The organism is Tenacibaculum agarivorans (assembly GCF_001936575.1).
In the GTDB taxonomy this organism is placed as follows: Bacteria; Bacteroidota; Bacteroidia; order Flavobacteriales; family Flavobacteriaceae; genus Polaribacter; species Polaribacter agarivorans.
In genome coordinates this window covers 115344-173014 of sequence record NZ_MSMP01000012.1, presented here as the reverse complement: position 1 = coordinate 173014, position 57671 = coordinate 115344, and the positions used below count along the sequence as shown (strand labels likewise).

The following is a 57671-nucleotide window of genomic DNA, read 5'->3' as shown; positions in this document are numbered from 1 at the left end:
AAACAGTCCTAACTTTAGTAAAGGTCCTTTTTCTAAGTCGATACTAGATTGAATTTTATTTGAGAAAGCTATTAATTCTTCTTTAGCTGGTATTCCTTTAAAATTAAATTCCTCAATTGAAATCTTCTCTTCTATTCCTTTATTTTGCAGCTTCCATCCATCATTTTGCTTCATAAGTACCATTCGTAAAGCATCATGATGTTCCTGAATTTTTTGAAAAATCTTAATTACATTACTCTTTTCTAATGTCTCGGGAAATTGAAGCATTATAGATTGGTTAAAATGATGCTTCTTTTTTATTGGACTATCCATGAACCATTTTTGAATTGGTACTAGATTTGCTTCTCCTACTACAATAGATTGATCTACTTCTTGTACTTTCTTTTTTAATTTTAAAGATTGTTTATGCACGGTGTGCTCTCTTAAAATATCTCGTACTGAGAAAGCATATCCTAAATTTTGAAGTCGAGCACAAATTTGAATGGATTTGATGGAGTCTCCTCCTAAGGCAAAAAAGTTATCTGACACTCCTACTTTTTCTATACCCAAAACACTCGACCATACTTTACATAATGCTTGTTCTTCTTCTGTCTCAGGAGCTTTATAATTATCGGCTTTACTATCATCTACTTCAGGTAAAGAGCGCATATCTACCTTTCCATTAATTGTTAATGGTATTTTATCTAATGTTATAAAGTTTACTGGAATCATATACTCAGGTAACTGCTCTAGAAGAAACTCTTTTAATGTTTCCTCTTTAATTTCCCCTTCTGAAACATAATAACCTAATAAGTATTTATGGTCCTCTTTCTCTTTAATAACTACAATTGCATTAGTAATTTTCTCATGAGCTACCATCGCATTTTCAATCTCTCCAAGCTCAATTCTATACCCCCTAAGTTTCACCTGATTATCTATACGACCTTTGAACAATAAAGTACCGTCTTCTAAACATACTGCTTTATCACCCGTTTTATACATGCGTTCTCCTTCTTTAAGTATATGTTTTGGAAAACGTTCCTCAGTTAATGCATCATTTTTTACATATCCTTTTGCTAAACCGGCACCCGAGATATACAATTCTCCCCAAACTCCTCTTGGGACTAGTTGTTGATACTCATCTAGTAAATAAATCTGAGTATTTTGAATAGGTACTCCAATTGGAACTGAAGTTTCTTCTGATTCTTCATTATATTCATGAATCATACATCCGACAGTAGCTTCAGTTGGTCCGTATTCATTATAAATTCTAACTTTTCCGTCCAGTTTCTTGTATATTGATGAAGCTAAAGAACGATCTAGAGCTTCTCCTCCAACAATTAATATCAAAGTATCATTGGTAGTAGCTACTTGATTACTATCTTTTACTATCTTTAAATGTGATGGCGTTAACTTAATTACATTTGCTTTTCCCTCTGAAAAAACTTTTTCTACTAATAATTCATGGCTATCGTCTCCATAGATTAAGATACGATTACCAGTTACCAATGGAGTAAAAATCGAAGTAATTGTAAGATCGAATGATAAAGAAGTATATAATGCAAATACAGAATTACCTTCTTTATTTAAATAATGTTTAGATGCCCAATCTATGTAATTCAATAAAGAGCTATGACCTACTGATACTCCTTTCGGATTTCCTGTTGATCCTGATGTGTATATAATATAAGCTGTATCTTCTATGCTATTTACTGAATCAATATTAGCTGTAGAAGTGGCTAAATTATCTAGTTCTTTATCTAATAAAAATAATGACCCCGTGTAAGATTCTAAAATAGCACTCACTTCTGTATGAGTTAATACTATATCAGCTTCTGTTTCCGATAACATATATAAAATACGTTCTTTTGGTAGTTTGGGATCAATAGGAAGATATGTACCTCCTGCTTTTAAAATTCCTAAAATACCAATCAATACTGCATCAGAACGATCACTACAAACTCCAACTACTTTACCTGGAATAATTCTACACTCTTCTCTTAAATAATGAGCTAATTGATTCGCTTTAGCATTTAATTCATTGTAAGTAGTTTGCCTATCATTATACTCCAATGCTATTCCATCTGGATTTTGTAATACTTGGGCTTCTATTAATTCATGAATTGTTTTTGCTTCTACTTTAGAAGAAACTGTAGCATTAAAATCTTCTAGTAAAAATTGAGTTTCTTTTTTTGTAAGTATATTGATCTCTGAAAGCTTAATTTCTGGATTCTTTAGAACAGCTACTACAATTGCTTTAAAATAAGAAATGAAACGCTCTATAGTAGTTATCTTAAATAAATCTGTAGAATATTCAAAACTTAGAAAAATCTTTGTTCCATTATCATACGCCTGAAGTGTGTAGTCGAATTTAGAAACTGGATGACCAAACTCGTAAGGCTCAACAGATAATCCAGGTAACACCACTTCTGTTTCTTCAATATTTAAAAAAGCGAACATTACATCGAAAAGTGGATTTCGACTTGTACTTCTCTCAATTTTTAATTCATTAATTAACTCTTCATACGGATAGGATTGATTTTCAAAACAAGCTAATGTTTTATGCTTTACTTGTTTTAAAAATTCTTTAAAACTAATATTTCCTTTAGGATAATTACGAATAGGAATAGTATTAACAAACATTCCTATAATATTTTCTAAATCTGGATGATCTCTACCTGCTGTTGAAGTTCCTATAACAACATCTTCTTGATTACTTAATTTACTCTGTAAAATACTAAACATAGAAAGCAGTACCATAAACAAAGAAGATTCCTCCTTTTCTGCTAGTTTTTTAATCGCTTCAGTTTGCTCTTCAGTAATATTAAAATTCAACACATTACCAATATGACTTTTTACTGCTGGTCTTGAAAAATCTGTTGGTAATTCTAAGAGAGTTGGTTCTTCAGTAAATTCTGTCTCCCAAAATTCCTTTTGTGCAGCTATAGCATTTTGTTGCTCTTCACTTTGTTGCCATTCTGCAAAATCTTTGAATTGTAGTTTCAGCTTTGGTAAAGTTTCATTATTGTAAAAACTTAAAAAATCTTTCACCATTAACTCAGAAGATTCTGCATCACTAATAATGTGATGTATATCTGTTAATAATACATGATCGTCATTAGCAAACTCAACCAATGCTGCTCTAAACAAAGGAGCTGTACTTAAGTCAAAAGGACGGACAAAGCTTTCTCTTATACGATCTAAATCTTCTTCTTTCCCTTTGAGATATTGAATTGTAAAATTAGATGTGTCGTTTATAAATTGATAAGGTTTCCCATCTACTAATTTAAAAGACGCTCTAAAATTTTCATGACGACTAATTAATTTTTGAAATGCATTGTCAAAACGTTGTTTATCAATTTCACCTTTCAATCTAATTCCAACTGGCATATTGTATGCTAGTGATTCCTTATCCAACTCATAAACAAAATAAAAACGTTTTTGAGGTGATGATAATTCATAATATGCTTTCTTATCAGCTTCTGGTATGGTAATGTAGTTTGATATATTTTCGCCTTCTATAAAATTTGCTAGACTTTCAATATCTGTGTTTTTAAAAAGATCTTGTAGGGCAACTTTTACATTAAGTTCTTTAAATATTCTATTTGCTAACACAACTGCTTTTAAAGAATCTCCACCTAATTCAAAAAAGTTGTCATTAATCCCAATATTTTTAATCCCAAATATTTTTTGCCAAGCTTCTAATAATTTCTCTTCTGTTTTATTTTTTGGGGCTTGATATTCCGGAAGAGTTCCTGCACGTTGAATTGTAGTAAGGTCTTCTTCTTTATTTTCTTGTTTTTCACTTCCAAACTCTTGAAGGTCTATCCATTTTTTAAGTTTTGTTGATAAATCTCGTGTAGATATTACAACATGATCATGATCTTCATTTTCCATTATATACTGAAAAGCTTCAGCTCCTTCATTAGGTAAAATATATGATTGTGACTTATCAATAGTATCTAGATCTTCTTCATCTTCCCACCCATCCCAATTCACAGAAATCCAACGAGTACTTGAGTTTTGATTTTTATAAGCTAAATAATAGTCTACAAATAAGTTAGATGCTGCATATGCAAGAAAACCAATACCTCCTAAAATGGCAGATAATGAAGAGGTTACTGTAAAGAAATCTAACGATCGATTTTCAAAACATTCGCTAAGAACAATTGTACCTTTTATTTTAGTATAAAATTGTTCTACAATAAGTTCTTTAGTTACTTGATCTACATGACAAACATGTGAAGCTCCATTCGTTTCTGCGGCTGCATGAATAACTCCATCTATTTTTTCAAATACAGCTTCTGCTTCAGTAATCGCTTTATAAACTGCTTCTTTATTTCCTACATCAGCGCTTACTGTTAATACAGTACCTCCTAATGCTTCAATTTCTTGTATGCGTTTTATTTTTCTTGAAACAGCACTATTCTCATTTAAATATGAATCCCAATCACTTCTATCTGGTACAACCGATCTAGATAAAATAACGATATTGGCATTATATTTTTTTGCTATATGCTTAGCTAGAATACTTCCTACATTACCTAAACCTCCTGTGATAAGGTATGTCCCTTTATTTTTGAGACTACTATTTTTTGTATCAATTCCTAATTCTACTGCTTCATAAGATTGTAACCAACGAATATTGTTTCTATAAGCTACTGTTCTTTTTGTATAATCAGTGATTGCTTCTTTTATAACAAGTTTAAAATTTGCTCTAATTTCTTCTACACTACCAAAATCAATTTGTTTTGGTAAAATTTCATGAAACTCTTGTGGTAAAATAATATTAGCAGCCTGAATTGTAGCTTGTGGATAAGTTAACTTTTCATAACCACTGATCATAAATTGTTGTGCAGTAATTATGGATAGATAAACTTTAGTATCAATATTTATATTTCTTATTGCCTGAGCAACATGTAATAAGTGTAATATACCATTATCTTGCTCTTTTATGAACTCTTCATATAATGAAAGCTGTTCATTATGAGAACTAATACTCCAAAAATGCAATATATGATTTGGAAACTTTTGTGTAGCTTTTAGATCTTGGATTAAGTTTGTATAAAAATCAAGTGTATTACTTTCTTGTTCTATACAAGTCCATTCTTCTGGTACTACTTTTTCTACTAGTTCTCCCTTTTTAAAGATTACTGTAACCGATTTTGGCTCGTTTACTACAATCTCATTTATAACATTACCATCTTTGAATAATTCAACATTCCCAAAAATAAGTAGATGTTCTATTTTTTCTGCTTCAGTTTCCTTTGAAAAACTAATACGTTTTTGTTTCCACGAAGGTTGATAAAACCAATCCTGAACCGGTTTCTTTTCTTCTCTATCTTTATTTTGAATCGCTTCTAACCCTAATAGTAACGGATCATCATCAATCCAATATCGTTCTCTTTTAAAGCTATATGTTGGTAATGCTTCTTTTATACGTCCCGAAGTATTTGTTATCTGGCTCCAATCAATATCAACACCATATTGCCAAATGGTACCAATTGCAGTATAACAATACACTACATCATTTATTTCTTCTTTAGGATGTCGTAGTGTTGTAATAGTATTTTTACATCCACTTTGTTTTGCAAATGTAGTTAACGATCTACCTGGTCCAACTTCTATAAATAAGCTTTCTTTATCTATCTTTTCTAGACAATCTGAAAATCGTACCGTCTTTCGTATTTGTTGCACCCAATATGCTGATGTTGCTACTTCTTCTGGACGAATGTAACCTCCTGTTGAATTCGCTAAAAATGCTTTTTTAGGAGTGTGTAAGGTAATTGTATTGAAATGTAATTCAAATTCCTCTAAAACAGCATCCATAAGATGTGAATGAAAGGCATGAGATGTTACTAATATTCTTGATATAATTCCTTGTGTTTCTAGCTCTTTTTGAAATTGTTTTATCTCATGCTCATCTCCGGAAACTACACAAGAATTCTTGCTATTAATTACAGCTACAGAAAGTTTCTTGGGTAGTAGTGGAAGTAATTTATCTTCTGAAACTGGAATACTCAACATCTTTCCTTTTGGTGCTTTCTGCATAAGTGCACCTCTAACCGCAACGGTTTTTATAGCATCCTCTAAACTAAATACACCAGCTAAGCACGCAGCTACATACTCTCCAATACTGTGCCCCACTAAAACATCTGGTTGTACCCCTACTTGAATTAAATATTTAGCTAAAGAATATTCTACAATAAACAATAATAGTTGTGTAATTTCAGTATCATTTATATTCTGATCTCCAACTACAGAAGTTAACAAAAGCGTTTTTAAATCAAATTTATGTGCTACATATTTATTTGCCAATGCAAAACAAGTATCCATTTCATTTCTAAAAAACTCAATAGATTCATACATTTCTTTAGCCATTAAATTGTATTGGTTTCCTTGTCCTGGGAACATAAAAACAATTTGATCTACATTTTTTGTTGAATAATTGGAAACATTATCTAATACACTTGTAACCTTTTTTTCTAAATCTTTTCCATAATTATCGCTTACAATGAACGTTCGTACTGGAAAATGTTTTCTTCCTTGTTGTAATGTATAAGCTACATTACTTATACTTTCTATGGATTTTTCTGCAATGTGAGTGCTAAACTTTTCAATATTTTGCGTTAAACTCCACTCATTTTGAGCTGAGAAAGGAAGAATTTCATATTGATTATTATCTTTTTCTTTTCTTTCTTCTTCATATTCTTCTAATATGACATGTACATTAGTTCCTCCTATTCCAAAAGAGCTTACTGCACCCAACAAAAGAGTTTCATTCTCTTTTTGTAATCTAACAGCGTCACTATTCACAAAAAACGGACTATTTTCAAAATCTATTTTAGAATTTGGTGTATCAAAATTAAGTGAAGCAGGAAACACACGGTTCTTTAATGATAATGCTACTTTTATAAATCCTGCTACTCCCGCTCCTTCTCCTAAATGCCCTATATTGGTTTTTATAGAACCCAATGCGCAGTTTTTATCATTAACATCACCAAAAGCTGCTTTTAATGCATCAAATTCAATAGGATCTCCCAAATTGGTACCAGTACCATGAGTTTCAACAAATCTGACATTTTCTGGATGGATTCGAGCTATTTTTTGTGCTTTTTTAATTACTTCAACTTGTCCATCTACACTTGGAGCTGTAAAACCAACTTTTCTATAACCATCATTATTAATTGCAGATCCTTTAATTGTAGCATAAATATGGTCTCCATCCGCTATTGCGTCCTTTAAACGTTTCAAAAGTACTACTCCTCCTCCTTCACTAAGCATTGTTCCATCTGACTTATCATCAAATGCTCGACAATGTCCATCGCTTGAGCGTATCATTCCTTCTTCGTGTAGATACCCTCCTTTTGTATAATAAGATAATCCTATACCTCCAGCTAATGCCATTTTACATTCTCCAGTTAACAACCCTTTCACTGCCATGTGTATTGCAACCAATCCTGTAGAACACTCTGTTTGTATAGCAACTGCGGGTCCTCTTAAATTAAGGTTATAAGCTATTTTAGTACATGATGTATCTTTATTATTGAGGTGTTCAGCATCAAACTCTCCTAATTCAGCATTCTTACCCGATAAATAGGTGAGATTTTCCCAATATGTACTATTAGAGGCTCCCGCATAAATACCTATTAAATCCTTATATTCAAAAGGATTATATCCTCCATCTTCTAAACATTCCCAAACCATTTCATGTAATAATCGTAATTGTGGCGTCATGATAACTGCCTCTTTCGGACTATAACCAAAAAATTCAGGTTGGAATTTATCTTTATTAGTTACAAAAGCATTTGCAGGAACGTAGTTAGGAAGCTCAACTTCATTGACATCACAACCTTGTGCTATCAGTTCTTCCTTGGTGTAAAAATCAATACATTCTTTATTATTTATCAGATTTTTCCATAGCTCATTATGATTTTCTGATTTTGGGAATCTACCGGAAATACCAATTATGGCAATTTCCATACCTGTATATTTTTTATTCATGGCGGGTCTTTTTTTAATCTTCAGAGAAAAAATTAATTGCATCATCTATCAGTTCTACTGATTCTTCCATACTTTCTTCAGAAAGCGTATGTACCTCAGTATCTTTTTGAAGATGTGCTGCTAACGAACGAATTGTAGGATATTGGAATAGTGCAACTATTGAAACTGGTTCTTCTAACAATTCATTTAGGTTTGTGTTTACCTTAATAAGGTTTAAAGAATGTCCTCCAACATCAAAGAAGTTGTCATTCAACCCTATTTCATTTAGCCCTAATACTTCCTTCCAAATGTTAAGAATTAAATGCTCCATATCGGAAATATCTTCTTGATCGATCTCAGATACATTTGTTTTTTTAATCTCTGGAATTGGTAATTGGTCTCTTAATATTTTTCCATTTTGAGAAGTTGGAAACTCTTCTAACTCTACATAATAGGTTGGAAGCATATATTTTGGCAAAGATATTAGAAGCTGCTCTCGAATAGTACCAACATCTATTGTTTTATTAGTTATGTAATAAGCGCACAAAACACGCTCATCATTTACAGTTTTATCTTCAACAATTGACATCTCTATCCCTGCTACTTTATCTAAATGATTTTCCACCTCACCAAGTTCAATTCGATTTCCTCGAATTTTTACCATATTTCCAATTCTTCCTTTTACAATTAGATTTCCTTCTTTGGTCCAATAACCTAGATCTCCCGTCCTATATAGAGTGTTATATTTTTCTGAAGCTTCATAATAGTCTAAAAAAGGACTTTTTATAAATGATTTTTCTGTTAGAGATGTGTTATTCCAATATCCTTTTCCAACTGCTACACCACCTACAAGAATTTCTCCCGTGATTCCTATTGGACATAATTGTTGATATTCATCAACAACATGTACATGTATATTTTGTAATGGTTTACCAATTGGAATTGGATTTTCATCTATTTTTTCAACAAAATGTAATGTAACATCATCTGAGGTTTCTGCTGGACCGTAAGCATTTATTATTGGGATGCTTGGTTTTTTTTCATACCATTTCGCTACTAATCTTTCAGGAAGCACTTCTCCTGTTGACATAAAGTATCTTAAATGCTGAAGATAGGTTTCTTCAGTATTCATATTATCTAGAATAGTATTAACATGAGAAGGAACTAACTCTATAATTGTTGTTTTATACTCTTCTAATTGTTGTAAAAAACGTTTTGGTTGAAGTTGAGTATCTTTATTAATAACTGCTGTTTTTCCTCCAATCACAAGGCATAATAAAAATTGCATTATACTAACATCGAAATTACAAGAAGCCGTTTGTGCTATTACATCATTGTTTGTAATCTGCATAAAATTGATAACTGCCCAGAGGTGATTTGATAATCCTTCATGATGCAACATAACTCCTTTAGGAACTCCTGTAGTTCCTGAGGTATAAATTACATAAGCCAGATCTTCCCCATTAATTTCAACTCTTAGATTTGTATCAGGCATCTTAGCAATTTCTTCTGTCAGTTCCATTTTTGAAGATACCACTATAACTTCAGATACTATATTTTCTTCTTGAATAAGGCTTTTCAATTCATTTTCAAGATGTGTTTGTGTTAGCACTACCTTAGCCTTACTATTTTCGATAATAAATTTTATTCTTTCTTCAGGGGTTTCTGTATCAATAGCTACAAATGCTCCTCCAGATTTTAAAGTTCCAATCATTGCAGACAATAAGAAACTACCTCTATCAAAATAAAGAATTACTATTTCTTCTTTTTCAGTTAGATATTCTTTTAATAAAGCTCCTATTTTATTAGCTGCTATATTAAGATCATTGTATGATAAAGCTATATTATCATCTACTACTGCAATATTTGTAGGTGATTTTACAATTTCATTTTCAAAAGCATCTATAAATGTTTTTGATGGTAATTCTTTTATTTCATTTTTATTGAATTGAAATAATAATGCTTCTTTTTCTTCTGATGCATATAATTCTTCATTTCGAATTGGAGTTTGTACTTCATAAGCCATCTTATTTAAAATATTCTTATAGTACAATGCAAAACGTTGAATTCTTTCCTCATCAAATAGTGGTGTAGCATAGGTAATGTTAAATCGAAAACGATTCATTGTAGTTGATATATCAAAATCTAAAAGAGCATTTGTTCTTTCAAAATTTAGTTCATTTAAATGCTTACTTTGCAAACCTTTATGATTGTCTAGATCATTATAAACATGGAAATCTAAAAAATCAAATGTAGCATCAAAAAAAGGATTCTGTTCAGGTGCATCTTCTTTGCATATTTTTACAATCTCAAAGAAAGATAACTTCTCATATGCTGCTAACACTGTTTGCTTATCATTTACTAGTTGTAGTAATTCTAGCCAAGTTATATTGGTTGGGATTTGCGTACGAAAAGGAGTTGCATTTAAAAAGCATCCTAGTATTTTATCTGAATCATCACATAATGGTCGATTATTACTCATCACTCCAATTAGAATATCACTATCATAAGTAAACATTCTTAGCATGTACAAATACGCTGCTAAACAGTATGTCTTTAATGGAATTTCATGTAATTTGGACTGCGTTCTAATCTGATCTAATAAAGTTTGATCTAATATTTCTGTAAAAAAGCCTACATCTTGAACATCTGAATCTTCAACTTTATTTTTAAGAATATAGCGTTTGTAATCAGCCAACTCTTTTTTCCAAAAATTTATTACATCTTCAGAACCTTTATAAGCCAACTGTTCTACTATATATTCTTTATATGTATTTCTTAAAGGTATAGGCTTAAACGTTATATCTTCCTTAAGAGTTTTATATATATTGTGTAATTCTGTTATAAAACTTGAAGTACTCCACCCATCAAAAATAGCGTGATGAAATAACCACAAAATACATAATTCATTCTTAGGTAATTTCAAAATTTTAATCCTCCATAGTGCTGTATATGATTTTAGATCAAAAGATCGTTTTCTATCTTCTTCCAAAATCTTACTAATTTCATCATACTGTGCTTGTTCACTATTTAAATGTTCTAAATTTTGAAACTCTAAGTCTGGTTCAATTTCTTTTAAAATAATTTGAATAGGGTCTTTGAAATCAGTTAAATTAAATACTGTTCTTAGTACAGAATGCTTTTTTAGCATTAGCAAAATTGCCTTTTGAAACAACTCATAACTAAAGTTTTCATCTGTAAGTCCAAAAAGATTTTGGTCATGATAAGTGGTAAAAGAATCATCCTTGAAAGAATGAAAGAGCATTCCTTGTTGAATATCTGACATAGGGAATATATCCTCTATATTATTTTTATCAAGTTGTAGCATTAGTAGTTATCATTATTGATTGAATATATTTATTATAGCAAACAGCTAGTAATAGATTTATACTGTCTAGATACCAAAGTGAATTTCAAAAAACAAAGAAGTAGCTTGAGCTGAAACATTTGAGAGCAAAATCATTTTTTAAGTAAAAAGGTCATAACGTATCTTAATAAATATCGGACCCAAATTCTTTTTAAAAGATTAGGATTGAAATTTTTTGATATCTCAATTACCCATTGTATTTGTAATAATCACTGGTGTATTTTTCAGAAGATAATTTGCAAAAAACTCCTTTTTTATAGTTTTTTACATCTATTATTTTCATTTTTTTGATTGTTAATTCTTATAGAGATGGTTAATTAAAGTTGGCTTAAAATTTCATTCTTAAGCTTTTCTATATCTTCTTTGATACTTTCTTCATTTGTATGAATAGTATTATCTAAAGTAGTTGCTTCTTTTTCAATGATTCTAATAGCCATATTTTTAATTGTCTTCAATTCGTATAGGTCTTTGACTTGCATTTTTATATTGAAGGCTTTATTAATCTCATTCATAAGCCCTAATGACTTAATTGAGTCTCCTCCTGATGTATAGAAATTATCATTAATACCAATGGCTTCATTTTCCAGATGTTTTTTCCAAATTTCATACAATTGTTTCTCTGTGTCATTCTCTGGTAATTCTTGGTTATAAACCTCTTCTTTGACAAAAGCTAATAGTTTATTGGTATCCGTTTTACCATTAGATGTAAGTGGGATTTGAGGAACTATTTTAACCTGATGGGGCAACATGTACGTTGGTAAGAATTCTGATAAATAGGTGTTGAAGTTTTGGATTTCTGTAGCGGTAGCTACTTTTAAGAATAGCAAAACTTTAACCATATTACCCATTTTATGGCCTATTACCACAGCATTATCTACAGCAGGATGTTTTAATGCATACTTTTCTATTTCTTCTAGTTCTATTCTATAACCATTGATTTTAACTTGATCATCTTTTCTTCCTAAGTAGATATAGGTACCATCGGGCATTCTCTTTGCCAAATCTCCTGTTTGATAAAATCGTTCATCTTCTTTTCCTGTTGGTAGGTTTATAAATTTATTATTAGTTAGAGTTTTATTATTTATATAACCTTCTGCTAAACATTTTCCACCTATATATATTTCTCCTATTGCTCCATTTGGTACTGGTATTTTATCATCATTAAGTAAATGTATAGTTGTGTTGTCTATCGGATTACCTACAGGAATAGTTATAAAGTTAGCATCTTTATTTTTTTCATATTTGTGAACAATACATCCTACGGTTGCTTCCGTAGGTCCATATTCATTATACAAATGTATGTTTGGAAAATGCAATGTACATTCTTCTGCTAATTCAGAAGTAAAAGCTTCTCCTCCAACAATAAATGTATGAAGTTTAGAATTTGATATGTTGAGATCGTTATTTTTAATTCTCTCAATAAGTAATCGTAAATGAGATGGAGTTAACTTAATAATTCCTAAAGAATTATCTAGTAGTATAGAATCGAATAATTGCTCCGCTATGCTACTATTATATAGTACAACAGTTCCAGACGCTAGCAACGGAACAAATATTGAAGTTATAGTAAGATCGAATGAAATTGAACTAAATAGTGGAAAATTTGCTGATCTTTCTCCGTTATCTGTGTAATAATTTGCCGCCCAATTTGTATAATTTGCTAGTGATTCATGCTTAATAATTACTCCTTTAGGTGTTCCACTAGTACCTGAGGTATAAATCATATATGCTGGGTCATTAAGAGCTATTTCTACATTTAGATTACTATGCTCATAACCTTCTAATACTGATAGCTTCTTTAAGTTAAAATGACGAATATTAGTAGCTACATTTAGAGTAATCCAATTATCATCTACTAATACTAAAGAAGGGTTAGCATCTTCAAGAATGTGTTCTATTCTTTTTATTGGAATAGATGGATCTAAAGGTAAAAAAGCAAAACCAGCTTTCAAGATTCCAATAATCCCAATAAATGTATGCATTGAATTTTCTAATAATAATGCCACAAAACTTGACGATTCTTTTGAAACATTTTCATTTAAGTAGTATGCCAATTTATTAGACAATTCATTAAGCTCCTTGTAAGTAAGCTCATTATTACCATCTACGATGGCTATTTTATCAGGAGTAGCTTTTACTTTTTCTTCAAAGTTAGCTATCCATGTTTTATCTATTAATCTCTTAATACCTGCATGTTCTTCTACATTTAATTGATCTGGGAAAAGTTTTATATCCTCTATTGAAATATCTATATCACCTAGAACAATTGCTAGTATTTTAGTAAAGTTCTCTATAATATCTTTAATAAATACTTTACTGTACCTACTGATATTGTAACTTACTTTAACATTTAATGCGTGTGCTTCTGGTGCGAAAATAATTGAGAAGTTGTTTGTTTCTTCTGTTGCTAAAACCTCTTCTTGAATCCCTGAAATAGAACAAACTACGTCATACAATGGATTATGATTATCAGTAACATTAAACTTTTGTATAAGTTTTTCAATATCATAATCTTGATGAAAAATTCCTTCAACTAATACATCTTTTGTTTCATTTAAAAGCATTCTAAACGTTTTCTTTGATTCCAAAGAAAGTTCTAAAGGTATTACGCCTCCTTTTTTTGCTTTATCTTCTTGGCTATCCAATGGTGTACCAAACCTTATTAGTTCTAGTCCTGAATACTTATGTAATAATATTCCTATTGTAGATAACAGGACTATTTGTAATCGTAGTGTATCATTAGATGTAAGTTGTTGTAGTAATTTATATTGCTCATTTGGAATTTGAAAACTATAACTTTCTTCAGTAAAAGAACCTTCTAAATCAAATTCATAAGGAATAATTGCTTTCTCTTTTTCATAATTTAATTTACCTAACCAATATTTATTTTCTTTAGTATCTTTCATAATATTATGCTGCATTTTGTAGGTTAAAATGTAAGTTTATATCTATCTAAATTGGTTGTTTTTTTCATAAAGTCAAATTCAATTGGAAGTGGGATTTCAGAAATACGGATCTCTGGATTTTCAACACACAACTTTAATACACTCTTATAGTTTTCTAGTAGCGCTATAGCTGTTTTTTCACTAAAAAGATTGGTGTTGACTGTTAAGAAAATATCAAAATCTGAATCTCCTTCATATATGGTAAGTTGTATATCTGCTTTTGCAGTATTATGCGCAATATCCATTGCTTTAATTTCTACATTACCTTCTGCTAATGCTATACCTTCATTTTTCATTAAATGAGCAAACATTACATTATATAATGGTGTCTCGTTAGTCTCTCCTTGTATACCTAATTTGGCAGTAAGTAGATCGAATGGATATGTTTGATATTTAAGCGCATTAATGCTGTTATGTTTTACTTGTTCTAAGAAACTTATAAATGATTTATCTTCTGAAACCTTATTTCTCAATACAATTAAGTTTAAAAATAAACCAACAACGTTATTCAAACTTTGATCATCTCTACCAGAAACAGGAGATCCTACAGCTATATCTTCATTAAAACTTAAACGTTTCAATTGGATATTAAATACCGCTAAGAAAAACATAAATGCAGTTGCTCTATTTTCCTTTAACAACGTTTTTATTGCTTGGATTTCATCTCCTTCAATTGTATAGGTTATATCTTTACCAAACTTTTCTTGGTCTATGGTTTCTTGAATATCATACGGTAAACTTAATTTAGAAGGAATTGTGTGAAATTGATCTAACCAATATTCTTCATGTTTTATATACTCACCTTTTAAAAGCCTAGTATTAAACCATTCTGCATAATCTTTATAACTTATTTCAGGTTTTAGCAAAGGTTTTCCTGCATAAGCTTTCAGAAAATCACTAACAATAATACTATCAGAGATCTCGTCTGAAATTATATGATGAAGATCAAATAAAAGGTAAAATTCTTCTGACTCACATTCTACAATACTAACTCTAAATAATGGTGCAACTCCAAGATTGAAAGGTTGCACAAATGTATCTATATGGCTTTGTATATTTTCTTCTTCATCTTTACTATATCCTAGTTCAAAAGGAACTTTATCATGAATTATTTGTACAGGTAAATTCTCCTCTAGTTGAAATGACGTTCTAAGAATTTCATGCGTAGCAATTAATTCAAGAAAAGCTGCTCTAACTTTTTTCAAATCAAGCCTACCTTTTACCTTATAATACTGCGGACTGTTATAACTTAAGTCATTAGGATAAATTTGATTATGAATATAGAATCTTCTTTGAGGTGGAGATACTTGATAGAATTCTTTTTTATGAACTTTTGGAATGATTAATTCTTTTTGTTTTTCCCCTGTACGAATTTGAGCCACTAACTCCTCAAATGTTGAATATGTAAAGATTTCATCTAATGCTATATCTACATTAAAAACTTTTTTTATTGATGCTACTAATCTTACCGCTAATAATGAATGTCCTCCAAGGTAGAAGAAGTCTGATTCTTTTCCTATTTCAGTATTATCTATTTGTAGAATTTTTGCCCAAATATTCAATAATTCATTCTCTAATTCATCATTTCTGTCTATGGTTGTTACATCTTCTTTCTGAATAGGTGAAGGTAATTTCTTTCGATCTATTTTCCCATTTTTAGTATATGGAACACTCTCTAATTCAACAAAAAAAGAAGGAATCATAGCACTTGGCAATCTTTCTTTAAGAAATGCATTTAACTCTTTTTTGGTTACCGAAATTGTGGTTTGATAATATGCACAAAGTACTTTCTCTCCATGGTGATTATAATCAGTAACAAATACATCTTGAATAGCTTGATGTTTTGCTAATGCAATTTCAACTTCTGCCAATTCAATTCTAACACCTCGAATTTTGACCATGAAATCCTTTCTCCCTTTAAAAGTTATGTACCCTTCTGAATGCCATACACCTAAATCACCAGTTTTATAGAGTATTTTATGATCTTGTTGTCTTATTTTTATATCGTTTATAAATGTATTAGGTATAAAAACTTTTTTAGTTTTCTCTGGCTCATTTAAATATCCTTTACCTACAGCAATTCCTGAAATACACAACTCTCCAGGCACACCTAACGGAGCTAATTGTCCGAATTCATCGAGAGTATACATACACACATTATCCAACGGTTTTCCAATAGGAACAATTTTCATTGCTGTATCTACAGAATTTACTACATGGGCTGTAACATCATCTGAAGCTTCTGCTGGTCCATAAGCATTTGCAATAGGAACTTCTGGAAAGTAAGAAAACCAAGCACTTGTTAATTCTGTTGTTAATTGTTCTCCACAAGAAATAAGATGCCTCAGTGCATTCATTTGATTTGCTATCTCTGGTGTTAGTTCAGATAGTAATGTTTTGATAAGTGATGGAACTAACTCTATTATTGTAACCTTCTCTTTAATAAGAGTTTCAAAAAAATCTACTGGTTGTAATAAGGTGTCTTTAGTAACAAATAATACTTTTCCTCCCCTAATTAAAGGTAATAGCGTTTGTACTACAAAAATATCGAAACTACATAAAGCGGTTTGAGCTAAACTATCTTTTTGACTCATCTTTAGTACATCCGCTAAGCCAATAAAGTGATTAATCATTCCTAAGTGGTGTAATTTAATCCCTTTAGGTTTTCCTGTCGTTCCAGAAGAGTAGATAAGATAACAAATATCATCTGCTTCAATTTTTACATCTACTGGTGTTGAATGATAATCTTCTATGATGTCAGATGAAAAAATATTTTTGGTTACTGCTAGTTCTGATGAAGCTTTTAAATCAATTGTATTAATTTTTACCTCTTCTAATTGTAGTAATTGCTTCTTACCACTAATTTCCTCAGTTTGATTCCCTTTACTTTTATCTATCTTAAGGATTATATCATACCTATACTTAGTAAGTTCATTTTCAATACTTCCTATTTTCTTTCTACAATCAATAGTTGTAATAGCATTGTATTTTTCTGAGAGATAATCGAAAAAAGCCTTGTGTACAAACAAATCTGATTCCCAATGTGATTTAGTTTTTGCTTCTGGGTGATTCTTTTTGTAAAGAATAGTTTCTTCAATAAAATCATTTTTCAGTTCTAAATCTAAAACATCATCAAACATAACTACCCCTTTATCTTCAATAAGCGTAATAGCACTTGAAATAATTTCTTCTAAATAAGCAGTACTAGGAAAATAGTCGGTTACACTACTACAAACTACCACATCAAATTTCTCCTTTATTTGATCGATTTCATGAGCATACATTACCTCAAAAGAAAGATTATTAATAGATGTAGCCTTGGCTTGATTTTTAGCTATTATTGTTGGTGAAGGATCTGTTGCTAGATAATAACCTACTTTGTTTATTAATCGATTATAAACTAAACCTTGTCCGCACCCTATCTCTAACACTCGAGAATTCGAAGATAAATAAGGACTCAGTTTTTTATCTATGTTATCTATATATTCTAACATTTCTTCCTCAGAAAAACTTTCTCCATTAAAGCTATTATACCACCCGTAGTCATTAATTAGAATATTTTCTTTTTGTGCCAACGAGTCGAATATTTCTTTATTACCATCAATAAATTCTCTTTCAAAAGAAAGTTCTTGATCTATCAACACTAACTTTTCTAAAGTTTCTTCTTTCCAAAAAATAGCATCTAGTTCGTTCAAAAATTTTCTTGTTGTCAACAAAACCTCAATTTCCCCTCTTTCAATTTCTTCAGTTACATTGTTGATTTTAATAGATTTTGTTAAACATTCGAGATCATTTTTATTTTCTCTTAAACCTATAATTAATGCTAACTCTAGTATAGGATCTTCGCAAACTATTCCGACTTTTTTATTTTGAATATTTTCTCTTTTTAAGAATATGCGAACTGTTTTTAATGCTTCTTCTTCATTAGAAAATAACACAAGACCTTTATCCCCTTTAGCTATAAAATTCTTTTCTAGTTTAAAATCAGGATTTTGATATACTTCTTTTATTGCTTTGTAAGTATTAAATTCATGATTTAATTCTAAGTCTGTTACGGCTATTTCTGTATTGATTATTTGTTGAATAGTTGTAGTATCAACCAACTCTTTTATAAAATTCTTTTGAGATAACACCTCATTATTCGTAAATAAAAAGTCAGCTCCTGTATCTTGTATTATTGTAATAGCTCTTTGTATAGGTTCATCTACATCCAATGCGATAAATACCCCTCCACTTTTTAATATTCCTAAAAGTATTATAAGAAAACGTGTAGATCGATCATCAATAATAACGACTCTATCTCCTTTTTTAATTCCTTTATCTATTAGAAAATGTGCAACCTTATTCGATTCTTCATCCAACTCTTTATATGAAATTTCTTCTAACTCATCCTTAGAGGCTATACTATTTGGGTATTTTTCAACTATTTCTTTAAAAAAATCTAGAAATAGCTTTTCATGATCCAATGGTACATAAGAGTTATTAAGAGTATTAAAAAGTAACTCTTTTTCTTCTGGCAAAATTACTTCTAGATCACTAATTTTTTGATCAAGATCATTTAATAATATTTCAATGAAATGTTCAAAATAGTTAATTATGGAGGTTATCTTTTTCTTTGAATATGCTTTTTCATTATATATAACTTTTCCTGAAGTTTGATCATTTGTACGACATAATAGGAAGTTAAAATTATAATCTCTAGGACTACTATTTTCTTTTCTAGTATATGAGAAAAAAGCATCAAATAATTTATCATTTTCTTCATAAACTTCTAAAGGAAAACCTTCATATTGCCTTGATGTTAGCCACTGGTCTTTTATACTATTTAAAAGATCTCGTACTGAGGTATTAACGCTCAGTTTAGTTTTCATAATAAGGTTATCTGGACTATACTCCCCTTTACAATCCACATTAGGAATACCAAAAGAAACTAACGTTGTATTGGTAAACTTATGGAGTAGTACAGTGAATAATGTTGCATAAATAATGAAAATCTTATCTTCATTATTTTTAGCTAAAACTGATACTTTTTGTTCTAATTCCTCTTTTAATTTAAAATTCTCTTCTTTGAGTGATATTTCTTTCACAAAAGGTAAATCTTGAGCAATTACTGTCTTCTCATGATTTGAAGTAAGAATATTCCCCCAATATTTTCGACCAGAAGTTTGTTTATTTATCTCTAGATACCGTAAAGCAGTACTTGTTTTTAACCTTTGAAATTTCATTTTTTCTTTCCGATGTTTAGAATAGACTCAAAAGTTCTCTATCGCAACTGGAAGCGATACAGGCTCTTCAAGAAAAGTCATTAACTCTCCTATTTTTAAGTTTGGATTAGTAATAATTGTTCTAAGTAGTGTTTTAAATTCTTTAGCAATAAAAGCAACAAAGTTCTCATCGACCTTTTTACTATTATAAATAAATTTAACTACAATTTCTTTACCAGGATAAACAGCAACTTCAAAATTATAATGTGTATGCTCTATATTCTGAATATTAGAAATATGAGTATCATTTATACTTTCTCTTTCTTTATTTACGTCTTGCCAATCTAGATTTTCATACACAAAAATATGGTCAAATAGTTGGTGTTTTAAATGAGAAAAAGATTGAATTTTTGATAATGGTGTATGTATAAATTCTAAGTTTTGAGTAGAATCTTCTTGAATGTCTTTTATCAGTTCAAAAAAGGTTTTATTGCTAGGAAACTTAATTCTAAAAGGCAAAGTATTTATAGTAATTCCAACTACATCTATTAAATGTGCTTCACGACCTGAATTTACAACTCCAAAGACGGCCTCATCTACGTTATTAAATCTCGTTAATAGATACCCCCAAACTACAATGAAAAGGTTATACTCAGTTATTCCATACTCTTTAGCATAGTGTTGAATTGAAAGTGAAACTTCTTTATTAAATAATACCTCTTCAGAATACCTAGAAAACTCAGAGATATTTTCCTCATTTTTTAATGGTATTTGAGCTGGGTATTCATAATTTTTTAGATAAGTTCTCCAATAAATTTCTGCTTTTCTTTCATCTTTTAAAGAAAGGTCTTTTATAAATTCTCTGTACGATTTAGGGGCAGGAAGATGTACCTTTTCATCTGTGTATAAAAGTATTAATTCCTCTAAAATTTTAAAAAGTGACCATCCATCTAATAATATATGATGAAATGTAAATGCAATCATGTGAACTTTATCACTCTTTTTATATACTCTTGTTTTAAATAATGGTCCTTTAAAAAGATCGAATATTTGCTTGCGTTCCTTTTCATTTTCTGCTTCAATCATCTTCGAGGATAATTGTTCTTCATAAAAAATGTAATCAAGTGGATATTGTTTTAATACAATTTGTAATGGTTGGCCTTCTTTCTTGTTTGTGAAAACCGTACGTAGTATATCATGACGTAATATCAAAAATTGTAAAGCCTGTTCGAACTTTTCATTATCAAAATGTCCATGAAAATCAAATGTAACTTGCTGAATATATGCTTGCATATCTTGTTTAAGCATAGCTTCAAAAAACATTCCTTCTTGAATTGGACTTAAGGGGTAAATGTTTTGTATGTTTTCTTTTCTTAAAAATGTCATCTGCATCTTAGTATTTAGAGTACTGGCATAGCTACCTCATTTCTTACATACTCTTTTTCTACTATGCTGTTTACTCGATCAAAAACATCTAAAAAAGTATGAACCATTTTTTTAGTAATTGTTAATGGGGGTAATATTCGAATTACATTTGAGTAATATCCTCCAACTTCAATTAGAATTCCATTTTCAAATAGTTCTTTACGCATTTTCACACAAAACTCAGAAAACGGTTCTTTTGACTCTTCATCTCTTACATATTCTACTCCTATGAGTAAACCTGCACCTCGAACCTCACCAATAAATTTACTCTGTTTTTGTATTTGTAATAGGCCGTCCATAAGCACTTCTCCCATTTCTGTAACATGAGCTTCAATATTATTCTTTTTTATAAAGTTCATTGCAGAATTTCCTGCAGCCATACTTACCTGATTTCCTCTAAATGTTCCTGCATGCATTCCTGGTTCCCATACATCAAATTCTTTTTTAATCAATAAAATAGCTAGTGGCATTCCGATTCCTCCTATGCCTTTTGACATTGTTACGATGTCAGGAGTAACCTCAAAATGCTCTGACGACAATAATTTACCTGTTCTATAAAATCCTGCTTGAACTTCATCATGAATTAATGGTATTCCATTATCATTACATATTTTTTGTATTTCTTGATGAAACTCTTTTTTAGGAATTACGACTCCCCCTTCTCCCTGAATAGGTTCTAATAACACCGCTGCAGGGCTATCAATGCCGGAATTTGGATTTTCTAGTAGGTTTTTCACATGAGACGCACACTCTGTTTTACAAGAATCCGGACGTTTTCCAAATGGACAACGGTAGCAATAACTAAACGGGGCAAAATGAGTTCCTTGATTAACAATTGGCAACCCTTCTCTATTCTTAAAATTACTTGTTACGCTTAAAGCTCCAGTTGTCATACCATGGTAAGCTCCTTGAAAAGAAATAATTAAATTTTTCTTTGTTTTAAGTCTTGCCAATTTCATTGCTGCTTCTATTGCATCTGCTCCAGTAGGTCCACAAAAATTAATCTTTATATTATCTTTTAATTGCTGAGGAAGATTGCTATTTAGATTCTTCATAAAAGCAATTTTGGTTTCCGTTGGAAAATCCATAGTATGAATAATCTCATTCATTTGTTCTTGTGCGTCAATAAGAACCTCCTCATTATTATGTCCTACATTAATTACTCCACAAAAGGAAAAGAAATCCATAAATTGATTACCATCTACATCTTCTATAATTGCCCCTTTAGCAATTTTAGGTACTAAAGGAAATTTTCTAGGATAGTTTCGATTGTTACTTTCGAATTGCTCCTGATCTATTAATATTTTTTTAGCCTTAGCCCCAGGAAGTATTTCGGTTTTAATAGTAGGAGTTTCTGTTAAATGATATTTTTCTAATGTCATAATGTATAGTTTTTTCCTAAAAAGGAGGTTAATAGTATTGGAAGATTACATAAATGATAGTTTTAGGATATGTAACTTAAGTATGATTTATAGTATGACCAGATATATTTTTCAGGAACTTTAATCCAGATAGCTAAAAACATATAAAAATTATACATAAAGTTCTGTTTTGGAGCCCCTTGAAAATATGAGTACATTCCTTTAAGCACACTACTTTTCGAATGCCAATCAATATTGAATGAAATACAAAAACTAGTACTTTCTACATGATGTAATGTTCCTGTTGGCATTAATAAAATATCTCCTCCTTCAACATCAACAACAACTGGAGCAACATCTGCATATTTTTCAAATCGCTTAAAGTCTGGGTTGTTAGGATCTACTTCAGACCAACGCCATTTCTTCATATAACAAGCATCCTTTTGGTTCCATGGGATCAACGTAAAACGTTTTGTTCCTTTAACTTGAAAAAATAAATTATGAGTCATTAATGTATCAAAATGTAAAGGAGTAACATGGCCTTTAACACTCATAAAAAATTGGACATATTTCCACCAGTTTTTATGATAAAATTTTGGTAAATATTCTTTAATATATTCTGAAGAAACATCATTTACCAATTCTGGAATAATATTAAACATCCCCACATCGTGTAAATAAGGAGGTCTGTCTTTACCTGACTTTCCTTCAATGAATTTTTCCAGATGAGATACATATTCTTTTAATTTCATCTTGGTTGTTTCTCCATCAATTAAATCAGCTCCTTTTACTACGAAAAGCTTATCATTTGGTAATTCTTTAAAATATGATAAATCCCACATTTTACAAGCTTTCCAGTCTTTAATAGCTCCTTTTAGAAGTACTGGTTTTCCTTCTTTTAACAAGTTACTGAACTCTTTTGCAGAGACTGCTCCCTGAATAATTGTTAATTCTTTATTCATCAGGTAATTTTTAGTAGTTAGTTTTGGTTGATTATTTTGAAGAATACTTCCTATAACTCGAAAATAGAATCCAGATCATTTTCTGATAGTTCTTTGTAATCAAAGTCACTAGAAGTTACCACAGGATGCGATAGTTTTTTACCTTCTTGTAAAAGATCCTGAAGTATTTGTCTTGTATTTTGTATAATTTTCTCTAGATATAATGAATATCTTTCACAAAAATCGTAGAGTTCTATCGAAATTCTTGAATTGGTTTTATCGACTTCAATTTCTATTAATATTACATCTTTATAACCTAATACAGTATTTCTTTCTAATGTAATTACATTAAAGTTTTTGTAATTATGATCTTTCTTTTCAATAATATTGAAAAATACTTTTGGTTCTTTTTTCTCTCCATTTATAAGTGCACTATTATCTCTATCTTCTAAAGCTTTTCTATATTGATTTCTGATTTCGATAACTGAGTTAAATACACTTAAATCTTTTTTATTACTTGGTGAAAAATAGAAATGACTTGTAAATTGTCCGACGTATTTTTTAGCATCCTCATCACCCAATCTCTCTTTTATAATGGCAAAAACAACTTCTTCTTCCAATTCCTTTTGAACTGCTAAACACATTAATCCTAAAAGCGTTTCTTTATTTTCGCCATTGAGTATTGTTGTTAATTCATCAATATCATTATACGACAGTTCTTCTCTTGTTTTATTTAAAGAGTTCTTACTATTTAAGAGTAGTAGTTCTGATGAATTTGTTCCTTTACTAACAGATACGTTAGCTATAGCATTATATTCTTGACAATCTTTATGATATTGTATAATATTATGGTTTATTACCTTAGCTGGGTTTTCAATGAAATTGTCAATATCAATGATAAGCTTTTGTACTGAAATATCATCTAAAAAAAGTGGGTGTGTAATGAGCGACAATTGTTGCTTCTCTCCTACTTTTACACACAAAAGTAATACGGTATTTTTTTGAAAATCTACAGCATCTTTTATTTCTGACAAAGTGTTAGAAAAATCCTGTTCATTATCTCCTACTACATATTCAACCTTGATTTCATTAGATTGCTGGCTATTTTCCCAATACCCTTTTAAATAATCTTCATGTTCTAAGCCTAATGACGGGTTTTCTCGATTAAGGTATGCTCCAATTTCTTTACATTCCTCAAAGCTTAATGGTTTATTTAAAGAAAGAGTTTGTACTCGAATAGCATCAGCAAAACTTTCTTTATCTAATTTTAAAAATTGTTGTTGATAATTTGAATAACTAAGCTTCAGTTTAGTTACAATTTCCTTACTATCTATCTTAGCTGCAAGATCTTTAATTGTATTATATTGATGTATTTCTTTAATAGATACATCCATTCCTTTTGAACGCATTAAACTTTGAAGACGTATGGCCTTTATAGAATCTCCTCCATAATAAAAGAATCCAAGATCTACACTAATAGCTTCAATTCCTAAAATTGTTCTCCAAATAGATACTAATGTTTTTTCTGTTTCTGTAACAGGAGGAACAATTTTACTTGTTTCTATTCCATTATTAGTATCTGGAGTTGGAAGTGCTTTTCTATCTACTTTATCACTAGCCGTAATTGGAATCTTCTCTAATTGTATAAAGTACGATGGTACCATGTAATTTGGTAAAGCACTAAGCAATTCACTTCTAAGAAAGGTTATATCTAAATTTTCCTTACCTGTAAAATAAGCACATAAGTATTTAGTTCCATTTTCATATTGCCTATCAATTACTGCGACCTCTTTTACTCCTTCAATTTGAAGCATTGCATTTTCTATATCTCCTGGCTCTACACGGAATCCTCTAATTTTCACCATGTGATCTTTACGACTATCAAATACTAAAGTTCCATCTGATTGCCAAAAACCTACATCCCCTGTTTTATATAACTTTTTATAGTCTTCATCTTGAATAAATTCGTACATCGGGTTTTCTACAAATACTTTTGCTGTCTTTTCTTCATCTCTCCAATACCCTTTTCCTACCGCAATACCAGAGATACAAATTTCTCCTATTACCCCTACAGGGCATAAATTCAATTGTTCATCCATGATATACACATGAACATTCTCTAAAGGATAACCTATAGGTATTTGACGATCTTCTTCTACTAATTCTGGAATTACTCTATATAAAGAAACGTCATCAGAAGCTTCTGCTGGTCCATAAGCATTATATAAAGCAATATTAGGATATAACTCAAACCATTTTCTAGCTAATGATGGTTTTAAGGCTTCACCCATAGACAACATCGCTCTAAAATTTGGTAGATCGTGTTCATTTTCATTATTCATAGCATCTAAGAATGCGGTTAATAATGAAGGAACTATTTCCATTAAAGTAATTTTATCTTCCTGTATTTTAGTGTATAAACGTCTAGGATCTAGAATATCATGTTTATCTAAAATACTTATACTTCCTCCAGTGATAAGTGTCAGTAAGAGTTGGACTACAAAAATGTCAGAACTACAAGAGGCTGTTTGTGCCATTATATCGTGTTCATTAATATCTAAATTAGAAATGAGTCCGTACATATGATTCAACATTCCCAACTGGTGTATCATAATTCCCTTAGGAGTTCCTGTAGTTCCAGATGTATAAATAATATACGCTGTTGTATTGTAATGAAAATGAAGTTCTGGGTTTTCAACACTATATTTTGTAAGTTTTCTGTCAAAATCGATATTCTCGCTCGCACTTAAAACTGTTTCTAGTGCTGGTACTTTTTCAAATAAACTATGATAATCTTCTGCTAGTGTTTCTTGAACAATTACATGTTTAGATTCGCTTTGTTTTAAAATTGTTTGTACTCTCGAAATAGGATATTCATGATCTATTGCGACATAACTTGCTCCTGTTTTTAAAACACCTAAAATAGCCGCCAATAATTCTAAATTTCTTTCGAATGCTATTCCTATTACTTCACCTTCTTTTACTCCTAAATCAATTAGATAATTAGCAATTCTATTCGATATTACATTTAATTCTTCATATGTTATGGTAGATGTATTATATTTTGCTGCAATCTTATTTGGATATTTAGCTACTTGCTGTTCAAATAATTCATGATAGCAAATGTCTTTCTCTATTGTTTTTTTAGTATCATTAAATGTATACAGAATTTCATTACGCTCGGTAGCATCTAAAATATCTATTTCACCTATGCTAGTGGTAGGTTCCTCATTGATTTGAGCTATAATTCGTTGAAAATATCCCGCAAATCTTTGAATCGTTTCTTCTTTAAATAATGCTGTACTATATTCAAGGTCAAAATGTAAACCCTCCTCCTTTTCAGTACATATAAAAGTGAGATCCATTTTAGCAACGTCATAACCATAATCTAAAGCTTCTAACTCCAAATTTGGAATTTGAAATTCAATATTATTCATATTCTGCATAATAAAAACAGTATTGAATAATGGGTTTTGATTGACGTTTCTATCTAACTTTAATACATTGACTAAATCTTCATATTGATAATCTTGAGCATCAAACGCTTTTAATGTATTTTCTTTTACTTGATTTAAAAACTCATGTAAGCTTACCTTTGATTTTGGATAGTTACGCAGTGCTAACGTATTCAAGAAAAACCCTACAACACTTTCTATATTTTCAAATGTTCTTCCAGAAGTTACGGTTCCTACAGTTACATCTTCTTGCCCTGATAGTTTCGCTAAAAGAATATTCAAAACTCCTAAAAGTGTTGTAAATAATGTTCCTCCAGTAGTTTTTGTTATATCATATAATCCTTTTGTATGTTCTTTCGGAATTATAAAAGAAATTGTTTTCCCTGTATAATGTCTACTATTTCCTCTAGAGAAATCAGTAGGTAATTTCAAATACTGAGGGTCATCTGAAAACTGATTAATCCAGAATTTCTCTAAGGCATTGTAGCTATCTAATTTTTTGTTTTCAAATTGCCATTCAGCATAATCTTTATATTGAAATGTAGGAATTGATAGTTCTGTATTAGTATACAAATCCATGAATTCCTGAATCAATATTTGCTGTGATACACCGTCAGAAATGATATGATGCATATCTATAACTAATGCCGTTGGTTTTTCTTTTTGAGAAATTACCCCTACTCTAATCAAATGAGGTTCATGAAGATTAAAAGGACGCACAAAATCTTTTACTGTTGGTAAAATTTCGTCTACAGTAGCTACATCAATCTTTTCGACTTGAAATGATACTTCTTTATGAATTTGTTGCACAGGTGTATCATCTACTATATGAAATGATGTTCGTAAAGATTCATGACGAGCAATTAACTTTTTAAAGACCTGTTCAACTTTTTTAATATCTAATGTTCCTTTAACTTGTAAGGCAATAGGAATATTGAAACTATAACCTATATTTTCGGCATCTAACTCATGCAGTATGAATAAACGCTTTTGAGAAGAAGATAAGTTATAATATACTTTTTGAGGTGCTTTAGAAAATTCGATATTAGTTTTTTCCGTTGCCTTTCTAACATTTTCCGAAAGATCTGCTAAACATTGTTGTCTAAAAAAGTCTATTAAAGGAATTTTTATTCCAAACGCTGTATTTACCTTATTCAATAAGGAAGTACTATTTAGAGAATGTCCTCCTAAATCAAAAAAGTTATCTCGTATATCAATCTGTTCAACAGAAATATTTAGTATTTCAGCACAAAACTGAATGATTTTTTCATCAATAACATCTAATGCAATTACTGCTCCGCTTCTTTCTATATTCTTTGTAGGTTCTGGAAGTGCTTTCCTATCAACTTTTCCATTTTGGTTTACAGGAAACTCGTCTAATCTCACAAAAAAAGTAGGGATCATATATGCAGGTAAATCTATTCCCATTTGCTCTTTCACCACTTCCTTATCTATATCCTCTTGAGACACATAATACACACAAAGTTGTTTATCTGTATTATTAGTTCCCATTAGTACTGGAATTGCTAAAAATTCTGCTAACCCTGTATATTTACCAAAACAGCTTTCAATTTCACCAAGTTCTATTCGATGTCCACGTATTTTTACTTGATTATCTTTTCTTCCTAAAAATTCCATATTCCCATCCTCAAACCACCGAGCGGTATCTCCCGTCATATACATTTTACCTCCTGGATTAAAAGGATCGTTGATGAATTTCTTATTAGTTAATGCTTCATCACCAACATAACCAGATGCTAAACACTCACCTCCAATGTAAAGATCTCCTGGAATTCCTATTGGACATGGTTGATGGTATTGATCTAGAATATAATATTTTGCATTTTGTATAGGTTTACCGTATGGAATACTCAACCAATCTTCTTTTACTTCTTTAATTTTAAAGTAATTCGACCATATAGTAGCTTCTGTGGCTCCTCCAAGACTTAATACGTTACAACTACCAAAGTTTTTAGTCAGAATTTCTGGTAGTGCTACAGGAATCCAATCCCCACTTAACATGACTAAACGTAATTTAGAATTATAGGTATCTCGCTCTTGAATTACAGGAATTAATTGCTGCATTGCAGCCGGAGCTGAATCCCAAATGGTAATATCTTCCTCTACAATAATTTTAAGAATATTATCAGGCGTACTTAATTCATCCCTAGTTGCAATTCGGATTGTTGCGCCTGCATCTAAAGCTCCGAAAATATCATATACAGATAAATCAAATCCTAGAGAAGTAACAAATAATAGTTTATCTTTCGACGTTACCCCTTGTTCTCTGTTTACCCAATGTAAAATATTAATTACAGGCTTATGCTTTACAATAACTCCTTTTGGAGTTCCTGTTGATCCAGAAGTAAAAATAATGTAAGCATAATTTTCTGATGTAATATTTGGTTTTGGGTTTAATGAACTGTAATCACTATTAGGAGTTACTTTTATAACATTTTTAGGGATGCCTTCTAGTACTTCTTCATTCTCTGCAATACTAATTACAGTTTTCTCATCTTCATATATATTGATAATTTCAGCAACTCTCTCTGTTTGCGATGGAGATGTTGTAAAATATTTTATTGTTAGAAGCTCTGTCAACGTTTCAATTCTACCATTAGGTAAATACGGTTCTATTGGAACATATATTCCACCTGCTTTTAATACTCCCATTACTGTAGCAATCATTTCTATAGAACGATCCATAGTAATTGCTACATAATCTTGTGGTTTTACTCCTTGCTCTACAAGAGCATGTGCTATTTTATTAGAGAACTCGTTAAGACATTTATAGGTAATTGACTTGTTTTCGCATGTCGCTGCTATTGCCTCTGGTTGATCTAAAACACGACGTTCAAAACATTGATGTATCAACAATGTTTCTTCATATGGAAGATTGGTATCATTAAAATCATAAAGAACTTGATTTCGTTCTTCTTCTCCCATTACATTAATTGCTGCGATGTTTTGTGAAGGGAAATTTGAAACTTCATTAATGATATTTTTCAACATTGCCACCAACTTGGCAATTGTTTCATGACGAAAAAGTTGAGTAGAGTAATCTAAATTACATCTAAAACCATTTTTAGTCTCATACACATGCCAGTTTAGATCAAACATTGCAGTGGTTTTTACAAACCCAATTTCTTCAGTTACTTTTTTGATTCCCTCTACTGCAATTTCACTCTCTTGATTTTCTTCGTTATGATAATCGAACATTACATCAAAGAGTGGATTCCTACTTGTATCTCTTACTTTTACTATTTTATCTACAAGCTCTTCAAATTGATAATCCTGATGTTCAAAAGATTCTAAAGTGTTTGTCCCTAATAATTTCAAAAAGTCTTCAAATACAATATTTCCTTTGGGGTAATTTCTGTGAGCCAATACATTAATAAAGACTCCAGTAGTATTATCTAACCCATCTAAACTTCTTCCTGAACTTGGTGATCCAACAACAATATCTTCTTTACCCGTGATTTTTCTAAGTAATACAAAGTACACTCCCAACATAAAGTTAAATGGTGTAATAGCTAACCTTTTAGCTATCTCCTTTATTTTTTCAGAAGATTCTTTATCAATATTAAAATCAATAGAATTTCCATCAAAACCTTTAACAATAGGTCTTACATAATCTAATGGTAAATCAATAATAGGAAGCTCTCCTTGAAATTTATCTAACCAAAACTGCTCACTCTCTTTAATTTTAGTTTTGAAAACTTCACTGTTTTGCCATTCCGAAAAATCTTTAAAATGAAGTTTCACTTCAGGTAATACTTCTTCATTATAAAGTTTTACAAAGTCTTGTATATATATAGCATTAGAAACTCCATCTGTAATAATATGATGAATATCTAGAATAAAGTAACGTTTCCCATATGCAGTTGTTAAGATAGCTCCTCTCATTAATGGTCCTTCCTCAAGTTTAAAAGGGCGTATCCATTTTGTTATAGTTTCTTTTATATTCTTATCATCACAAGTTATTTCCTCTACTACTATTTCTCCTGAACTAGCGATACGTTGCATAGGATTATCTTCCCAAAGAATAAACGAAGTACGTAAAGCTTCATGTCTTGCTACTAGTTTATTAAGCGCTTCTTGAATTTTAGATTTTTCTATCTGAGGCTCTATGCTGTATATAGAAGTAATGTTATACAACAATGCTTCTTCATTCATCTTTTGTAAAATATACAGACGTTTTTGTGAAGGAGCTAATGGATAATACTCTTTTTCTTCTGTTTTTAAAGTATTAATGTTTTGTTTTGAAACGGTTTCTAAAAGTAAACTTAACGACTTAACACTAGGCGATTTAAAAAGTTTTGAAATAGGAATATTTGTTCCAAATGCACTATTTATTTTTACTAATAATCTAATTGCAGTTAATGAATGTCCACCTAGGTCAAAAAAGCTATCTAAAGTGCTTATTTGATCGTGGTTTAACTTTAAAACATCAGTGAAATGCTGTAGTACCTCTTCTTCTATATCATTAACAGGCTTTACAAAATGTTCTTCATCAGCAGCTTCCAAAAGAGGCATTACATCTTTATCAAATTTCCCATTAATATTGGTTTTAAATGAATCTACCTGAATTATATAGTTAGGTACCATATACGCAGGTAAAGTATCTGAAAGTGCAACTTTAATTGTATTTGCATTAATTTTTTCAGAAGCAATCACATATGCGTAGAGTAGTTTTTCATTTCTTTCACCTCGAATACAAACAAAAGCTTCGTCAATTATATCTTGCTTTATGAGTTGATTTTCTATTTCTCCTAGTTCAACTCTAAACCCTCTTATTTGTACCTGATTGTCTAATCTTCCTATAAATTCCAATTCTCCATCATCTTTCCATTTTGCTAAATCTCCAGTCTTATACATTTTTCCTCCTGAAATCCAAGGATTTTCTATAAACTTCTCTTGTGTAAGTTCTTCTTTATTCCAATATCCTTTTGCTACTCCTTCTCCTCCTACATATATTTCTCCTATTACATTTTGAGGAACTAGTTTTTGAGAACTGTCCATTACATACATTAGAACAGTTGGAAGTGGTTTTCCTATATTTGAAATACTACTAGTCATGTCTGACTTTTTTATTTCTTTATAGGTATTATGTATCGTAGTTTCGGTTATACCGTACATATTTATAAACTTCACATCTGGGTATTGTATATTCCAAAAGTCAAGTTTAGAAAGGTTTAGCTTTTCTCCTCCAAAAATGATTTGTCTTATGTTAAACTGTCTATCTTTCCCTTCGTTCTCAATAAAATATGATAAATTATAAAATGATGACGGGGTTTGATTCAGAATAGTGACTTGCTTCTCAATGAGTAAATCAAGAAATTTATCTGTATTTAAAGCCGTTTCATGAGGTACTATAACTACCTCTCCGCCAAAGAGTAATCCTCCCCATAATTCCCAAACAGAAAAATCAAAAACAAACGTATGGAACATAGTCCAAATATCTTTTTCATTGAAATCAAATTTAGATTGCTCATTAAAAAATAATCTAACTATTTGTTTATGTCCAATTTGCACCCCTTTAGGGACACCTGTAGTTCCTGAAGTGTATAATACATAAGCCAGCTCATCAGCACCTATTTTTTTAGAAAATTCTTGAGGTTTATCTCTAAGTTCTCTTATGTTTATACTTAATTGTTCTTGTGATAATTTGATTTGTGTATATTGATCTGTCAAATACGACACAACCAAAGTCACATTACTGTCATCCAGAATGTAATTCAGTCTATTTTCAGGCAAACTAGGATCTAATGGCACGTAGGCATTTCCTGATTTTAAAATGGCCAAAATCCCAATTATCATCTCTATGGAACGAACACTTAATAATCCTATTAGACTTTCCTGAACTGACGTATGTTCAGTAATATTAAATGCTAAAGTATCAGATAATTCGTCTAACTCTTGATATGTTAATAATTCTCCTTCATAGCTTATTGCTGTTCTATTTGGGTAATTTAATACTGACTTTTTAAACAGTTCAATAATATTAACATCTGTAGGATATTTAATATGATTTGTATTCCAAACATTCAAGATAGTATGCTCTTCTTCTTCTGTCAGATAATTATAGTTTGTGATTATTTGATCTTCTTGAACGCATATATTATTAACAAGTAATTTGAAATGCTCCATAAATCGATCAAGTAAAGAATCACTATAGTAATCACTGTTATAACTCATTAGTAGTTCATAATTTCCAGCTTTACTATTTTCTTGAACTAATAAGTTTAAATCATACTTCCCCCACCCCATATTTACTTCATGGTACTTTAAAGTACATTTTTCATCTACTTCTCTTTCCAGAATATTAGCTTCATATTGAAACAACACGTCAAATAGTGCAGTTCTCGCCATATCTTTTTCTGGATTAAGCTTTTGCACTAACAATTCAAAAGGTAGTGCTTCATGTTTTAAGGAGTTTTTTACATTTGATGCTATCTTTTTAATTAAATCTGAAAAAGTATCATCTTGAGTAACCTTTGTATTAATCGTTAAAAGATTAGCTATTGGACCGATTAATTTTTCGGCACCTTTTAAAGATCTATTTGAAGATACTATACCACAAACTACTTGTTCTTGACGACAATAATTACTTAATAGCAATTTAAAAACCGATAAGAAAAAGTCTTGAGGGTTGTAGTTATTATCTTTAAGAAACTTTTTAACGTTAACATAGTTAACTTCTTCTATTTTTTTACAATTATTTTTATGTAAATAGATATGAATAAGCTCACGTGGCGTGTCATTAAATAAATTTAAAGGCTCAATTCTTTGATGCAATTTTCTCTTCCAAAAAACATATAAATTATGAATAGTAGCTTCTGGAAGTTGTTGTTGCCATTTTGCAAAATTGTAAAAAGAAAGGTTTGTTCTTTCTTCTCTTTCTTCTCTTTCTTCTGAGTTATACTGATCAATTATTCTGTCAACAAATAACGCTATTGATGCTTTATCAAAAACAATACTATGAATAGCAAAAACCAGTAAAAACTTATTTTCACTTGTTATCTCATATAATTTATATCGTATTAATTTACTTTCTGTAAGCGAAAAAGGAATCTCTGTGAATGTTAAAGCTAAATCTTTTGCTTCTTGAAATGTATCTGCTAATTCAACTTGTAATTCTCCTTCTATACTATCTCCAATAACTATTTCTACATCTTGCTCATTTTTCTTAATAAAACTAGTTCTTATTACCTCAATTTCATTAATTGTATTAAGAATGGCTAAGTTTAATTTTGAATGATTAACTTCTCCTTCCAATTCCAATAAAATAGGGACATTGTGATAAGTAGGGCTATCTGTGTATAGATATCCTTTTTCAAAATAATCAATAAACCATAATCGTTCTTGGTGGTATGAAATTTTGATTTTTTCTTTATGCTCCATAAGGTAACAATTTGTAGTTGAGTTGTGGGTTAATTAATAGTGTACTGGCTTGGCCATAGAAACCAAAATCTTTCGCTCTCCTTTAAAAGGATTTCTAGCATGTGAGAAAAGCATATTGTCTAATAGAAGAACATCTCCTTTTTGCCAAGGAAAAGTAATAGTAGCTGATTTGTATGCTTGTTGTAATTCTTTAAAAATTTCTTCATTAATTTCTGTACCATCTCCTAAAGTAGCTCGAAAAGGTAGATCCTCTTTTTCTACTAGGCTAATAAGTCCAGGATTTTGATTTAAAAGATGATAGAAAAAAGAATGATTAAACCATACTTCTCTATCTAAAATAGGATGCTTTTGAAATGCTGGACGATCCCATTTTACACGTAAATGTCCGTCATCTATCCATTCAAAATTCATTTTCTCTTTATTCAATAAATCTTCTACTTCCGATTTATTTTCTGTTTGATATACTTCTTCCCAAGACAATCCGAGCCAGTTTAACATATTGCGTGTATAGCTTATCCCTTTTTCTCTAAAAGTATTAATGGTACTCTCTTGTAATTTTTTTAGCATCTCCATATTATTAGTAATAGGAGTCTCTCCTCCTTCCGAAGGTTCTATAAAACAAAAAAATGCAATTAATAAAGGCCAAGTGGAAGCATATGAAGATTCATTGTGAGGTTTAATTTCCTGATCTGAAGGATAATCTGTTGAAGTGTATACTTTATTGGTAACTTCTGATCTTGGAGAGGTACGTTGTGTATACTTTAGTGTTTCTTCACTTAACGAATGCATTACTGTATAAAAATCCTCTGCCGTAGTAACATTCCAGCCTCTAAAAAGGATTGCTCCATTTTGATGTAACTCCTCTTCTATTAACGATTTATTTTTCTCAAAAAATACTTTTAAATCCTTATCTGCTGCAGGACTAATTACCCGTGGCATTTGAAATCCATTTCCTCCTGTAAGACGTGTTATCTCACAATTTTCAATCGTCTCTAAATTTAATTTTGTTGTTTCCATCCTAGGCTTGGTTTGATTAATACAATAGCTTTTTAGCCTTTACAGGTAAAGGCTTTACAATATTATGGTCTGTGATTAGTTTGATTTATACAAGAAGTGGTAGATCCATTTCTCCAGTTGTTTCGATAAGTACTTCTTCTATCGATTTATCAATATTATGAATAGTTTCATGTAGTAATGCTTCAAAATCATTTACTATTTGTACTAAATAATTACGATCGTACTTTTGTTGATTGTACCTTAATTCAATTCTAAGTCTTTCATCTTCTTCAAAAAAGAAAATACTTAAGTCATAATGATTAGGATCATTCCCTTCATATTTTACCATTTTAACAGAACTATCTATGTTCTCAATCAATTGATATTGATTTTCGAAAGTCATGATGTAAGAGAAAAGCTCATCTCTATATGAGGTCTTGGTTAAAATATCTGCTAAAGGATAATAATGATATGGTATTGTGGCTATTTCGTCATCTGCAACTTGTTCTACCAGCTCCCTAAAAGTCATATCCATTTGTAATTTTACTCTTTTAGGAATTGTATTGATGAAAAGTCCAATCATTCTATCGGCATATTTCATATCTGGTCTTCCTGATACGACTTGTCCAAAAACAATATCATTACTACCTGAAATTTTTGAGATTAGTAACGCCCATACGGTTTGAAGGTAATTATACACAGTACCTTTATTTTGTAAGGCTAACGTTTTTAAAGTTTTAGTGTCAACCTCATCAAAGTAAGATTCTACAATCTTATACTTTTTATCTGTATTAGTGGTAAGTAGCGACTCAAAACTAAAAGGATCTTTAAAATTCTGCAAATAGGTACTCCAAAAATGAGAAGCCTTTTTATCATCTTGCTTACGAAGCCATTTTATATAAAATTTATAAGGTGGGACGGCTTGCATATGATTTTCTAGATTCTTTCCTTCCAATAACAATTGATATATTTTAAAAAGCTCATTAAATAATATCGCTACACTCCATCCGTCTAACAAGATGTGATGATAGTAGAACCCTAATCTATAGCTCTTATCTGATAATTTTACTAGATTTAAACGAATATTAGGGGTTACTCCAACAATAGTATTAATAGCTTCTCTTCCTTGCTCATCTATATCTTTTAAAAATTCCTGATAAGATTCAAATATTTCGTTTATTTCCCAATAAGGAATAGTTACAGATTGACTCTTTTTTACAAACTGTAGTGTTTGATCTATGGTCAAAGTAGCATTAAAAATTGTCCTTAAACTATCATGACGCTGTATTAAAGATTGATAGGCTTTTTCTAAAACTACTCGATCAATTTCTCCTTCTAGAAAAACACTTGAATTGACCACATAGCTATATACATCATTATTATTCGTAAAGTGATATAATATTCCTTCTTGTGTTGGGCTCAATTCATAGACATCATCAATTTTATCTTGCTCAGCTAAAACTTGATCTAATTTTTCCATTTCCATTTCCCTAAAAGTAAAATCAGAAGGCGTTCTAAGTTCATGAGTTATCCCTTTTAATTCTAGTTCTATATTTTCAATAGTACTGACAATTTCCTGTAATAACGTTTCTATTTGGTCTTCAGAAAAAAGTTCTGGAATAAAGTCTATTGTTATAGATAATTCATCATCACTTTCTAAAATGGAAAATATCTCTAAAACTTGAGCTATTTTTCTCTCTGGGTCATACCATCTTCCTAATTGATCTGTTGTTACTTTAAAATATTCTGTTTTAGTTAGAGATGAGAAATCTCCCATATGATTAAAGCTAACTTCTGGAATACTTTTTAATGTTGTTTCCTTTTGAAGATATTTAAGAATTCCGTACCCTCCTCCATTATTAGGTACTTTACTAAGAGCGTCTTTTACTGTCCTAAGGTATTGTATAATAGAGTTAGTATTCTTAGGAAGAATAACAGGATATAAAGATGTAAACCACCCCACTATTCTACTCACATCTATATTTGGACCAAATTCTGTTCTCCCATGCCCTTCTAGATATAATTCTAACTGCTCAATATTGAAAAGCTGCTTCATTACTATACCTAATGTAGCTACTAGTACTTCATTGGTATTGGTATATGCATGCTTGTTAATATAGTCGATTTGTTTGACAATAGTTTTTGGAAGTAAACTTGTTTTTCTTTTAAAATCCTTGTGTTTGTATGTTTTATCTTTTGTATTAAATACTTTTTTAGGGTTACTAAAACTCTTCTTCCAATACGACAATTCAGAAGTAAAAGCCCCTAAAGCTACTTGCTGATGTATGGTTTGCAAATAATGACCAAAAGATTGAGAGTTTATAGACAACTCTAAAACTTCTTTCTTTTCAAATTTCGAAAATAGTTGTTGAATATCTTCTAATAGAATTCTCCACGAAACACCATCTATAATTAAATGATGCATAACTATTAAAAGTACATTTTTTTCAGCTGATTGAACATAATTAAAAATTGCTAATGGACCTTTTTCAATATCTAACCCACCATGTATTTCATCAAGTATTGTTTTAATAATTGTCTCAAAATTTTCAGAGTCATTTACTATATCATGATTCAATATATAATTGAACTCCTTTTCAGAGAAAATCATTTCTATCTCCTTACTTTCATTATTTGTTTTAAAAGTGGTTCTAAATACATCATGCTGATTTACTAATACTCTAACTATCTGTTCTATAACAGCAACATCAATTATCGATGTTAACTCTAAAATTATGGCTTGATTATATTGATTTAAGGAATTAGTATCTGTTACTAGAAAATGATTCTGAATACCATTCCCCTTAATTTGCCCTATAAAAGGTTCATAACTTCTTTTCTCTATTTTATTTTTTAGAATCAGTGATAATTCCTGAAGTATAGGTGTTTCTAAAATATCTCGTATACTAACTTCATAACCCTCTTTTCTAAGAAGTGACAATACTCGGATTGCTTTTATAGAATCTCCTCCTATTTGGGAAAAATTGTCTTGGGGACTTACAATTTCACGTTGCAATACTTCTTTACATATTTCTAAGACTGTCCTCAACACATTATCATTTACTGGAAATTCTTCTTGATGTATTTGATTATTTTCAACTATTCGAAGTGTATTTAATTTGGCCTTATCAATTTTCCCATTATGAGTTAGTGGAATTTCTTCTAATATATGAAAGCGGTAAGGAATCATATAACTAGGTAGTCTCTCTTCCAAAAACTGATGCAAAAATGCTTCTTCTAAATCCTTGCTCCCAGAACAAAATGCTTCTAAAGAGCTTACTTCATTAGCATCTTTAAATAATAATACTTTGGCATTGTTTATCTTTTCATGTTGTAATAAACAACTTTCAATTTCACCTAACTCTATTCTGTATCCCCGTACTTTTACTTGTGTATCTTTTCTTCCAAAAAATAAAAGATCTCCATTGTCCTTCCATTTAGCTAAATCTCCTGTTTTATATAATTTTCCAAAACCAAAAGGATTGTCTATAAAACTTTCAGATGTAAGTGTTGGTTTATTAAGGTATTTTTCTGCGACATTTGCTCCTCCTATATATAATTCTCCAACCATTCCTACAGGTTGTATTTGCAAATCACTATTTAACACATAAAATTTTGTATTAGCAATAGGTTTTCCAATAGGTACTTCAATTACATTGTTTTCTTTAGGGCAATCATAATAAGATACATGAACAGAAGCCTCTGTAGGTCCATATAAATTAGAAATAACAACAGCATTATTTTTGAATGTATTATTAAAACTATTAATATCATTCGGTTTTAAAGCTTCACCACTAGCTACAATTCTTTTCAATGAATCTACTCTTTTGTTCAAATCAAACGATGAAACATATTCGGTAAATGTTCTAAGTAAAGTAGGAACCATAAAAAGATTTGTAATTTTATAGTTCTCTATGTATTCTAATAAAACATCTATTTCTTTTTCTTTTTTTGGAGGTAAAATACATAATGATCCACCTCCTAATATTCCCCAAAAAAGTTCCCATAAAGAAACATCAAATACTATAGGAGTTTTTAATAAAAACACATCTGTTTCACTTACTTGATATGTTTTTTGAGCCCAAAATAACCCATTCATTAAAGATGAGTGATATACTCTAACTCCTTTTGGTTTTCCTGTAGAACCTGATGTATAAATAATATATGCTGGTGTTTCAAGACTTTTAAAAGATGTAAAAGCTGCATATGGTGCTTGTAAAAGTGTTTCTACAGATACATTTATTTTATTTCCGTTAAACGATTTTGGTAGTTTTGAAGTTAGTTTTGATTCTAATACTATATAATTAGTATTACTATCTTCTAAAATGTAATTTACTCTTTCTTCAGGAAAATCAGGATCAATAGGTAAGTAAACACCTCCAGCCTTGAATATAGCATAAATACTGATCAGTAATTCGTATGATCGCTCCATAAATACGCCAACTACTGTCTTTTCTTTAACTCCTTTGTCCTTTAACTCTTGTGCTAAAGTTGATGAAGCATGATCAAGTTCCTGATAAGTAAGTGTTGTATTTTGATAATATAATGCTACAGAATTAGGATGCGTTTTAGCTCGTTTCTCCAGAACTTCATGAATAGTTGCAATTGAATCAAATGAATAATCTGAAGCATTAAATTTTTGCAGTAATTGCTTTTCTTCTTCATTTAATAAATCAATACTTCGTATAGTTCTTGTCTTATTTAATTCTGTAATATTTTCAAGTATACCTATTAAGTGCTTAGCTATTTTTGAGATACTTTGCCTTGTAAAATATTGTTTTTTATATGAAAAGTGTAATGCTTTTTCTAGATCAAAAGGAAGTACAGCGAGCGTAATATCATAATTATTATTTTCATGAATTTCACTAGATTTTACTGTTAATCCTTGTTCATGAGAAGTAATTGATAATGGATAATTCTCAATAACACATAAAGAGTTAAATAATGCTGTATTAGTCTCTTTATCTAAACTACTTTTAATTTCTTGTAAAGAGGTAAATTCATATTCTCTTACGTTTAAATTATAATTATGTACCGATACTAAAAAATCGGCTATTGATTGATTATCGTCTATTACTAAATGAAAAGGTAACGTATTAATGAAAAGTCCTATAGCTTGTTCTATATTAGGAATTTCATCTGTTCTTCCTGAAGTAGTCGTTCCAAAGGTTATAGCAGCGTCTTCAGACGCTTTATATAATAAAATGGCCCAAGCAGCATAAAATATGGATGCTGAAGATACCTTATATTCCTTTGCACAAAGACGTATTTTATCCATTAATCCTTCTGTCAGGGCTTGTGCATACTTTTCAGTCCCCTCATTTTTTAACGCTTCCATATATGGAAGAGAAAGACTTGAAGAGTATGTAGATAATTTTCCCCTCCAAAAAGCAACTTTCTTTTCTGTAGGTTGTTTTTGTAGAATACCCAAATATTTTTTTATTACTCCTCTAGTAACTGTATTAGGTAAAATTGAATTTCCTTCTAGTAAAAGATGATATTTTTGAAGCAATTCTTTTAGTAAAACTCCAAAACTCCAACCATCAAAAAGAATATGATGAAAACTAAATATAAATGTATGTAATTTCTCCGAATGAGAGATAAACAGCATTCTGTATGGAGCTGTTTCTATATTTATTCCTTCTTTAGCATCTTCAATACGTATATAAGTACTATTATTCTGATCTTTTATGAATCTCAGGTCAGGTTCGTAATTTTTTAAAATCACCTGTAACGGTTTTTTTAAATTTTCCCAACGAAAAACTATTCGTAATGCCTCATGCTCTTGAACCATTAACTTAAAAGCTTGCTTCATTACAGAAACATCTAACACTCCTGTAACACTAAGCTCTGTTTGTTGGAAATATTCTCCTGAATTTTTACTGTATAAGTAATGAAATAATATTCCTTCTTGTACTGGAGATAATGGAAGAATATCAACAACATTTTCCTTTTCAAGTTTATTATTCATGATAATAGATACTTAATTAAGTTTATTCACTTCGTAAAGACGAAACTAAATTGGAAGAAATTACTTTAAATACCTGAGAACTTATCGTTAAAAAGGTAATGATTATAAGAATTGTAAGAGGTATCAAAAAGTGCAAGATATTAAGGCTTATCCTATATGGAAATTCTGCCAACCATTCCCTTAATACAAATATTTGGATAGGCAACCCGATAAGGAAAGAGATTCCTACTAGATAAAGCGTACCTTTTAAGAAAATCCATAAGATTGACCACCTGTCAGCACCTAATACTTTATACATAGCAATGTCTTTTCTGCGTTGCTTTACTTGATGTACAATTGCACCTAACAATCCTAAAACAGCAATAATAATCGCCAAAGCAGAGTAAAATCTTAATATTTGCCACGCCTTATTATCTTTTACATAATTAGCATCAAAATACTTATCTAAGAAAAAGTAATTGAATGGGTTTCCTGGAAATAAAGTATTCCACTCCTCTTCTATTCTATCAATGGTTGCTGGCAAATTATTTTTATTCACTTTGAAACAATAGTAACCTGGCCAACTACTTTGATAAAACAAATAAGGGGCTGTTTCTTTTTTCAAAGATTCTTGATGAAAATCATCAACTACACCAATAATTTTCTTTTTGCCTCCAAACAAAATTTGCTTATCAATAGCTTCCTCTGGAGTAAATCCTAGCTTTACTGCTAATTTTTTATTAATAATAACCGCCTCTTGATAGTCAGCTAAACGTGTTTTGTCAAAATGTCTCCCTGATAAAAGTTTTATTTTAAAGAAATCTATAAAATTGAAGCTAATACTATTCATATACGTTTCATAAACCTCGTCACTTCCCTCCATTTTTATCATATCAAATTTTTCATATATCCCTCCAGGAACATAATCAGCAAAACTTAAATCTGTTACTTCTGGTATACGATCTATAGCATTTTTTAATATTCCATACGTATGCCTATGTGTAATATTTTCCTTTAAAATTACTGGCTCTCTTGCTACAAGAACATCTTCTTTATCAAAACCAAGATCATGGTCTTTCATGAATTCTATTTGATTATAAGAAACTAAAGAAAAAATAATCAATAAACACGAAATTGTGTATTGCAGTATTGTCAATAATTTAATTACTCGAATTCCACTATGACTAACTTTTGATCTTCCACGTAAAACTTCACTTATCTTAAAAGAGAAACTTAAAATTGCTGGATATATTCCAGATACAATTGTAGTTATTACAATAATAGCAGCTAAATATCCCCAAAACCAAGAAGAAGTTACTAAACTATATTCAAAAGTAAGTCCATAGAATGCTGAGAATGTTGGAAAAAGTAATAATGCAAGTATCGCTCCGATCAATGTACTAATAAAAATAAATACAAAAGACTCTACAAGAAACATTCTAATTATTGTTTGTTTTCCTGCACCTAAAACACGATTAATTCCAACCGTCCTTGATTTTTCTACAGCTTGTGAAGATGCAAAATTAAAATAATTAAACATGGCAAATAGAATAATTATAATTGCCGTAAGTACAAAAAACGGAATATAATATCCATGACCGTTTCTTTTGAAATCTAATAATAAATCTGTGTACAAACGAATTTCATTGATCGGAGTTAAAAACATCTTCTCTCGAATCCTAGTTTTTGTATATAAATCATCTGCATACCTCACATTGATCATTTCATTTACTTTATTAGTAAAAGCTTCTTGATTAGTTCCATCTTTTAGTTTAATATAAGTGTAAAAACCGTGTGAGCCCCAATCATCTGTAAACGAAGTCCCTATTTTACGTAATGGCAATAATATTTCAAAGTCAAAATGAGATTTATTCCCACGATTTTTAAAAACACCTGTTACTTTATGCACACCATGTTCCTTCACTTGTATTTCTTTTCCTATTGGGTTTTCATTCCCAAAATATTTTACGGCAATTTCTTCAGATATAATTGCATTATTCCCTCCAACCAAACATGTCTCAGCATTTCCAATAGTCATTTCACAGAACATATTAGGAAAACTTTCATCTACATTATAAATCTTACTTTCATGGAATTCTTTATCTCCAAACTTTACTACTATATTATAATTTCCCCACATCCTTGCATACTCCTTAATTTCTGGAAATTCATTTTTCAAGGCTTGAGCAACAGGAAACTGAACCATAGAGTTTTTTACAACGTTTTCATTATTAATAAAATTGATTCCAATTCTATAAATGTTATCGCCATCAGTATAAAAATTATCGCTTTCTTTTTCAAATTTTATATAGGATACAATCAATAAGAAAGCTGCGATACCTATTGAAAATCCAAAAATATTGATTAAAGAGGAGAGTTTATTCCTCTTTAAATTTCTTAAGGCATAAATAAAGGCTGTGTAAATCATTATATAGGTTGTATGTAGTTAATTAATTAAAAAAGTACATCTAAATCAGTACTATCTATCCCCGCCATTTTAAAATCCGAAGGTGTAAAATGTACTGTATTCTCTTCTTTTATATGGGTTAAAATTTTATGTAAATTATTTATTACGTTTTGGCTAAGCACTTTCATATCATCATAAGAAAACATACTATTATCATAGTTCATAGTAATTGTTAATTCATCCTCAAATACCATTGCATTAACTTCTAATTTAAGACCAAAATTATTACGAGAATCTGATTCCAAACCTAGGTTAAAAGGTGTCATTGAAAACAATTCATTATTTACTTCTTTTCCAAATTGTCCTAAATAATTAAACCGTACTTCTGGATTAAATTTATATTTTTTGAATTTCTTAAGTACTCCATATGAAATTCCTCCGTCACTTATTGACTTAATAGTATCCTTAACACTTTTAATTTGATCAGCAATTATCTCATTCTCTATTTGAAATAACAATGGATACAGTGAAGTAAACCAACCTAGAGTTCTAGAAACATCCAGATCATTTATATTTCTACCATGGTGTTCCATTTCTAAAACTATTTGTTCTTTTCCTGTCCAATCATATAATGTTTTTACCAATGCAGTTACTAATAATATTTCTACTGTTGTATTGTATATTGAGTGTGCATCTTTCAGTAAAAACATAGTGTATTCGGAATCTAATACTGATTGTATAGTTTTTACTTCTGGAGTAATTTCTATATTAGAAATATGCTTTTGGAAAATAGAAGTATTATTTAATATTTGTTTACTCCAGAATACTTCTTCTTCATTTGTATATTGATCAACTAAAGCAGTAAACTCATTCGTATAAGTCATGAGTGATGCTGTTTTTTTAGATAATTCAATCTCTTTTTTATTTATTTCTGCTTCGTACACTTTTTTGAAATCCTCTAGTAAAATTCGCCAAGAAATACCATCAACAACCAAATGATGTGCTGTTAAAAATAGAGTTTCTTTTTCTTTCGATTTAATAATAGCTCCTTTGATAAGTAACGTCTTCTCTATTTCAAATGAAGCTTTTATTTCTTCAAATATTTTTTCGAGTGGTCTATTATTTGCAAATGTCTCAACTGTGTAAGTTTCAATAGTAATTTTTTCATTTAAAAAATCATTATTAAAATACATTTTTAATTGTTCTCTATCTAAATTCAATCGCAAACCATCGTGATGTGAAACTAAAAGTTCTAAAGTTTTTTCTACTCTTTGTTTATCTATAGGTTGATAGAACTCTAGCAATACCGACTGATTGTAAAAATTAGGATTTATCAACTTTTTTTCAAAGAACCACTCTTGAATTGGAGATAAATTTAAATATCCAGATACTATACCTTGTTCATATTCATTTTTAACTCTAGTTATAGCAACGTTAGTTAGTATATCAGTAATAGTTTGGTAATTTAAAATATCTTTTACTTTAAGTACTACATTAGCCTTTCGTAATAATGAAGTAATTTGAACCGCCTTAATGGAATCACCTCCTAACTCTATGAAGTTATCATTAATACTTATATTTTTCTGTGAAAAAATATTTTCCCAAGCAGATAACATTATACCCTCCAACTCAGTTTTTGGCAATGTATTCTCTTCTAATTTTTGCGTATTTTTTGGTTTAGGTAATTGTTCATAATCAACTTTTCCATTTTTAGTAAGTGGAATTGTATTGATTGTCATTATATGTCTAGGTAACATATAATTCGGGAGTTTTTGTCTCAGAAATGTTTTCAATTCTACCGTTAAAGTATCAAGCAATGTATTTGTATTTTCATCTATACATACATATGCTACTAGATAAACCTGATCACTATTTTCTATAACCGTGACTAAGGCTTTATCAACTTCTTGATATTGTACTAATACTTTTTCAATCTCTTCTAACTCAATACGATGTCCATTAATCTTTATTTGTTGATCGATTCTCCCTGCATATTCAATATTTCCGTTATCTAATCTTTTTGCTAAATCACCTGTAGAATACATTCTTTGCCCTTTATTAAAAGGGTTTTCTATATATTTCTTTTCTGTAAGTTCTGGTCGGTATAAATAACCTCTAGCCAAACAATCTCCTGAAACATATAGTTCTCCTATACTTCCTTTTGGTAATGGATTCTTATCTCGATCGAGTATATATACTTGTGAATTTGCTACAGGTATACCTACAGGAACTCTTGTTCTTTCATCATTGGGATTATATTCATAAATCATACAACCAATAGTTGCCTCAGTAGGCCCATATTCATTATAGATTTTAACATTATTTACCTTGAATAAATTATATAACTCAACTGCTAACTCTTGAGTAAAATCCTCACCTCCTACAATAATTCTTTCAATACTACTCTCATCATCTTTCAATAAACTTTTCATTAGTTTTAAATGAGAAGGTGTTGCTTTAATAATTTGAACTTTATTAGACGCTACTACATCTTCAAGTGCAAATGTATTAGCATAAGTATAAATAGTATTCCCACTAATTAGTGGTACGAAAATAGACGTTAAAGTAAGATCAAATGCAATAGATGTATATAATGGAAAATCCATTTCCCTTCCATTCAAATATGTTTTACTCCCCCAGCATACATAATTTACAATAGCTTTATGTTCTACCATAACTCCTTTAGGATTTCCAGTAGTTCCTGAAGTATAAATGATATAAGCTAATGTATTTGGAGTACTATTCTCTTTAATTACATCTACTTCCTCTCCATAATACTCTTTACGAGTTACATCTAACACCTCTATTTCATATCCCAAATTAAAGACACTTTCTTTCTCCTCTTTCGTGTTGATTAAAACATGCTTGCTTTGACTATCTTTAATTATATACTCTATACGTTCTTGAGGATATTCTTTCTCTATTGGAAGGTAACAACCATTTGATTTTAAAATTGCAAGTATCGATATAATCAATTCTGGGCTTCTGTCCATTATTACTGCAACGGGCTTCTCTACACTTACTCCTTTCTCACGGAGTATATAGGCCAGCTGTTCAGACTTCTTATCAAGATCTGCATAGGTTAATTGTTCTCCTTTCTCAGATTCTACTGCTATTGTGTGTGGTGTTTTAACAACTTGCTCTCGAATGAGTTGATGCAATGTCTTGTCTTTAGGATATACTGATTCAGTAGCATTAAAATCTACTATTAGTTCTTTAAACTCACTTGAATTTAAAAGCGATAATTCAGCTATTTTCTTCTGAGGTTCGTCTATAATTTTTCTAAGAATCTGTTGATAAAGTTTTCCAATTCTTTTAATAGATGATTCTTTAAATAAAACTGTTGCATATTCTATATAATACGCTATTGTTTCTTCTTGGTCAAATACTTCTACAGAAATATCATACTTAGCGAACTTTGGATCAAAGAAAAAACGTTCTACTTTAAACTTATCACTCACCTCTAATTCCATGTTTTGATATAAAAACATAGTATCGAAAAGTGAATTTCTACTAAAGTTTCGCTTCTCTTCCACAATATCTACTAAATCTCGAAAACTATATTCTTGATGCTGGACTGCCTCTTTTATTGTATGAAATGTTTGCTGTAAAAACTCATTAAGTGTTTGATCACTATTCACTCTATGACGCGTTGCCAAGTTATTAACAAACATTCCTAACATTTCCTGAGTTTGATCGTGATTTCTATTAGCTACTGGAACACCAATTACAGTTTCTTCTTCATTTGTCAACTTTGCTAATAAAACAGCATAGGCTCCTAACATTAATGTGAAAAGAGTACTATTAGATTTCTCTGCTTTTTTTCTCAGTTTTTTAGATAGTTCAGCTGGCAATTTGAAAGCCAGCTTAGCTCCTTCATAACTTAAAATCGATGGACGATTGAAATCTGTTGGTAAGCTTAATAACGGAACTTCTTTACTAAATAAATCTGTCCAATATCTTTTTTGACTTAATAACCTTTCTGTTTTCTTATTTTCAGAATTCCAATTTACATAATCTTTATATTGTACCGTAAGGTTTGGTAATATTCCTCCTTGGTAATATGTGAATACTTCCTTTAGAAAAAGACTTATACTAACTCCATCTGCAATGCTATGATGCATATCTACAAACAAAAAGTATTCTGTATCTGTTACATGCAAAAGAGCTATTCTTAATAAAGGTCCAGTATTAAGGTTAAATGAACGTACCTCTTCCTGCAAAAGTTTCTCTATTGAACTCTCCCCTACAAATTTATTTGTTACTGAAATATTAAGTTCTGGGAGAATTCTTTGAGAAACAGTTTCATTTTCATGAATAAATACTGTTCTTAAAATTTCATGTCGTGCAATTATTGCCTGGATACTCTTTTCTAATTGATTTACATCTAATTGTTCCGTTAATTGGAATGCTATAGGAATATTATAAGCTATTGAACTTGGATCCATCTCCCATATGTAATACAACTGCTCTTGAGTAGGAGTAACAGTATAAGCTTCTTTATGAGAAATGTTTTCTATATTACGATATGTTGTTTTCTTTTGTTTTGAAAGTAACTCTGCTAATTCTCTTATTGTTTGTTTATCATACAATATATCAAAATCTAATTCCACTGAAAATTGACGATGAATTTTAGATAAAACTTGTGCTGCTTTTAATGAGTTTCCTCCTAAATCAAAGAATTTTTCCGTAACACCAAATGACTTTTTATTTAATACATTACTCCAAATTAAATATAAATTCTCTTCTATTTTATTCTGTGGTGAAAAGTAGTTTTGTACTTTAGGTAGAGTTTCTGACAATTGTTCTAATTGCTCTATAGCTTTTTGGAAGTAACCTTCTTCATAATATTGAATCATTCTGTAACGTTGAACTTTCCCACTAGTTGTTCTTGGAATATCCTTAACTGGAATGATATGATCAATTTCAAAACCGAAATGATGGTTAATATGTGTTGCTAAAGATTGTTTTATCGGTATAAATTTCTCAATAGCTCCTCTATGGAAAACAAATGCAAATGTTTCTTCTCTTTGCAATTTAGAGTTAAACTTTCCTCCTATCACTATCTTATTCAACTCAATAGCTTCCAATTCCTGAGCAACCAACTCTATATCATGAGGATAATAATTCTGCCCGTTTAGGAAAATAATATCTTTACTTCTTCCTATTACATATAAACATCCTTCTTTTACAAAACCAATATCTCCCGTTCTTAACCATTCTCCAAATGTTATGTTTTGAGTAGCAGTTTCATTATTATAATAACCCGAGGTAACATTATCTCCTTTTATATGAATATGCCCAACATGCATTTCTTCCAAAGAATCCCCGTCATCATTAGTAATCTCTATTTCACAATCATTAATAACTTTTCCAACATTCACAAAAGAGATTATATTTTTCTCCGCAGCTGATGTTACAACAATTTTATCTCCTACTTTTAAATGATCCCTTGAAAGTGAATGTGAAATGATAGGAGTTAATAAATCTGAAATAGTAACAGCTAAACTTGCTTCTGCTAAACCGTATACTGGACGCATTACAAATCTATGTAACCCATAAATAGCTGTCTTATCCATAAACTCATTTGCCAATGCTTCCGAAATAGGTTCTGCTCCATTATATAGTAAACGAACACATGATAAATCCCAATTATAATTACCAACGTCTAGGCAATTTTTAATCGTATACTTATATCCGAAATTTGGAGAACATAAAATTGTAACACGATGTTTATCTGCTTGCTCCAGCCATATTTTAGGTCTACGAACGAATACATTTGTTGGAATTAAATATTGATTCATTCCTTTAAAAATCGGATTTAAATGAAACCCAATCATTCCCATATCGTGTGTTAATGGCATCCAACTCAACATACTATCTTCCTCAGTATAGTTAGCTGCTGCAGCAATTGCTGCAATATTGGTAATCAAATTTTTATGTGTAAGTGTTATTCCTTTTGGGTTTCCAGTAGAGCCTGAGGAAAATTGAATAAAAGCAATATCATTAGGTTCAGCATTATACACTTCTCCTTTTTCATTTTTTTCATGAACAATAGACACATCTATTGTTCTCTCTTTTATTACTAAAAACTGTTGATGTAAATTATTGGATTCCGCATATGTTTCAATCTTAGCTAAACTTTCTTGCGAGCTAATAACATATGGAGTTTTTAAATAACCCCAAATTGTAAAAAGTTTCTTTTTATGCTCTTCTTTTAATGCTACCGTTATTGGCACTGGAATGATTCCACCCAGTATACATGCCCAAAAGGTTATAAGGAATGTTTTATTATCTTTTATCTGAAATACTAACTCATTTCCTGGCAACACCCCTTGCCTTCTAAGCCCTCCCAACACAAACAAAGCGTTCTTGTACAACTCTTTATATGAAATAAATTCTTCATCATCTCCTTTATCGATAAAGAATATCCCTTTATTTTCAAGTTGTCTTCTTTCTTTAATTATATGAATAAGTGTCTGATACATGTTACATTTTTTTCCCATTTTATAATTTCTTTCTCTTCATTATATGGGTAATAAGGGTATTATCTTTTTTGAGTTCTTTTGATATTCTTCTTTGAATTTTATGAAATAATAATCTACTATTTTAAACTTTTAAATCGTGTTATAATTTTATAAGAGCATATTATAAACACACCTTTATTTACTTATAAAACCTAAAAAATAGTTATAACTAGCCTTATCAATTATTAGATATACAATTAGAATTACATATTAATAAAAGTTTATTAAAAGCAAATTTTAGATTATCTCCAACACTTTAGTGAACTAAGCGTTGATTCTAATCAAACCAAAATTTAAAAAAGAAATTTTACGATTATTTATACTAGTGAGGGTTCAGATAGAACATAAGAAGGAATAGTAGCAACAATATTCTGTCGTAAAGAATCAATTCTTACCATAATTTTATTGTGATTATTCACTTTAATGATTTCACAATTCAAACCGTTAAGAGGTCCGTGGGTAATCTTTTTAACTTCACCTACTTTAGGAAGTTTCACATTAGTTTCTATATCTGAAATATCATTGTCACCAACAATTAATTTTATATCATTAATTTCTTTCTCAGTCACCCGCGCATACTCTTCCCCAAATCGAATATACGCGCACGCACCATAAACAGATAATGCCTTATGGAACTCTAAAAAAGAATTAATGTTTACGAAGACATAAGATGGAAATAATGGTTTTAAAATTACTTTCTTCCTATCACTCCACTGTTTAATTGTTTTAACTTGTGGTAAAAAAGATTCAATAGAAATTTCTTCTAATAAATCTTTAACTTTTCTTTCATAACACGATCTTACATAAAGAACATGCCACCCCTTTACGAATTTCATTGAATTCTAAGTATTTGATTTTAATTTTTGGTTAATTATGTTTAAGAGAACAGGTCTCTTAGATGTATAATTTTCATTATACTGAAGATCAAATCAGACAAAAGCTTCGCTACTCCCTGTCACACAGAGATTATCTATAAAAGATCAAATTAAAATAAAAGCTTCGCTACTTCCTGTCACACAGAAATTATATACAAAAGTCAAACTAAGACATAAGCTTAATAGGTTCCCGTCACAGAAAAGCTTTGTTTATTAAAAAAACATTGGAAAATAGCAATCTTACATTGAGTTTCGGAGGCATCTTACTTTCCATTTCACATCAAATATAAGAATTCATATAATATCAACAAACACCCAAGCAGTCTTTATTGAAAATTTAACATTTTTGTCATTTCTTTATTGATTCGTCAAAAAGCTAAACCTTTCAATGAAAAGGATCTAACTTAAATATAAAGACCTTTTTATTATTTACATATGAAATTTAAACTATTCTAGTTTGATTTTCTACTACTCTATAAATACTTATTAAGTGTTTTAACCTGTTATATTTTCTGTATTCGACATCTCTAGAAGTAGTATTCAATATAGATTTTAAATCATATTATACTTGTTTCCTTTTAATACCTATAAGCTTCTTCTTTTAAAATATAATTTACAGAGGAAAGTTATATCGTTCTTATTATTCAGACTAACATAATTTTGGACAATCATACTTTGAGAATGATTCGTAAAAATTCTTACTACTTTTTGTAGCTATAAAATTTGACAAAGGATTTTTACAAAATCACATTGAATCATAAAATGGTTTTAAGTTTAAGCATAAAAAAAGCTTCAGAATATTCTGAAGCTTTTTTCTAGTAGCGGGAGCTGGACTCGAACCAGCGACCTTCGGGTTATGAGCCTTACATTTAATAATTCAAAAACTGCAAAACCCCTTAAAATAAAGGGATTCAATTTTTACAAAGGTCATATAAAATCATTAAAAACCATATAAAACAGCAAAATGTTTAACCATTGTTTAACCCAAAAAACTAATAATATCCTTATCTTTATACTGATAAAAACCAGTAATCATGGCATCAGTAAAAGTTGTACTTAGGAAAGAAAAACAAAAAAAAGACGGGACCTACCCACTTGCTATTCGTATTATTAAAGACCGTAAGCCCAAATACATTCACACAGATCAATCTATAGATATTAAGTTTTGGGACAGTAATGAGCGCAGGGTGAAAAAATCACACCCTAATTCTAAAAGACTTAACAATTACCTCTTAGCAAAGCTAAAAGAGGCTAATGATATCGCTCTGGAACTAGAAGAAAACAACAGAAATATATCTAGTCAAGACATCAAGAAAAAAGTCAAACGTACCTCAAAAAACACATCTTTTTTTCAATTAGGCGCAGAACGTGTTAACAACAAATATCATGCAGGCACATATTCTGTTGCCAATTCAGAACTATCAATACTTTATAATATTGAAGAGTTTTTGAACCTTAAAAAAAGTGGTTCGATTGAAACTAAAAAACAAGAAATTCAGCAACGAAGAAAAGACCGTATTTCAAAAGCAAGAAAACAAGGGCGCAATATTCCAGAGGAAATCAAATATTTTTCAAAGCTTAAGAAAGTTTATTTTGATGATATTGATTTTGGTTTTATTGAACGATTCAAAAGTTTTTGCTCATCGTATTTAGATCAAAAACCACGTACGATTACCAATCAACTTATCTTTGTCCGTACCCTATATAATTTGGCGATCAAAGAAAAAGTTACGGATGGTAAAAATTATCCTTTTGCAGGAGAGAAAGAAAAAATACGAATTAAATCTGGCAATAAGATAGGATTAAATAAAACTGAAATCAGCAAAATTGAAAAGCTCAAATTAGAAAAAAACACCTCTATTTGGCATACAAAAAATGTATTTTTATTCTCATACTATTTTGCGGGTGTACGTATATCAGATGTGGTGGAACTTAAATGGCACTCTATCATTGATGGTCGTTTATATTATCAAATGAATAAAAATGAAAAGCCCGTTAGCTTAAAAGTGCCTGAACAAGCTCTGGACATTTTAAAACAATATAAAAGTTCTAAAACCTCTACTACAGATTACATTTTTCCTTTCTTAAAAAAAGCTGATCCGAACAGTCGAGAGGATTTATTTGTCAAAATGAGAAATGCCACCAACCTATTTAATAAATATCTTAAACGTATTGCAGAACTATGTGGTATTGAAAAAAACCTATCCAATCATATTGCAAGACATAGTTTTGGAAATATAGCGGGCGATAAAATAGACCCAAGAATGTTACAAAAGCTGTACAGGCATAGTAACCTCAAAACCACCATTGGTTATCAAGCCAATTTCATTCATAAAGATGCCGATGATGCATTGGAAACAGTTTTAAATTCTTAATAAAAACATAAATTATTACGAAAACGTTGCTATATCTTTAAAATATAGCTATATTTAATGGGTATACCCTAATTAAAAGAGTTTTTATATGAGAAGTCTAACAAGTGATGTTATAATCGAAATACTACGTCGTAAATTATATCACGATTTTACTGATGTCGTTCGTAATTTTCCTAAGAAAATGAAAAAAGAAGAAAATATGAATATAATTGTTAAAATTGATGAAAGTAAAAAGAGTTTCCCTAAGTTGAAATTTTTAGAACGTGTTGTAGAAAATGGTGAAGTAATTGATAAAAATGTAACTAAACAAATGGAAAAAATTTTAATAGAAAAAGGGATGATGAGAGAGCCTACGCTTATAGAAAAACTTGAAAGCGAACTAGATGAATCTAAAGAAAAAAGAATCTCCGAATCGTTGCCAACAATTTAACTCCTTCATCAGTTGCAATTATTTTTCACCTCCTTATTTTTACTTTTCGTATTGCTTCCAGGTATTTCTTTCAGGTTGGGTTACTTGAAAAGAGATGGTCTAATTACATTTACTGGTTCTAAAATTTACACTGAATTTGCTTTTTATATAATTATTTCCCTACTCTTACATTTTTTCATATGGGCTATAGTGTATAATTGTTTTAATGACTCTTTTTATTTTAATATAAATTTGTTTTATGGAATTTTAACAGGTAAAGACATTTTAATTAATAATGTAAAAATTTTAGATTTAGAAAATTACAAAGGGGATATAGGTAGGTTTATTTTATACAATTTTTCACTCTCTATTATTTCTTTTTTCTTGGGACTTTTCTTTAACTACTTATTATACAAAACACAATTTAAATTCCACGAAAATTATAGTTTTTTAGATCATACAGGATATTGGGATAGAATTTTACATACCGATATATTGAGACAAATCAAAAAGGAAAACGAAAATAGTAATAATAAGATTAAAGAATACCTAGATGATATAAATGGAGGAAAATTAACACCTGAAGATATAGAAAAAAGCAAACTCTTGATAAAAGGCTACGAAGACAAAATTAAAAATAATAAATTAAGTTTATACTTGAGCATTTTATGTGATGTTTCAGGGAAGCTTTACATTTATGAGGGGGTATTTTATAAACATTATATTGATAAAAGAGGCTTCATTGATAAAATAGTACTTATGAATGCAAAAAGAATATCAATAGATGATTATGATTCAAAAAAAGATGGGTACATTAATTTAAAAAATCAAAATCATCTTATTATTTATGGATCAACAATTGTTAATATATGTGTTACTCGTGATGGTTTTTAGAATTTAAATATAGTTTTTTATTTATATTAATCTTTGTTTGTAATATTACTCCTACGATTAATAAACAACTATTTCAAACCATCTCCCTTTTTCTAATACCATACACTTTTAAGATTTCATAATCACATAAAAGACATCTCTTTTTAATTATCAAGCACCTACTATTACTAAATTAAATATTATCTTTAGTTCATGGAAGTCATCTGCCTAGAAGATAAAGCATTTTACGCTCTTATCGATGAAGTTGTAGAGCGTATACAAGAACAAAACCCCGATCATAAATTAGATAAGTGGATTTCTGGAGGTGAAGCCATGCACATGCTTCGCATTTCTTCAAAAACCACGCTTGCCAATTTAAGAAACGAGGGAAAAATCCGTTATAGCCAACCGCAAAAGAAAATCATTCTTTATGATCGTGAATCCATTGAAGAATATTTAGAAAAACATGCGCAAGACACTTTTTAAATTATAAGAAATGGACACAAAAGAACCAACAGGAGATTATATTAAGGGTTTTAACAAAGGCTACATCCTTCGAGAACACAAACCTAATCTAGCTAAAAGTCTTCGATTAACAAAATTCCCTGAATCTGAAAAAGATTATCAGAGTGGTTTTTACGCAGGAATAGATCAAAAAGAAAAAGAGCTGACAAAGATAAAAACTAAAGCGCTTTCTTTGGATCAGGTAAGAGCACAATACAAAGATCAGTTTAAAACGCTCGATAAAACCAGTAATAAAGAGATGGATAGAGATTAACCGATAAATCATACATAAATGAGTATATTTTCGTTCCCCGAAGACACACTTCAAAATCCATTAGATCAAGTTTTATATACCGTTCCAAATACAGATACCGACATTACATGGGCGGATGCCGTTGAAGGCACGTTAATCATGGGGGCAACAGGTTCAGGGAAATCATCAGGAGCTGGACGTTATATTGCACTTTCCATGTTAAATGCTGGCTTCGGGTTTTGTGTGTTGTGCGCCAAAAAAGACGAAAAAGATCGATGGGTTGACTATGCCAGAGAAGCCAGACGTTATCACGATGTGGTGGTCTTTGATAAAAAAAGTAATCTTCAATTCAATGTCCTAGATTACGAAATGAAACGTGGTGGCGAAGGTGCGGGTGATGTTGTGAATGTGTCTAATATGCTTGTTAATTTGAATGAGCAAATTCGCATTTTGCAATCGGGTAGCGCTCGTGGTGATGAAAAATTCTGGGATAATAGCCTTAAGCGTTTAATAAGCAGAACAGTATCGCTTTTAAAATTCACCCAAGAGAACATTAATATTTACAATATCAGAAAACTGATTGCAGAAAGTTTCACCAGCGAAAGTCCAGATTTTAAACTTTATAATCTTATTAAAGAAAACATAACCACGAAAGATAAAATCCCAGAGCAAGAAAGGGAAAACGCCAAAGAGAATTTACAAATCATGATAGCTGGTAATTATTTTGTGAAGCTACTTGAAAAAGCTGAAGCCTTACCACAAACACAAAATTTGTTGATGACCGTGCAATATTGGAAACATGAATTTGCCAACCTTTCTGAAAAAACGCGCTCTATTATTATTGAATCTGTACTGGCGATTATTGAACCATTTTTAGTGGACGGGATATTACAAAATCAATTTTCCAAAGGCTTAAGCGATGAATTATTACCTGAAAATATCATCAAGAATAAGAAAATAGTCATCATAGATTTTTCGACTAAAGAATACGGATTGGCAGGTATGATTGCCAATACGATTTATAAATTAACGTTTCAATCAGCCATGGAACGGCGAGACGTAGAAAAAGAAAATGACCCCAAACCTGTATCACTTTGGATTGATGAATATCAAAGTTTTTGTAACCCCAATATTGACTCACAGTTTCAGGCAACAGCGAGAAGTTCATGGGTGGCAACAGTGTATATCACACAAAATATTAATGGTATTTATCAAGTCATGGGCGAGCATCAACCAGAGGCTAGAGCCAAAGCCTTATTGAGTAATATCAACTTAAAATATTTCGCCAGTAATTCAGATTTTGATACGAACAGTTGGGCTAGCAGCATGATTGGTACAACTTGGGTCAATGACAATACATTGAATTATGATGGTAAAGCAGAACTTACAGGTAAAAGTCAAAAGTTGGAACGCAGACCCAAAATAGAAATCGACCAATTTACGACCTTAAAAACAGGACGTGCCGTAAATGATAATATTGTCGAATCCGTTGTGTTTAAGGCGGGTAAAACATGGGGTGAAAACGAAGAAAATTTCGCCGTTGTGTCATTTAAACAAAAATAATCCTTATACAATTTAAGAGGCTTTACTATGCTCACCATTACACGTTCGCATGATTCAGGTGCGGCGACAGATTATTTTACCAATGGACTTTCCACGGAAGGCTATTACCTCGATGATAATATCGGATCGGTTTGGTCTGGAAAAACAGCGGCATTATTGGATTTAGAAGGTGAGGATGTTACAAAAGAAAACTTCTCTAATCTGGTATCCAATATTCATCCAATCACCAAAGAAAAACTTACCGTTCGTCATGCGAATAACAGACGTGCAGGATTTGATTTAACATTTTCTGCCGTAAAATCAGTTTCTATTTTATATGCCCTAACAGAAGATCTACAAATTTTAGAAGCACATCAGCACGCCTATAAAAAAGCCATGGAAGCAGTAGAAGCCGACATGCAAACCCAAGCCAATACCAAAGACAAACGCATTTATAAAAATACAGGCAATATCATTTATGCCGCTTTCGATCATTTCACATCGCGCCCGAATGAGATTAAACAAAACGGCAAGGTGGAATTTGTATCTGATCCGCAATTACACACCCATTGTTATATTCCCAATGTGACATGGAATGAAGATTTACAACGCTATCAAGCCATAGAAATTGGAAATTTGCACCGTCTCGCCCCTTTTTATGAGGCAATTTATCATGCCCATTTATCCAAATCATTGAACGATATGGGTTTGACTGTATCACGTAATAATACCCGATATGAGGTTGCCGGTATTACGCGCAAAACAATAGAAAAATTTTCAAACAGAAGTGCAACAATTGAACAAATAGCCAAAGACAAAGGCATTACCGATGCCAAGACCAAATCTAAATTGGGGGCAACCACACGAAATTCTAAGGATAAAGCCATTGGCGGAGA

At 30.4% G+C, this 57671-nt stretch carries 20 protein-coding genes (2 of these 20 cut by a window edge); 7 read left to right on the top strand and 13 right to left on the bottom strand.

Features of this window, described 5'->3' with window-relative positions; translation table 11 throughout:
* The 13 genes from BVC87_RS11425 to BVC87_RS11365 form a co-directional block, all read right to left on the bottom strand.
* Positions 1–7983, bottom strand: partial view of a non-ribosomal peptide synthetase/type I polyketide synthase gene (locus BVC87_RS11425; RefSeq protein WP_159439351.1) — the 5' portion only. The gene continues 4197 nt to the left of window position 1, outside the view; the window shows 7983 of its 12180 coding nt (coding positions 1–7983); its start codon is at positions 7981–7983; its stop codon lies off the left edge, out of view.
* Between the two features lie 13 nt (positions 7984–7996).
* Entirely contained in the window at positions 7997–11290 is a 3294-nt protein-coding gene (locus BVC87_RS11420; RefSeq protein ID WP_075342510.1) for a non-ribosomal peptide synthetase, read from the bottom strand.
* 356 nt (positions 11291–11646) lie between these two features.
* Positions 11647–14250, bottom strand: coding sequence for a non-ribosomal peptide synthetase (locus BVC87_RS11415; RefSeq protein WP_083629408.1), 2604 nt, complete (start codon positions 14248–14250; stop codon positions 11647–11649).
* 8 nt (positions 14251–14258) lie between these two features.
* Complete coding sequence (locus tag BVC87_RS11410) at positions 14259–19499, bottom strand: condensation domain-containing protein (RefSeq protein WP_075342508.1); 5241 nt, start codon at positions 19497–19499, stop codon at positions 14259–14261.
* Between the two features lie 27 nt (positions 19500–19526).
* On the bottom strand, positions 19527–20864 hold the full coding sequence (locus BVC87_RS11405; RefSeq protein WP_075342507.1) for a condensation domain-containing protein: 1338 nt from the start codon (positions 20862–20864) through the stop codon (positions 19527–19529).
* Between the two features lie 14 nt (positions 20865–20878).
* Positions 20879–22285, bottom strand: a complete 1407-nt coding sequence (locus tag BVC87_RS11400) for an aspartate aminotransferase family protein (protein WP_083629404.1) — start codon at positions 22283–22285, stop codon at positions 20879–20881.
* A 62-nt stretch (positions 22286–22347) separates the two neighbouring features.
* A complete protein-coding gene (locus BVC87_RS11395; RefSeq protein WP_075342506.1) occupies positions 22348–23226 on the bottom strand; it encodes a cupin-like domain-containing protein in 879 nt (292 codons plus the stop codon).
* Between the two features lie 50 nt (positions 23227–23276).
* The gene (locus tag BVC87_RS11390) at positions 23277–34064 is read right to left on the bottom strand and encodes a non-ribosomal peptide synthetase (protein ID WP_075342505.1); all 10788 of its coding nucleotides are present in this window, start codon (positions 34062–34064) and stop codon (positions 23277–23279) included.
* A gap of 33 nt (positions 34065–34097) precedes the next feature.
* Positions 34098–35081 (bottom strand): TauD/TfdA family dioxygenase, encoded by a 984-nt coding sequence (locus BVC87_RS11385; protein ID WP_075342504.1) that lies wholly within the window; start codon positions 35079–35081, stop codon positions 34098–34100.
* Positions 35082–35166: 85 nt separating this feature from the next.
* Positions 35167–41031 (bottom strand): non-ribosomal peptide synthetase, encoded by a 5865-nt coding sequence (locus tag BVC87_RS11380; protein WP_075342503.1) that lies wholly within the window; start codon positions 41029–41031, stop codon positions 35167–35169.
* A gap of 22 nt (positions 41032–41053) precedes the next feature.
* Positions 41054–43438: an ABC transporter permease gene (locus tag BVC87_RS11375; RefSeq protein ID WP_075342502.1), complete on the bottom strand. Its 2385-nt coding sequence runs from the start codon at positions 43436–43438 to the stop codon at positions 41054–41056.
* Positions 43439–43464: 26 nt separating this feature from the next.
* Positions 43465–49905 carry a non-ribosomal peptide synthetase gene (locus BVC87_RS11370; RefSeq protein ID WP_159439350.1) on the bottom strand — a complete coding sequence of 2147 codons (6441 nt, stop codon included), beginning with the start codon at positions 49903–49905 and terminating at the stop codon, positions 43465–43467.
* 356 nt (positions 49906–50261) lie between these two features.
* Entirely contained in the window at positions 50262–50780 is a 519-nt protein-coding gene (locus tag BVC87_RS11365; RefSeq protein WP_075342500.1) for a UpxY family transcription antiterminator, read from the bottom strand.
* A 1073-nt stretch (positions 50781–51853) separates the two neighbouring features.
* On the opposite strand from BVC87_RS11365, the gene BVC87_RS11360 reads away from it, so the two are divergent.
* The 7 genes from BVC87_RS11360 to mobF form a co-directional block, all read left to right on the top strand.
* Positions 51854–53194: a tyrosine-type recombinase/integrase gene (locus BVC87_RS11360; protein WP_075342499.1), complete on the top strand. Its 1341-nt coding sequence runs from the start codon at positions 51854–51856 to the stop codon at positions 53192–53194.
* A gap of 88 nt (positions 53195–53282) precedes the next feature.
* On the top strand, positions 53283–53624 hold the full coding sequence (locus tag BVC87_RS11355) for a hypothetical protein (RefSeq protein ID WP_075342498.1): 342 nt from the start codon (positions 53283–53285) through the stop codon (positions 53622–53624).
* Between the two features lie 231 nt (positions 53625–53855).
* The gene (locus BVC87_RS11350; RefSeq protein ID WP_143569767.1) at positions 53856–54497 is read left to right on the top strand and encodes a hypothetical protein; all 642 of its coding nucleotides are present in this window, start codon (positions 53856–53858) and stop codon (positions 54495–54497) included.
* Between the two features lie 192 nt (positions 54498–54689).
* Positions 54690–54962: a helix-turn-helix domain-containing protein gene (locus BVC87_RS11345; protein ID WP_075342496.1), complete on the top strand. Its 273-nt coding sequence runs from the start codon at positions 54690–54692 to the stop codon at positions 54960–54962.
* 10 nt (positions 54963–54972) lie between these two features.
* Positions 54973–55254, top strand: a complete 282-nt coding sequence (locus BVC87_RS11340; RefSeq protein ID WP_075342495.1) for a hypothetical protein — start codon at positions 54973–54975, stop codon at positions 55252–55254.
* Positions 55255–55272: 18 nt separating this feature from the next.
* A complete protein-coding gene (locus BVC87_RS11335; RefSeq protein WP_075342494.1) occupies positions 55273–56796 on the top strand; it encodes a type IV secretory system conjugative DNA transfer family protein in 1524 nt (507 codons plus the stop codon).
* 27 nt (positions 56797–56823) lie between these two features.
* Positions 56824–57671, top strand: partial view of a MobF family relaxase gene (mobF, locus tag BVC87_RS11330; protein ID WP_075342493.1) — the 5' end (the start) only. The gene runs 1885 nt beyond the window's last position; 848 of the gene's 2733 nt are visible here — the first part of the coding sequence; the start codon lies at positions 56824–56826; its stop codon lies off the right edge, out of view.

Excerpts from the sequence above, each read along its gene's own strand:
- BVC87_RS11360 (WP_075342499.1), top strand. The coding sequence starts at position 51,854 with ATGGCATCAGTAAAAGTTGTACTTAGGAAAGAAAAACAAAAAAAAGAC.
- BVC87_RS11335 (WP_075342494.1), top strand. The coding sequence starts at position 55,273 with ATGAGTATATTTTCGTTCCCCGAAGACACACTTCAAAATCCATTAGAT.
- BVC87_RS11380 (WP_075342503.1), bottom strand. The coding sequence starts at position 41,031 with ATGAATAATAAACTTGAAAAGGAAAATGTTGTTGATATTCTTCCATTA.
- BVC87_RS11365 (WP_075342500.1), bottom strand. The coding sequence starts at position 50,780 with ATGAAATTCGTAAAGGGGTGGCATGTTCTTTATGTAAGATCGTGTTAT.
- BVC87_RS11415 (WP_083629408.1), bottom strand. The coding sequence starts at position 14,250 with ATGCAGCATAATATTATGAAAGATACTAAAGAAAATAAATATTGGTTA.
- BVC87_RS11390 (WP_075342505.1), bottom strand. The coding sequence starts at position 34,064 with ATGGAGCATAAAGAAAAAATCAAAATTTCATACCACCAAGAACGATTA.
- BVC87_RS11395 (WP_075342506.1), bottom strand. The coding sequence starts at position 23,226 with ATGAATAAAGAATTAACAATTATTCAGGGAGCAGTCTCTGCAAAAGAG.
- BVC87_RS11405 (WP_075342507.1), bottom strand. The coding sequence starts at position 20,864 with ATGACATTTTTAAGAAAAGAAAACATACAAAACATTTACCCCTTAAGT.
- BVC87_RS11385 (WP_075342504.1), bottom strand. The coding sequence starts at position 35,081 with ATGGAAACAACAAAATTAAATTTAGAGACGATTGAAAATTGTGAGATA.
- BVC87_RS11375 (WP_075342502.1), bottom strand. The coding sequence starts at position 43,438 with ATGATTTACACAGCCTTTATTTATGCCTTAAGAAATTTAAAGAGGAAT.
- BVC87_RS11355 (WP_075342498.1), top strand. The coding sequence starts at position 53,283 with ATGAGAAGTCTAACAAGTGATGTTATAATCGAAATACTACGTCGTAAA.
- BVC87_RS11410 (WP_075342508.1), bottom strand. The coding sequence starts at position 19,499 with ATGAAATTTCAAAGGTTAAAAACAAGTACTGCTTTACGGTATCTAGAG.
- BVC87_RS11400 (WP_083629404.1), bottom strand. The coding sequence starts at position 22,285 with ATGACATTAGAAAAATATCATTTAACAGAAACTCCTACTATTAAAACC.
- BVC87_RS11340 (WP_075342495.1), top strand. The coding sequence starts at position 54,973 with ATGGACACAAAAGAACCAACAGGAGATTATATTAAGGGTTTTAACAAA.
- BVC87_RS11345 (WP_075342496.1), top strand. The coding sequence starts at position 54,690 with ATGGAAGTCATCTGCCTAGAAGATAAAGCATTTTACGCTCTTATCGAT.
- BVC87_RS11420 (WP_075342510.1), bottom strand. The coding sequence starts at position 11,290 with ATGCTACAACTTGATAAAAATAATATAGAGGATATATTCCCTATGTCA.
- BVC87_RS11370 (WP_159439350.1), bottom strand. The coding sequence starts at position 49,905 with ATGTATCAGACACTTATTCATATAATTAAAGAAAGAAGACAACTTGAA.